The 54,636-nt window shown below is 70.1% G+C and carries 55 protein-coding genes and 1 pseudogene (1 of these 56 only partly in view); 27 read left to right on the top strand and 29 right to left on the bottom strand.

All coding sequences use genetic code 11. The features are described from left to right. The 4 genes from AC27L4_RS14795 to AC27L4_RS14780 form a co-directional block, all read left to right on the top strand. Positions 1-336: the end of an extracellular solute-binding protein gene (locus tag AC27L4_RS14795; protein ID WP_487142998.1), read on the top strand. It extends 786 nt beyond the left edge of the window; 336 of the gene's 1,122 nt are visible here — the last part of the coding sequence; its start codon lies off the left edge, out of view; its stop codon occupies positions 334-336. A gap of 140 nt (positions 337-476) precedes the next feature. Then, positions 477-1,547: an ABC transporter ATP-binding protein gene (locus AC27L4_RS14790; RefSeq protein WP_487142997.1), complete on the top strand. Its 1,071-nt coding sequence runs from the start codon at positions 477-479 to the stop codon at positions 1,545-1,547. Further along, positions 1,540-2,421, top strand: a complete 882-nt coding sequence (locus tag AC27L4_RS14785; RefSeq protein WP_487142996.1) for an ABC transporter permease — start codon at positions 1,540-1,542, stop codon at positions 2,419-2,421. Before AC27L4_RS14790 ends, AC27L4_RS14785 begins: the two co-directional genes overlap by 8 nt. Beyond that, positions 2,418-3,299 (top strand): ABC transporter permease, encoded by an 882-nt coding sequence (locus AC27L4_RS14780; RefSeq protein ID WP_487142995.1) that lies wholly within the window; start codon positions 2,418-2,420, stop codon positions 3,297-3,299. Before AC27L4_RS14785 ends, AC27L4_RS14780 begins: the two co-directional genes overlap by 4 nt. Here AC27L4_RS14780 and gluQRS read toward each other — a convergent pair. From gluQRS to AC27L4_RS14765, 3 genes are all read right to left on the bottom strand, one after another. After that, a complete protein-coding gene (gluQRS, locus tag AC27L4_RS14775; RefSeq protein WP_487142994.1) occupies positions 3,294-4,154 on the bottom strand; it encodes a tRNA glutamyl-Q(34) synthetase GluQRS in 861 nt (286 codons plus the stop codon). The two genes, AC27L4_RS14780 and gluQRS, sit on opposite strands and share 6 nt — an antisense overlap. 114 nt (positions 4,155-4,268) lie before the next feature. Then, positions 4,269-4,655, bottom strand: a complete 387-nt coding sequence (locus AC27L4_RS14770; protein ID WP_487142993.1) for a type II toxin-antitoxin system VapC family toxin — start codon at positions 4,653-4,655, stop codon at positions 4,269-4,271. Next, positions 4,655-4,909, bottom strand: coding sequence for a type II toxin-antitoxin system VapB family antitoxin (locus tag AC27L4_RS14765; RefSeq protein WP_487142992.1), 255 nt, complete (start codon positions 4,907-4,909; stop codon positions 4,655-4,657). The genes AC27L4_RS14770 and AC27L4_RS14765 overlap by 1 nt, the downstream gene beginning before the upstream one ends. Before the next feature lie 217 nt (positions 4,910-5,126). On the opposite strand from AC27L4_RS14765, the gene AC27L4_RS14760 reads away from it, so the two are divergent. The 3 genes from AC27L4_RS14760 to AC27L4_RS14750 are packed head-to-tail and all read left to right on the top strand — an operon-like array spanning position 5,127 to position 7,854. Beyond that, the gene (locus AC27L4_RS14760; protein WP_487142991.1) at positions 5,127-5,789 is read left to right on the top strand and encodes a DNA-3-methyladenine glycosylase family protein; all 663 of its coding nucleotides are present in this window, start codon (positions 5,127-5,129) and stop codon (positions 5,787-5,789) included. Further along, positions 5,786-6,463 (top strand): alpha/beta hydrolase, encoded by a 678-nt coding sequence (locus AC27L4_RS14755; protein ID WP_487142990.1) that lies wholly within the window; start codon positions 5,786-5,788, stop codon positions 6,461-6,463. Before AC27L4_RS14760 ends, AC27L4_RS14755 begins: the two co-directional genes overlap by 4 nt. Next, positions 6,460-7,854 carry an FAD-binding oxidoreductase gene (locus AC27L4_RS14750; RefSeq protein WP_487142989.1) on the top strand — a complete coding sequence of 465 codons (1,395 nt, stop codon included), beginning with the start codon at positions 6,460-6,462 and terminating at the stop codon, positions 7,852-7,854. The genes AC27L4_RS14755 and AC27L4_RS14750 overlap by 4 nt, the downstream gene beginning before the upstream one ends. A 32-nt stretch (positions 7,855-7,886) precedes the next feature. Here AC27L4_RS14750 and AC27L4_RS14745 read toward each other — a convergent pair whose 3' ends face one another. Beyond that, entirely contained in the window at positions 7,887-8,480 is a 594-nt protein-coding gene (locus tag AC27L4_RS14745; protein ID WP_487142988.1) for a hypothetical protein, read from the bottom strand. Between the two features lie 357 nt (positions 8,481-8,837). Continuing rightward, positions 8,838-9,782, bottom strand: coding sequence for a GlxA family transcriptional regulator (locus AC27L4_RS14740; RefSeq protein ID WP_487142987.1), 945 nt, complete (start codon positions 9,780-9,782; stop codon positions 8,838-8,840). 134 nt (positions 9,783-9,916) lie between these two features. On the opposite strand from AC27L4_RS14740, the gene AC27L4_RS14735 reads away from it, so the two are divergent. From AC27L4_RS14735 to AC27L4_RS14725, 3 genes are all read left to right on the top strand, one after another. Further along, positions 9,917-10,363: a (2Fe-2S)-binding protein gene (locus tag AC27L4_RS14735; RefSeq protein WP_487142986.1), complete on the top strand. Its 447-nt coding sequence runs from the start codon at positions 9,917-9,919 to the stop codon at positions 10,361-10,363. Positions 10,364-10,374: 11 nt separating this feature from the next. After that, complete coding sequence (locus AC27L4_RS14730; RefSeq protein ID WP_487142985.1) at positions 10,375-12,621, top strand: xanthine dehydrogenase family protein molybdopterin-binding subunit; 2,247 nt, start codon at positions 10,375-10,377, stop codon at positions 12,619-12,621. Between the two features lie 203 nt (positions 12,622-12,824). Then, positions 12,825-13,964, top strand: coding sequence for an extracellular solute-binding protein (locus tag AC27L4_RS14725; protein WP_487142984.1), 1,140 nt, complete (start codon positions 12,825-12,827; stop codon positions 13,962-13,964). A 9-nt stretch (positions 13,965-13,973) separates the two neighbouring features. Here the strand turns inward: AC27L4_RS14725 and AC27L4_RS14720 are convergent, their stop codons facing one another. The 8 genes and pseudogenes from AC27L4_RS14720 to ampC form a co-directional block, all read right to left on the bottom strand. Continuing rightward, on the bottom strand, positions 13,974-14,807 hold the full coding sequence (locus AC27L4_RS14720) for a YihY/virulence factor BrkB family protein (RefSeq protein ID WP_487142983.1): 834 nt from the start codon (positions 14,805-14,807) through the stop codon (positions 13,974-13,976). After that, complete coding sequence (locus AC27L4_RS14715; RefSeq protein ID WP_487142982.1) at positions 14,804-15,223, bottom strand: metallopeptidase family protein; 420 nt, start codon at positions 15,221-15,223, stop codon at positions 14,804-14,806. Before AC27L4_RS14715 ends, AC27L4_RS14720 begins: the two co-directional genes overlap by 4 nt. After that, on the bottom strand, positions 15,220-15,444 hold the full coding sequence (locus tag AC27L4_RS14710) for a hypothetical protein (RefSeq protein ID WP_487142981.1): 225 nt from the start codon (positions 15,442-15,444) through the stop codon (positions 15,220-15,222). Before AC27L4_RS14710 ends, AC27L4_RS14715 begins: the two co-directional genes overlap by 4 nt. Further along, complete coding sequence (gene thpR / locus AC27L4_RS14705) at positions 15,441-15,983, bottom strand: RNA 2',3'-cyclic phosphodiesterase (RefSeq protein WP_487142980.1); 543 nt, start codon at positions 15,981-15,983, stop codon at positions 15,441-15,443. Before thpR ends, AC27L4_RS14710 begins: the two co-directional genes overlap by 4 nt. A gap of 9 nt (positions 15,984-15,992) precedes the next feature. Beyond that, positions 15,993-17,039, bottom strand: a complete 1,047-nt coding sequence (locus AC27L4_RS14700) for an aldo/keto reductase (RefSeq protein ID WP_487142979.1) — start codon at positions 17,037-17,039, stop codon at positions 15,993-15,995. Between the two features lie 267 nt (positions 17,040-17,306). Continuing rightward, the gene (locus AC27L4_RS14695) at positions 17,307-17,468 is read right to left on the bottom strand and encodes a hypothetical protein (protein ID WP_487142978.1); all 162 of its coding nucleotides are present in this window, start codon (positions 17,466-17,468) and stop codon (positions 17,307-17,309) included. Further along, positions 17,465-17,961: pseudogene (locus AC27L4_RS14690) on the bottom strand (DUF1801 domain-containing protein). Before AC27L4_RS14690 ends, AC27L4_RS14695 begins: the two are co-directional and overlap by 4 nt. Before the next feature lie 169 nt (positions 17,962-18,130). Next, on the bottom strand, positions 18,131-19,321 hold the full coding sequence (ampC, locus tag AC27L4_RS14685; protein ID WP_487142977.1) for a class C beta-lactamase: 1,191 nt from the start codon (positions 19,319-19,321) through the stop codon (positions 18,131-18,133). Between the two features lie 187 nt (positions 19,322-19,508). Here ampC and AC27L4_RS14680 point away from each other — a divergent pair, with 187 nt between their 5' ends. Continuing rightward, a complete protein-coding gene (locus AC27L4_RS14680; protein WP_487142976.1) occupies positions 19,509-20,381 on the top strand; it encodes a LysR family transcriptional regulator in 873 nt (290 codons plus the stop codon). Positions 20,382-20,724: 343 nt separating this feature from the next. Here AC27L4_RS14680 and AC27L4_RS14675 read toward each other — a convergent pair whose 3' ends face one another. Beyond that, positions 20,725-21,006, bottom strand: coding sequence for a hypothetical protein (locus AC27L4_RS14675; RefSeq protein WP_487142975.1), 282 nt, complete (start codon positions 21,004-21,006; stop codon positions 20,725-20,727). Between the two features lie 51 nt (positions 21,007-21,057). Further along, positions 21,058-22,041: an AAC(3) family N-acetyltransferase gene (locus tag AC27L4_RS14670; protein ID WP_487142974.1), complete on the bottom strand. Its 984-nt coding sequence runs from the start codon at positions 22,039-22,041 to the stop codon at positions 21,058-21,060. Between AC27L4_RS14670 and AC27L4_RS14665 the strand changes: the two genes are divergently transcribed. After that, entirely contained in the window at positions 22,034-22,780 is a 747-nt protein-coding gene (locus AC27L4_RS14665) for a class I SAM-dependent methyltransferase (protein WP_487142973.1), read from the top strand. The two genes, AC27L4_RS14670 and AC27L4_RS14665, sit on opposite strands and share 8 nt — an antisense overlap. 18 nt (positions 22,781-22,798) lie before the next feature. Here the strand turns inward: AC27L4_RS14665 and otnC are convergent, their stop codons facing one another. From otnC to AC27L4_RS14650, 3 genes are read right to left on the bottom strand one after another with little or no spacing between them, the layout of a single operon-like run. Further along, positions 22,799-23,440 carry a 3-oxo-tetronate 4-phosphate decarboxylase gene (gene otnC, locus AC27L4_RS14660; protein WP_487142972.1) on the bottom strand — a complete coding sequence of 214 codons (642 nt, stop codon included), beginning with the start codon at positions 23,438-23,440 and terminating at the stop codon, positions 22,799-22,801. Beyond that, on the bottom strand, positions 23,437-24,705 hold the full coding sequence (otnK, locus tag AC27L4_RS14655; protein ID WP_487142971.1) for a 3-oxo-tetronate kinase: 1,269 nt from the start codon (positions 24,703-24,705) through the stop codon (positions 23,437-23,439). The genes otnC and otnK overlap by 4 nt, the downstream gene beginning before the upstream one ends. 24 nt (positions 24,706-24,729) lie before the next feature. Then, positions 24,730-25,749 carry a LacI family DNA-binding transcriptional regulator gene (locus AC27L4_RS14650; protein WP_487142970.1) on the bottom strand — a complete coding sequence of 340 codons (1,020 nt, stop codon included), beginning with the start codon at positions 25,747-25,749 and terminating at the stop codon, positions 24,730-24,732. A 156-nt stretch (positions 25,750-25,905) separates the two neighbouring features. Between AC27L4_RS14650 and ltnD the strand changes: the two genes are divergently transcribed. From ltnD to AC27L4_RS14635, 3 genes are all read left to right on the top strand, one after another. Next, positions 25,906-26,823, top strand: coding sequence for an L-threonate dehydrogenase (gene ltnD / locus AC27L4_RS14645; RefSeq protein WP_487142969.1), 918 nt, complete (start codon positions 25,906-25,908; stop codon positions 26,821-26,823). A 4-nt stretch (positions 26,824-26,827) separates the two neighbouring features. Then, positions 26,828-27,601, top strand: coding sequence for a 2-oxo-tetronate isomerase (otnI, locus tag AC27L4_RS14640; RefSeq protein WP_487142968.1), 774 nt, complete (start codon positions 26,828-26,830; stop codon positions 27,599-27,601). A 233-nt stretch (positions 27,602-27,834) separates the two neighbouring features. Then, entirely contained in the window at positions 27,835-28,170 is a 336-nt protein-coding gene (locus AC27L4_RS14635; RefSeq protein ID WP_487142967.1) for a GIY-YIG nuclease family protein, read from the top strand. Positions 28,171-28,400: 230 nt separating this feature from the next. On the opposite strand, the gene dhaL is transcribed toward AC27L4_RS14635, so the two are convergent. Both dhaL and AC27L4_RS14625 read right to left on the bottom strand, forming a co-directional pair. Further along, positions 28,401-29,039, bottom strand: a complete 639-nt coding sequence (dhaL, locus tag AC27L4_RS14630) for a dihydroxyacetone kinase subunit DhaL (protein ID WP_487142966.1) — start codon at positions 29,037-29,039, stop codon at positions 28,401-28,403. 36 nt (positions 29,040-29,075) lie between these two features. After that, complete coding sequence (locus AC27L4_RS14625) at positions 29,076-31,109, bottom strand: bifunctional sugar-binding transcriptional regulator/dihydroxyacetone kinase subunit DhaK (RefSeq protein WP_487142965.1); 2,034 nt, start codon at positions 31,107-31,109, stop codon at positions 29,076-29,078. A gap of 184 nt (positions 31,110-31,293) precedes the next feature. Here AC27L4_RS14625 and AC27L4_RS14620 point away from each other — a divergent pair, with 184 nt between their 5' ends. The 7 genes from AC27L4_RS14620 to AC27L4_RS14590 all read left to right on the top strand — a co-directional run bounded on the left by AC27L4_RS14620 (position 31,294) and on the right by AC27L4_RS14590 (position 38,199). Next, the gene (locus AC27L4_RS14620; protein WP_487142964.1) at positions 31,294-32,781 is read left to right on the top strand and encodes an extracellular solute-binding protein; all 1,488 of its coding nucleotides are present in this window, start codon (positions 31,294-31,296) and stop codon (positions 32,779-32,781) included. Positions 32,782-32,876: 95 nt separating this feature from the next. Beyond that, on the top strand, positions 32,877-33,800 hold the full coding sequence (locus AC27L4_RS14615) for a carbohydrate ABC transporter permease (RefSeq protein ID WP_487142963.1): 924 nt from the start codon (positions 32,877-32,879) through the stop codon (positions 33,798-33,800). After that, the gene (locus AC27L4_RS14610) at positions 33,797-34,630 is read left to right on the top strand and encodes a carbohydrate ABC transporter permease (protein ID WP_487142962.1); all 834 of its coding nucleotides are present in this window, start codon (positions 33,797-33,799) and stop codon (positions 34,628-34,630) included. The genes AC27L4_RS14615 and AC27L4_RS14610 overlap by 4 nt, the downstream gene beginning before the upstream one ends. Positions 34,631-34,792: 162 nt before the next feature. Further along, positions 34,793-35,077 (top strand): hypothetical protein, encoded by a 285-nt coding sequence (locus AC27L4_RS14605; RefSeq protein WP_487142961.1) that lies wholly within the window; start codon positions 34,793-34,795, stop codon positions 35,075-35,077. Beyond that, complete coding sequence (locus tag AC27L4_RS14600; protein WP_487142960.1) at positions 35,077-36,153, top strand: ABC transporter ATP-binding protein; 1,077 nt, start codon at positions 35,077-35,079, stop codon at positions 36,151-36,153. Before AC27L4_RS14605 ends, AC27L4_RS14600 begins: the two co-directional genes overlap by 1 nt. A 10-nt stretch (positions 36,154-36,163) precedes the next feature. After that, positions 36,164-37,231 (top strand): ABC transporter ATP-binding protein, encoded by a 1,068-nt coding sequence (locus AC27L4_RS14595; RefSeq protein ID WP_487142959.1) that lies wholly within the window; start codon positions 36,164-36,166, stop codon positions 37,229-37,231. 23 nt (positions 37,232-37,254) lie between these two features. Beyond that, positions 37,255-38,199 carry a carbohydrate kinase family protein gene (locus AC27L4_RS14590; protein ID WP_487142958.1) on the top strand — a complete coding sequence of 315 codons (945 nt, stop codon included), beginning with the start codon at positions 37,255-37,257 and terminating at the stop codon, positions 38,197-38,199. A 69-nt stretch (positions 38,200-38,268) separates the two neighbouring features. On the opposite strand, the gene pncB is transcribed toward AC27L4_RS14590, so the two are convergent. Next, complete coding sequence (gene pncB, locus AC27L4_RS14585) at positions 38,269-39,576, bottom strand: nicotinate phosphoribosyltransferase (RefSeq protein WP_487142957.1); 1,308 nt, start codon at positions 39,574-39,576, stop codon at positions 38,269-38,271. Positions 39,577-39,897: 321 nt separating this feature from the next. Here pncB and dnaN point away from each other — a divergent pair, with 321 nt between their 5' ends. Beyond that, positions 39,898-41,016, top strand: a complete 1,119-nt coding sequence (dnaN, locus tag AC27L4_RS14580; protein WP_487142956.1) for a DNA polymerase III subunit beta — start codon at positions 39,898-39,900, stop codon at positions 41,014-41,016. A gap of 370 nt (positions 41,017-41,386) precedes the next feature. After that, positions 41,387-42,523 carry a DNA replication/repair protein RecF gene (gene recF / locus AC27L4_RS14575; RefSeq protein ID WP_487142955.1) on the top strand — a complete coding sequence of 379 codons (1,137 nt, stop codon included), beginning with the start codon at positions 41,387-41,389 and terminating at the stop codon, positions 42,521-42,523. Between the two features lie 10 nt (positions 42,524-42,533). Here the strand turns inward: recF and AC27L4_RS14570 are convergent, their stop codons facing one another. Both AC27L4_RS14570 and oiaX read right to left on the bottom strand, forming a co-directional pair. After that, a complete protein-coding gene (locus AC27L4_RS14570) occupies positions 42,534-43,880 on the bottom strand; it encodes a four-carbon acid sugar kinase family protein (RefSeq protein WP_487142954.1) in 1,347 nt (448 codons plus the stop codon). Next, on the bottom strand, positions 43,873-45,138 hold the full coding sequence (gene oiaX / locus AC27L4_RS14565) for a 3-oxo-isoapionate-4-phosphate decarboxylase OiaX (RefSeq protein WP_487142953.1): 1,266 nt from the start codon (positions 45,136-45,138) through the stop codon (positions 43,873-43,875). The genes AC27L4_RS14570 and oiaX overlap by 8 nt, the downstream gene beginning before the upstream one ends. Positions 45,139-45,310: 172 nt before the next feature. Here oiaX and AC27L4_RS14560 point away from each other — a divergent pair, with 172 nt between their 5' ends. After that, positions 45,311-46,036, top strand: coding sequence for a transcriptional regulator NanR (locus tag AC27L4_RS14560; RefSeq protein ID WP_487142952.1), 726 nt, complete (start codon positions 45,311-45,313; stop codon positions 46,034-46,036). A 6-nt stretch (positions 46,037-46,042) separates the two neighbouring features. On the opposite strand, the gene AC27L4_RS14555 is transcribed toward AC27L4_RS14560, so the two are convergent. The 3 genes from AC27L4_RS14555 to AC27L4_RS14545 all read right to left on the bottom strand — a co-directional run bounded on the left by AC27L4_RS14555 (position 46,043) and on the right by AC27L4_RS14545 (position 47,915). Then, a complete protein-coding gene (locus AC27L4_RS14555) occupies positions 46,043-47,026 on the bottom strand; it encodes a DUF808 domain-containing protein (protein WP_487142951.1) in 984 nt (327 codons plus the stop codon). Between the two features lie 111 nt (positions 47,027-47,137). Next, a complete protein-coding gene (locus tag AC27L4_RS14550) occupies positions 47,138-47,614 on the bottom strand; it encodes an anthrone oxygenase family protein (RefSeq protein ID WP_487142950.1) in 477 nt (158 codons plus the stop codon). After that, positions 47,607-47,915 carry a hypothetical protein gene (locus tag AC27L4_RS14545; protein WP_487142949.1) on the bottom strand — a complete coding sequence of 103 codons (309 nt, stop codon included), beginning with the start codon at positions 47,913-47,915 and terminating at the stop codon, positions 47,607-47,609. Before AC27L4_RS14545 ends, AC27L4_RS14550 begins: the two co-directional genes overlap by 8 nt. A gap of 104 nt (positions 47,916-48,019) precedes the next feature. Here AC27L4_RS14545 and AC27L4_RS14540 point away from each other — a divergent pair, with 104 nt between their 5' ends. After that, positions 48,020-48,658 (top strand): TetR/AcrR family transcriptional regulator, encoded by a 639-nt coding sequence (locus tag AC27L4_RS14540; RefSeq protein ID WP_487142948.1) that lies wholly within the window; start codon positions 48,020-48,022, stop codon positions 48,656-48,658. Between the two features lie 239 nt (positions 48,659-48,897). Here the strand turns inward: AC27L4_RS14540 and AC27L4_RS14535 are convergent, their stop codons facing one another. The 3 genes from AC27L4_RS14535 to AC27L4_RS14525 form a co-directional block, all read right to left on the bottom strand. Next, a complete protein-coding gene (locus AC27L4_RS14535; protein WP_487142947.1) occupies positions 48,898-50,742 on the bottom strand; it encodes a calcium-binding protein in 1,845 nt (614 codons plus the stop codon). A gap of 332 nt (positions 50,743-51,074) precedes the next feature. Next, positions 51,075-52,817 carry a calcium-binding protein gene (locus AC27L4_RS14530; protein WP_487142946.1) on the bottom strand — a complete coding sequence of 581 codons (1,743 nt, stop codon included), beginning with the start codon at positions 52,815-52,817 and terminating at the stop codon, positions 51,075-51,077. A gap of 75 nt (positions 52,818-52,892) precedes the next feature. Next, complete coding sequence (locus AC27L4_RS14525) at positions 52,893-53,849, bottom strand: ornithine cyclodeaminase family protein (protein ID WP_487142945.1); 957 nt, start codon at positions 53,847-53,849, stop codon at positions 52,893-52,895. 440 nt (positions 53,850-54,289) lie between these two features. Here AC27L4_RS14525 and AC27L4_RS14520 point away from each other — a divergent pair. Beyond that, positions 54,290-54,636: hypothetical protein (locus AC27L4_RS14520; RefSeq protein WP_487142944.1), on the top strand; the 347-nt coding region annotated here is incomplete at its 3' end.

The following is a 54,636-nucleotide window of genomic DNA, read 5'->3' as shown; positions in this document are numbered from 1 at the left end:
AAGGAAGGGCTGCCGATCGGCTTCGTCGCTCCGGTCGAGGGCGCGCTCGCCTGGATGGAGGGCGTCTCGCTCCCCGTCGGCGCCGTCAATGTCGAGCAGGCCTATGCGTTCCTGAACTGGATGCTCACCCCCGAGGCCGGCGCTCTCTACGCCAACCACACCTCGATCAACACCACCGCCGTCGGCGCCGACAAGCACCTGTCGGAGGCCTCGCGCGCCTTCTTCACCGCCGCCTATCCCGGCAACGCGCTGGAGAAGCTGTGGTGGTGGCCGGTGCAGGAGAACTGGTTCGTCGCCATCCGCAACGAGTACCAGGACAAGTTCCTCTCGGCCTGACCGCCGGCTGCGACCGGTCGGCACGCGCCATGGACGGGCCTGCCCCGTCCCTGGCGGCTGAAGAACCGGCCGGAGCGGCGCATGGCCTCCGCGATGCGGGCCGGTCCGGCCCCGTCCCCCGATTTCGAGACGAAGCGCCCATGTCCCATTCCGTCGAGCTCGTCGACATCGAGATGACCTTCGGCACCGTGCGCGCGGTCGAACGGTTCTCGGCGGCCGTTGAGGGCGGCGAGTTCTTTTCGATCCTCGGGCCATCGGGCTGCGGCAAGACGACGATCCTCCGGCTGATCGCCGGCTTCGCCCGGCCGACGGCGGGGCGCGTCCTGATCGGGGGCCGCGACATGGCCGGCCTCGGCGCCAACCAGCGCCCGACCGCGATGATCTTCCAGTCGCTGGCGCTGTTCCCGCTGATGCCCGTGTGGGAGAACATCGCCTTCGGTCTCGAAGCCCGAAAGGTCGGCAAGACCGAGCGTCGTCGCCGCGCCGAGGCGCTGCTCGAGCTGATCGCGCTGCCGGGCTACGGCGACCGGATGATCCACGAATTGTCGGGCGGGCAGAAGCAGCGCGTCGCCATCGCCCGGGCGCTGGCGGTCGAGCCGCAGGTGCTGCTGCTGGACGAGCCCTTGTCGGCGCTCGACCTGAAGCTGCGCCAGCACATGCGCGCCGAGCTGCGGGCGCTGCAGAAGCGCACCGGCGTCACCTTCATCTACATCACCCACGACCAGACCGAGGCGCTCGCCATGTCGGACCGGGTGGCGGTGATGAGCGCCGGTGTGCTGCAGCAGGTCGCCACGCCGCGCGAGCTCTATTCCAACCCGGCGACGCCGTTCGTCGCCCGCTTCGTCGGCGAGACCAACGAGCTTGCCGGCACGGTCGGCGCCGTTGCCGACGGGTTCGCCGTGGTCGAGACGCCGCTCGGCCTGTTCACGGGCAGGGCCGGCGCCGGCGTCAGGACCGGCAGCCGGGCCGCGGTCTATGTCAGGCCCGAGGCCGTGGCGGTGAATGCCGGCGCGGACCGCAACCGGCTCGATGCGGCGGCCGAGCGGCTCGATTTCGAGGGCGCGGTCGCCATCCTGCATGCGCGGGCGGGCGAGGGCGCGCCGCTCCTGGCGGCGGTGCCGCACCGGCAGCTCGCCGGGGCACCGGCCGCCGGCGACCGCATCTCCCTCTCCTTCGACCCGTCCGCAGCGCTGGTGCTGGCGCATGCATAGCCTGACGCAACGCTTCGGCTACGGCCTCGGCGGCCTGATCCTCATCCTCGTCGCCGCCTGGCTGGTCGGCATGGTGCTGGCGCCGAACCTGATGATGCTCGACTTCTCGCTGCGCCCGAACCTGCGGCCGGCCGAGATCGGCGGTCCGGGCGACCGCTACACCCTTGCCAATTTCGCGGCGCTGGCCGGCGACCCCGTGCATCGCGCCATTTTCCTGAAGACGGTCTGGGCGAGCGCGCTGGTGATGGCGGCGACGCTGGTGGCGACCTATCCCGTCGCCTTCTGGCTCGCCAAGGTGGCGACGCGCCGCCAGGCGGTCTGCGTCCTGGTGGCGCTGGTCATCCCGTTCTGGATCAACGAGGTGCTGCGGACGCTGGCCTGGTACATTCTGCTCGCCTTCAACGGACCGCTGAACGTGGTGCTGGTCCGGCTCGGCCTGATCGAGGCGCCGGTGCGCTGGTTCGGAGACTTCGGCGTGCTCGCCGGCATGGTCTACGCCTACATCCTCTTCATGCTGTTCCCGATCACCAACTCGATCCAGACGCTGGACTCGGCCCAGCTCGAAGCCGCCCGCAATCTCGGCGCCTCGACCGCCCGCATCCATCGCCGCATCGTCATCCCCCATGCCAAGGCCGGGATCGCGACGGGGTGCGTCTTCACCTTCATGCTGGCTGCGGGCAGCTATGTGGCGCCGGCGCTGCTGGGCGCGCCGGGCAGCCGCTGGTTCACCGAGATCATCTACAACTGGTTCTTCGAAGGCGGGAACTGGAACCGCGGCGCCGCCTATGCCCTGGTGCTGCTGGTGCTGTGCATGGCCGTGGTGCTGGCGGCGCTGCGCCTGTTCCGGGTCAACCTGGCGGACGTGGCGCGATGACGAGCCTGGCCGATCCCCTGGTATCCTCCCGTCCCGGCGCCGTCGAGCGCGGCGCCGCCATTCTCGCCGCTCTGCTGCCGAGGCTCGTCTTTGCCGGCTACATGCTGCTGTTCTTCGCCTATCTCTTCCTGCCGCTGGCGGTGATGGCGGCGGCGACCTTCAACACCAGCCGCTTTCCGACCGTGACGCCCTGGCTGGGCACGACGCTGGACTGGTTCGGCGCATTGTGGACCGACGAGGCAATGTGGCGCTCGTTGCGCCTGTCGCTCGTCATCGGCGCCGGCGTCATCGCCATCGCGCTGCCGGCCGGCACCGCGGCGGCGCTCTTCCTCACCAGCCTGCATGAGCGCGCGCGCACGCTGTTCTACGCCGTGATGGTCTCGCCGCTGCTGACACCCGGCGTCGCCGTCGGCATCGCCACGTTGGTGCTGTGGCGCCAGCTCGGCGTCGGCGGCGGCCTCCTGCTGATCATCCTGGCCCAGGCGAGCTTCATCACCGCCTATGTCATGCTGATGGTGGTGGCGCGGCTGCAGCGCTTCGACCGGGTGCAGGAGGAGGCGGCCATCGGCCTCGGCGCGACGCGCCTGATGGTGTTCCGCCGGATCCTGCTGCCCTATCTCAGGCCGTCCCTGCTGGCGGCAACGTTCATCGCCTTCCTGCAATCGTTCGAGAACTACAACACCACCCTGTTCGTCCGCGGCGTCGAGACACCGCTGACGGTCTACATCGCCACCAAGGTGCGGACCGGCCTGACCCCGGCGGTCAACGCCCTCGGGCTGATCCTCATCGTCCTCACCGTCGTGGCGGCCGTGGCCTTCGAGCTGGCGCGCCACGCCCGCGCCCGCCGCCTGCAGAGACCGGCCGCAGCCGCATCATAGGCTGACCAGCCGGCGGATGTCGGCGGGCGAGGCCCCCTCGGCCCTGAGCGCCCTGAGGCTGCGGGAGGCGAGGCTCTTGGACAGCTTCTCGCCGTCGCCGCCGCGGATCAGGCCGTGGTGGCGGTAGACCGGGGCGGGCAGGCCGAGCAGGTGCTGCAGCAGCCGGTGGACGGAGGTGGCGTGGAACAGGTCCCGGCCGCGCACGACATGGCTGACGCCCTGCAGCGCGTCGTCGACCACGACGGCGATGTGGTAGCTCGCCGGAAACTCCTTGCGCGCCAGCACGACGTCGCCCCAGCGGCCGGGATCGGCGGGCACGGGGCTGGTCGTCCCGTCCTCGGCCTGCTCGGCGAAGGCGAGAGGCGGGACGAGGGCGAGCGCCGCCGCCATGTCGAGGCGCAGGGCGTGCGGCTCGCCGGCGGCGAGGCGGGTGGGGTCGGCGTCGTCCGGCAGGGCGTGGCGGGGATGCAGCGGCGCGCCGTCGGGATCGCGCGGCCAGGCGTCGCCACCCGCCGCCTCGGCGGCGGCCACCGCGGCGGCAATCTCCTTGCGCGAGGCGAGCGAGGGGTAGGTCAGGCCCATGGCCGCCAGCCGGTCGAGGGCGGCGCGGTAGTCGGCGAAATGCTCGGACTGGCGGCGCGGCGGCTCGTCCCAGGCGAGGCCGAGCCAGGCGAGATCCTCGATCATGTCGTCGACGAAATGCGGCCGGCAGCGGGTGAGGTCGATGTCCTCGATGCGCAGGAGCAGGCGCCCGCCATGCCGGTGCGCCAGCTCGGCGTTGAGCAGGGCGGAATAGGCATGGCCGAGATGCAGATGGCCGTTGGGGCTGGGGGCGAAGCGGAAGGTGGGGCGCAAGGGTCGAATTCGCTATCATGGCCGCGGCCGGCGCCGCCGAACACGCCCGGGTTTCGCCGTGTAGTCAAGGATCGCGCGGGCATTCCGACGGGGCGAGGAGGACCCTGCCGTTGGTCAGGCCGCCTTGACGTCGGTTCGGGAAAAGTCGTTGCCCTCGAACAGCAGCGGCTCCTGCATCGTCGCGGCGAGCGCGTAGGAGAAGCAGTCGCCATAGTTGAGGCCGGCGGGGTGACGCCCCCTGCCGAACCGCCGCCAGGCCCGTCGCGCCAGATCCGATTGAGCGGCGTCGACAGGGACGATCTCGACGCCGGCCTTGTGCAGCCAGAGGTCCAGCTCGGCGGCACCAGGCTCGCCCAGTCGCGTCTCGATCACGATGCCGGCTTCCAGGACGGTCGCTGCGCAGATCAGCCTGACCGGATCGTCGGCGATGCGACGCTCGAAAGCGGCGGTGTCCGGATCATCGAAGGCGATGGCGACGATCGCCGAGGTGTCGATCACCATCAGCGCGGCAACCCGTTTTCGTCATACTCGATGATGTCCTCGGCACTGCGGGAGTCGAGCACCGGCAGGGCGCTCCACCGCCGACGGCTGGCGGCGAGGTCCTCCAGCAGGGCCGCCCTTCCCGACGCGCCGCCGACCCGCCGCAGCCGCTCCTCCAAGGCCCTCCTCGTGGCCGTGGTGATGGTCTCGCCGGTCCTCTCCGCGAGGGCGCGAGCGAGCCGTTCGGTCTCCCTGTCCTTGATGCTCAGGGCCATTCGAAGCTTCCCAGGTACCTGATACGGTATATTCTACCTCAATTGCAGCTCGCCAGAAACGCGGATAGGCATCGCGGGATGCCGGCGGCCATTGGAATTGGCGCGAAGCGGACGGTGGGCGCACGCGTGGAATTCGCTATCATGGCCACGGCCGACGCCGCCGAGCACGCCGCGGAGTCGAGGATTGCGCCGGCCTTGCAATGCCGTCCGGAGGCGCATGGCCCGCATCATCGAGACCCTCGACGACGTCGCCGCCGGCGTCGCCGCGCTGTGCGCGGTCGATGCGCGGCTGGCTGCCGCCCATCGCCTGACCGGCATGCCGCCGCTCAGGCGCAGCGCCGGCGGCTTCGAGGGGCTGGCCTGGATCGTGGTGTCGCAGCAGGTGTCGGTGGCCAGCGCCAGGGCGATCTGGGCGCGGACATGCTCGGTGTTCGGGCCGCCGGCGCCGCAGGCGATGCTGGCGGCGGGCGACGAAGCGTTCCGTGCCGCGGGCCTGTCGGGCCCGAAGATCCGCACGCTGAGGGCGCTGGCCCGGGCGGTCGCCGACGGGCTCGACCTCGACGTCCTTGCGGATATCGAGGCCGACCGGGCTCATGCGGCGCTGACCGCGGTGACGGGCATCGGCCCCTGGACCGCCGACATCTACCTGATGTTCTGCCTCGGCCATGCCGACGCCTTCGCCGCCGGGGATCTGGCCCTGCAGGAGGCGGCCCGGCAGGTGCTCGGCCTGGAGGAGCGGCCGAAGGCCGCGGCGCTTCTGGCCCATGCCGAGCCCTGGCGGCCGTGGCGGGGCGTTGCCGCGCGGCTGCTCTGGGCCTACTACGCGAAGATGAAGGCGGGCCGCGAGGGCGCGCCGGTCCTGTCCGGAGGGATGACATGACGCTGCTCGACGGTCCGCGCATCGCCCCGCGCTCCGGCGCCGCCAGAAGCCTGGTGGTGTTCCTGCACGGCTACGGCGCCGACGGCAACGACCTGATCGACATCGGCCGGCAATGGCAGGCCCTGCTGCCGGATGCGGCCTTCGTCTCGCCGCACGCGCCCGAGCCCTGCGGCGGCGCGCCCTACGGCCGGCAATGGTTCGCCCTGACCTTCCGCGATCCGCATGAGCGCTGGCGGGGCGTGCAGCAGGCGGCGCCGGTGCTGAACGCCTTCCTCGACGCGGAGCTGGAGCGTCTGGCGCTGCCGGCCTCGGCCCTGGCACTGGTCGGGTTCAGCCAGGGCACGATGATGGCGCTCCACGCCGGCCTGCGGCGGGCGCAGCCGGCGGCGATCGTCGGCTATTCCGGCCTGCTGACAGTGCCGGACGGGCAGGCGCCGGCGGCGATGCGGGCCGAGGTGACGGCCCGCCCGCCGGTGTTCCTGGCGCATGGCGACCAGGACCAGGTGATCCCGGTCGAGGCGCTGATGTTCTCGGCGCAGGGCCTGGCGGCGCTGGACGTGCCCGTCGAGTTCCACCTCAGCCACGGCGTCGGCCACGGCATCGACGGCGACGGGCTGCGCCTCGGCGGCGAATTCCTGGCCCGGCATCTCGCGCGTTCCGAGGCCCGCGCATGAGCGCGGATCTCGCGTCCGAGCTCGCGGCCCTGCTCGGCCCGGAGGCGGTGCGCTCCGGCGAAGCGGCGGCGCTGCTCGACCTCGGCTGGCACAAGCACAACCTCGACGCCGGCCTCGTCGTCTCGCCCGCGACCACGCAGGATGTCTCCCGCCTGCTCGCGTTCTGCCAGGCGCGCCGCATCGGCGTGGTGCCCCAGGGCGGGCGCACCGGCCTGGTCGGCGGCGGCGTGTCGCGGCCGGGCGAGGTGGTGCTGTCGCTCGGGCGCATGGCGGCGATCGAGGCGGTCGATCCGGTCGGGCGCACGGCCGTCGTCGGCGCCGGCGTGACGCTGGAGCGGCTGCAGCAGGCGGCAGCCGGGCACGGCCTCGACCCCGCCATCGACACGCCGGCGCGCGGCTCGGCGACGATCGGCGGCATGATCGCCACTTGCGCCGGCGGCATCCGCGCCTTCCGCCACGGCGTGATGCGCCATCGCGTGCTCGGTCTCGAGGCGGTGCTGGCGGACGGCACCGTCGTCTCCGACATGACGCAGGTGCTGAAGACCTCCAGCGGCTACGACGTGAAGCACCTCTTCGTCGGTTCGGAAGGGACGCTCGGCGTCGTCACCCGCGCCGTGATCCGGCTGGAGCCCCTGCCCGGGCCGCGAGCCACGGCGCTGGTCGGCGTGCCCGATGCCGCTTCGGCGCTCGCCGTGGTCCGGCATTTCCTCCCGGCCGGCGGCGGCGTGACGCTGCTGGCGGCCGAGATGATGACCGGCGGCTATGCCGTCGGCACCGCGAAGGCGCTCGGGCTCGACCCCGAGGCGCTGACGCTGGGGGCGCCGCTGCACCTGATCGTCGAAATCGCCGGCGGCACGGAGGCCGAGGCGCGCGAGGCGCTGGAGGAGGGCCTCGCCGCAGTGTGGGAGAGCGCCGGCATCATCGACGGCGTCGTCGCCGCGACGCTGAAGCAGCGCGACGCGATCTGGTCGGTGCGCGAGGAGTCCGACCGGCTGGGGCGCGGCTACGGGCTGGAGCTGTGGTACGACGTCTCCGTGCCGGCTGCCCATGTCGACGCCTATGTCGCCGATGCCGGCCGGCGCCTCGCCGCGGTCGACCCGGCGCTGGAGCTGCACGCCATCGGCCACCTTGCGGACGGCAACCTGCACATGATGGTGGCGCGGCGCGAGAGCCCGCCCGTCGTCCCGCACCAGGGGATCGAGGCGGCGATCTATGACGGCGTGCGCGAGGCCGGCGGCGCCTTCTCGGCCGAGCACGGCGTCGGCCTCGACAAGCTCGACGCCATGGCGCGCCATTCCGACCCCGGCAAGCTCGCCATGATGCGGACGCTGAAGGCGGCGCTCGACCCGCACGGCATCCTCAACCCGGGCAAGGTGCTGCCACCGGAGTGAGCCCATGACATGCCGACCGACGCCTCGACGTCCTACCCCGCCCCGCCCAGCGCGATGGCCGATCCCGTGAAGGGCAGCACCAGATCGTAGCCGGCCGGCGCCGGCATCACCGGCGTGGCCGCGGCGGTGCCGAACTGGGTGATGCCGCGGCCGAGACAATGCGCGAGATCGTGGCGGCCGCCGCCGAACTCGAACGGGCTGCTGGCGACCAGGCGTGCGGAGAACACGTTGGCGCCGACCAGCGCCGCCGTCGTTCCGCCGAGGGTGGCGGCGACCGTCGTGCCCACCGCCAGGCCGGTGCGGCGGAAGGTGGCGATGCGTTCGCCGCGGGCAAAGGAAGCCGGGTCGTCGAAGCTCGCCGCCGGCCGGCGCTGCAGGTACAACGAGAACTCGCCGACCGGGTCGAGCCCGAGCGACAGCGCGCCGTTGGCGACGGCCTGCGCCTTGAAGGGCTTGGCGGCGAAGGTGAAATGGGCGGACGTCTCGGCCGGGTCGCCGTCGAACAGCGGCACGCCGGCGAAGGGCAGGTGCAGGAAATAGCCGTAGTCGGCCAACGCGCCGTCCTCGGCGCGGTAGAAGCGGCCGGTGGCGTACCAGGCGAGTTCCGCGGGAAGCAGAGCGGTCATGAGGCTGTCCTTCGTCCGGCGTGCGGGGCTGCGTAGCCCTAGAGCAAAGCGCGTTTTGGTGGAAACGCGCGTTGTAAGAGGGGCAAAACCCCGGGCTGGTGTCGGCGAAACGGGTATTGAGAAGGCAGTACGGCCAAAAAACTCTGTGCTTTCAACGGCACAATTTTCGGTGTGACCCGATGCCTTGAGTGTGTGCCCGGGGTTTTGCCCCTCTTGCTGCGCGTTGCTCCAACTCCTTGTTTCGACGCGTCTTTGCGACTTGACGCGATTCCGTCAAATCGCAAAACGCTTTAGCACGGGCGCGGCGCATCCGCCTCCGGGGGATACGGCTCCGGCCGGTCCCGGTCCATGCCCGGCTCAGCCGGCTTCGGAGAGCCAGGCCGTGCGCTTCACCGCCTGCGGCGGCTGGCCGAAGGCGCGCAGGAAGGCGCGCCGCATGCGCTCCCGGTCGCCGAAGCCGGTCTCGCGGGCGATGACGTCGTTGGGCAGGCGCCCGGCCTCGATCAGGGCGCGGGCGGCCTCGACCCGCAGGTTCTCCACCGCCTTGGCCGGCGACCGGCCGGTCTCGGTCCGGAAGGCGCGGCTGAACTGGCGCGGGCTCAGGCGGGCGATGTCGGCGAGCCGCTCGACGGAGAGGTCGGCCTTGAGGTTGCCCTTGGCGAAGGCGAGGGCGTCCTGGATGCGGTCGGACTTCGGCTCGAGCTCGAGCAGGGCCGAGAACTGCGACTGCCGGCCCGTGCGGCGATGATAGACCACCATCTTCCGGGCGATCGTCCGCACCGTCTCCGGCCCGAGATCGGCTTCGACCAGAGCCAGGGCGAGATCGATGCAGGCCGTCATCCCGGCCGAGGTCCAGATCGGACCGTCGGCGATGAAGATGCGGTCCTCCTCCAGCCGGATTGCCGGAAAGCGCCGCTTCAGCTCGCGGGCATGGGCCCAGTGCGTGGTGGCGCGGCGGCCGTCGAGGAGGCCGGCCTCGGCCAGGAGGAAGGCGCCGGTGCAGATGCTCGCCGTGCGGCGCGACGCGGCGCTGGCCGCCCGCAGGAAGCCGAGGAACCCCGCCGGAGCGGTCTGAATCGTCAGGGCGCCGGGCAGGAGGATCGTGTCGAAGGCCGGATCGCCGAAGCGGTCGGTGTCGAAGCGGATGCCGCCGGAACTGACGATCACGCCGCCGGTCTCGGACAGGGTTTCGAGGCGATAGGCCGGTTCCGCGGCCATGCCGCTGGCGAGCTCGAAGGGCGTGGCGGCTGCCAGGTCGAGCGCCTGGAACCCAGGATAGAGGAGCACGCCGACGCGTCGCATGATGTCCCGAAACGTTGGATATATGACATGTGAGACGCCGAGCTTCCTCTCTAGTCTGGATGGCGTCAACAGTGTCCGCCGGGCGCGCCCGCCGCCGTGCCGCGCGCCGGCGCCGAAGCGACCGGAGCGCCGCCATGTTTGAACTCACCGTCAACGGACAGAAACGACAGGTCGACGTCGAGGCCGACACGCCCCTGCTCTGGGTGCTGCGCGACACGCTCGGGCTGACCGGCACCAAATATGGCTGCGGCATCGCCCAATGCGGCGCCTGCACGGTGCTGGTCGACGACCAGGCGATCCGGTCCTGCCAGACGACGGTCGACAGCGTCGGCGAGGCCAGGGTCACGACGATCGAGGCGATCGAGCAGGACAGCATCGGGCGCAAGGTGGTGGAGGCCTGGGTGTCGGCGCAGGTGCCGCAATGCGGCTATTGCCAGTCCGGCCAGGTGATGGCCGCGACCTCCCTGCTGAAGGCGACGCCGAAGCCGAGCGATGCCGACATCCGCGATGCCATGACCAATCTGTGTCGATGCGGCACCTACAACCGGATCGCCGCCGCCGTGCGGCAGGCCTCGGCCTGAGGGAGGGCGCGATGAACGACCTGTCCCCGATCGCCCTCGCCGACGCCGCGCCGCTGCTTCCTGGCGGGGGTGTCGCCAATCTCTCGCGCCGCGGCTTTCTCGGCGTCGCCGCCGGCGCCCTGGTGCTCGGCGTCGCCGTCCCGCGCACGGATGCGGCGGCGCAGGAGGCCGCCGCCGCGCCCAAGCCCGGGACGCGGGTGGCGGCCTTTCTCGAAATCCGCGCCGATGGCACGGTGAAGCTGCTCAGCCCCTTCATCGAGGGCGGGCAGGGCGTCAACACCGGCCTGGCGCAGACCGTCGGCGAGGAGCTCGACGTCGATCCCGCGCGCTTCGAGGTCGAGTGTGCGCCGCCCGGCCCCGACTATCTCGTGGTCAACGGCCTGCGGCTGACCGGCGGCAGCCTGTCGACCCGCTCCAGCTTCGCCCTGATGCGCCGGCTCGGCGCCACGGCGCGGGACATGCTGATCCGCGCCGCGGCGGCGAAGCTCGGCGTGCCGGAGGCGACGCTCGCGACGCAGGACGGCCGCGTCGTCCATGCCGCGTCGGGCCGCTCGCTCGGCTATGGCGAGCTCGCCGCCGCGGCGCTGGCCCTGTCGCCCCGCGAGGGCGTGGCGCTGCGCGATCCGGCGACGTTCCGCTACATCGGCAAGCCGTTCGCGCGCCTCGACGCCCGCGCCAAGTCGACCGGGCGGGCAACCTATTCGATCGACACCAAGGTCGACGGCATGCTCTACGCCGCCGTCCGGCACGCCGACTATTTCGGCACGCAGCCGCAGGGCTTCGACAACGAGGCCGAGGTCAAGGCCATGCCGGGCGTGCATGCCGTCCACAGCCTGCCCGGCGCGGTCGCCGTGACGGCGGACAGCTGGTGGCGGGCCCGCAAGGCGGTGGAGGCGCTCAAGGCGCGTTGGTCGGCTCCGGCCGCCGACGGCATCGCCACGGTGTCGGCGGCCTTCTCCTCCGAGAGCATGCTGGCGGCCCTCAAGGGCTCCACCGAGGCCGGCGTGCCGTCGGAGACGGCGGGCGATGCCGCGGCGGCCTTCGCCAAGGCGGCGAAGATCGTCGAGGCCGAGTACGACGCGCCCTACCTGGCGCATGCGCAGCTCGAGCCGCCCTCGGCGCTGGCCCGCTTCGACGCCGACGGCACGCTCGACCTCTGGGTGCCCAACCAGATGCCGGAGCTGTTCCAGGCGGTGGCGGCCGAGACCGCCGGCCTGTCGCCGGCACAGGTCCGCATCCATTCGCCGATGCTCGGCGGCTTCTTCGGCCGCCACTTCATGTACGGCCCGTCCAACCCGTTCCCCCAGGCGATCCTGCTGGCCAAGGCCACGGGGCGCCCGGTCAAGGTGCTGTGGTCGCGCGAGGAGGAGTTCGGCAACGATGCGTTGCGTCCGCTGAGCTTCAGCCGTTTCCGCGCCGCCCTCGACGCGTCCGGGCTGCCGACGGCGATCGAGGTGCGCACCGTCGGCGAGGGGCCGACCGGCCGCTGGTTCGGCGCGCTGTTCAAGGAGCCCGTGGACAGCTCCGCCGTCGAGGGCATCGTCCAGAAGCCCTATGCGATCGCGAACCGGACGATGGCGTTCGTGAAGGTGCCTCATCCCGTCACCATCGCCTTCTGGCGCTCGGTCGGGCACTCCATGAACGATTTCTTCTACGAGGGCTTCCTCGACGAGATCGCCGATGCGAGCGGCAAGGACCCCTATGAGCTGCGCCTGGCGCTGCTGCAGGACAAGCCCCGGCACAAGGCCCTGCTGGAGGCCGTGGCCGAGCTCTCAGGCGGCTGGAAGCGCGGGCCCTATGCCGGCGAAGGCGGCGCGATGCGCGCCCGCGGCGTCGCCATGGCCTCGCCGTTCGGATCGGAGGTGGCGACGATCGCCGAGGTCTCGCTCGACGGCGGCGAGACGCGGGTGCATGATCTTTGGGTCGCCATCGACCCCGGCAGCGTGGTCAATCCGGCGATCGTCGCGGCCCAGGTCGAATCCGCGGCGGCGCTCGGCCTCTCCGCCACCCTGTTCGAGCAGGTGGTGTACGAGGCCGGCAAGCGCCGGGCGCGGAACTACGACGACTATCCGATCCTGCGCCGCGAGCACATGCCGCAGGTCCATGTCCGCATCGTCGAGAGCGGCGCGCCGATGGGCGGTGTCGGCGAGCCGGGCCTGCCCGGCGTGCTGCCGGCCGTGGTCAACGCCGTCGCCGCGCTGACCGGCCGGCGGATCCGCTCCCTGCCCCTGGCGAAGGCGAAGCTCTCCGGGGCGTGACAAGGCCCGTCCGAGGGGCCGGGCATCGGCCCCTCGGCACGCATGCCGTGAGCGGGCGATGCCGCGCCGCCGACGCTTGAACTTTCACTCCCGTTTCACGCCGAACTGCAATAGACGATGCTCATGTCCGGACGCGTGAAACGGTGGCATGAATGTCGGCCAAGGATGTGAGAGCGGCGCCTGCGGGGAGCCCGGCCGTCCCGTTGGCCGAACCCGTCCGCAGCGGCCCCAGCCGAAGGTCGCTGCTGCGGGCCGGCGCGGCGGCCGGGCTCGGCCTCCTCGCCGCGCCGGTGATCGCCTCGAAGGGCCTCGCCTCGTCGGGCGAGGTGAACTTCATGGGCTGGTCGGGCTACGACCTCAAGGCGCTGTTCGACGGCTTCAGCGCGTCCACCGGCATCAAGGTGAACTTCCTGGAGCAGCCGGACCAGGATTCGATGTTCGCCCAGTGCAAGCTGGCGCAGCAGACCGGCGCCGTCGACCTTGCCGAGCCGACCGTCGACCGCGTGCCCGGCTGGGTGTCCAGCGGCATCGTCCAGCCCTGGGACGAGGCGAAGCTGGCGCTCGACAGCTACGAACCGGCCTTCGTCAGCGGCGCCGCCGGAGCGGCGGCCAAGGTCAACGGCAGGCGTTATTTCGTGCCCAGCGTCTGGGGCACCGAGGCGCTGACCTATTCCACCGTCGATGCCCCCACCGAATACGGCAAGGCGAGCCTTGCCGACCTGTTCGACCCGCGCTTCGAGGGCAAGGTGACCGTGCGAGCCCATTCCGGCCTCGCCGCGCTCGGCCGGGTGATGGAGGCGCAGGGCAGGCTGCTGCGCCCCTTCCTCGACAGCTATCGCGACGAGGCGGCGATGACGTCGATCTGGGACCTGATCCTGGCCGAGGCCATCAAGCACAAGGCCAATGTGGCGCAGTTCTGGAACGGCGAGAACGACGCCCAGGCCGCCTTCCGCAGCAATGGCTGCACGCTGGGGCAGACCTGGGACTCCACCGCCTTCAATCTCGGCAAGGATGGGCTCGCCGTCGGTTTCGTCGCGCCGAAGGAGGGCGCCTTCGCCTGGCTGCAGGGCTATTTCCTGATGAAGAATGCGGTGAATGCCGAGCAGGCCTATGCGTTCGTCCGCTACATCGCCTCGCCCGAGGGCTCGGCCCTTGCCGCCTCCGCCTTCAGCGCCAACCCGACGGGCCGCGGCGCCGTCGACCGGCTCGACCCCAAGGTCCGCGACTTCTACAAGGCCGCCTATCCCGGCGACGCCCTGACCAGGCTGTGGTGGTGGCCGGCCCAGCCGGACTGGTTCATCCGGTTGCGCGGGCGCTACGCCGACCGCTGGAAGGCGGCGTAGGCTCCCGTCTCAGATATCGCTGTCGGTGTCGCGCTGTTCGATCAGCACGGCGTTGAGCTCGGCGCCGAACAGGAACACCACCGAGACCAGCCAGAGGAAGAACAACGCCGCCACCACGCCGGCGAGGCCGGCATAGGTGCGCGAATAATTGGCGAACTCGCCGAGATAGACGCCGAAGATGCCGCCGCCCCCAAGCCATAGCACGAAGGTGAGGGCGGCGCCGGGCCAGACGTCCTTGAGGCTGCGCCGGCCGGCGGCGAGGAAGAGGTGGACCAGCAGGATGGCGCTGCCGAGCACGAGGAAGGCGGCGGCATAGCGCAGCGCCGTCACCGTGACGGCGAAGTCACCGAGCGGCGGCAGCCAGGCGACCGCCGTGTCCCAGAGCACCGGCCAGAACAGCACGAAGGCGGCCAGCACCATCAGCGCCAGGGCGCCGATGACGACGAAGAGCAGGCCCTGCAGCCGCAGCAGCCAGAACGGGCGCAGCTCGCGCACGCGATAGGCGCGGTTGACGCCGACGCGCATCGCCTCGACGCCGTTGGTGGCGAGCAGGAAGGAGAGGATGGCGCCCAGCGTCAGCAGGCCGGGGCGCGAATTGCCCAGCACCTTGGCCACCTCGTCGGCGATCGGCCCGGCCACCACCTTCGGCCAGGTCTCGAACAGCAGCTGTACGATCTCCGTCTGCAGGCCGGGCGTGGTTATCAGGCCGGCCAGGGCCGTGACGAAGATCAGGAACGGAAACAGCGCCATCAGCGCCGACATCGCCATGTGGCTGGCCATCGGCCAGCCGTCGTCCTCGGAGAAGCGATTCCAGACCGTGAAAAGGAGCCGCAGCGCCCTCATGGGTCGTCCGGCCCGGCGGCGGCCTCGATCGCCTCCATGTCCGCATCGGACAGGCCGAAATGATGGCCGATCTCGTGCACCAGCACATGCGTGACGAGATGGCCGAGCGTCTCCTCGTGCTCGGCCCAGTAGTCGAGCATCGGGCGGCGGTAGAGGAAGACCATGTTCGGCATCTGGCCGGTGTGGCCGATGGCGCTCGCCTGCGCCAGGCCGATGCCCTGGAACAGGCCGAGCAGGCCGAACTCGTCCTCGATGCCGAGCTCGTCCAGCACGTCGTCGGTGGGAAAATCCTCGACGCGGATGACGACGCCGGCGCAAAGGCGCCGGAACGCGTCGGGCAGGCGGGCGAAGGCGTCGTCGGCGAGGCGCTCGAAATCGGCCAGGCTCGGGGCGGTGAGGGCGGCGAGGTCGGTCATCGCGCCCCCAATTGCCGCACGAGCATGACCGCCAGCACCACCACGGCGATCAGCGACAGGGCCCGGCCGATGCGCCGGCCCCAGACCTCGATCCGGTCGCCCGGATCCGCCTCCTTGGCGGCGAAATGATCGGCGGCGCGCCGCAGGGTCGAGCCGAGCACGTCGCCGCTCTCGCGGTCGACACGCTCGAGGATCCGCCTGGATTCGTCGGGGTCGCTCATTCCCTCTCCTGGAGCTCGTAGGCTTCCTCCACGATATAGGGGCCGCCGCCGACGGAATCACGCGAGGACATCAGCACGAAGCGCGAGACGGGGAAGCTGTGCCGGCCGCCGCCGCGCAGGGCCAGCCAGTCGGCGGTGCGGCGCGCCGTCGCCTGGCCGCGCAGCCGCGCGAGGGTGACATGCGGGACGTAGCTGCGGTTCTCGGCCATCGCGCCGAGCCGGCGCAGCAGCCGTTCCTGCGCCGCCTGCAGCTCCATCAGCGCCGGGGCCGGCACGACACGGGCATAGACCGCCTTGGGCCTGGCGCCGCCGAAGGCATCGAGCCCGTCCAGCGTCACCTCGAAGGCCGGCCGCTGCACGCCGCGCAGCAGCTCGGCGACGTCGCGAGCCATGGCGTCGTCGATGTCGCCGATGAAGGAGAGCGTGATGTGGTAGCTTTCCGCCTCGATCCAGTGCGCGCCCGGCAGGCCGCCGCGCAGCAGCGCCAGCATCCGGCCGACGCCGGCGGGCACTTCGAGGGCGGTGAACAGGCGCGGCATGGCGGGCTCTCAGGGCGCCGGGTTCATGTGCAGCTGATGGATCGCGTCGATCCGTGCCTCCAGATCCTCCGGCATGGCGACGTGGATGGAATCGATGGCGGTCTTGAGCTGCGCCATGGTCGAGGCGCCGATGATGGTCGAGGTCAGGAACGGCCGGGTGTTGGCGAAGGCCAGCGCCATCTGCGCCGGGGCGAGCCCGACCTCGGCCGCCAGGGCGAGATAGCAGTCGATGGCCTCGGCCGTGCCCGGCTTCTCGTAGCGCTGCAGGCGATCGTACAGCGCCTTGCGCGAGCCCGGCGGCAGCTTGCCGCCCTGGTACTTGCCGGTGAGATAGCCCTGGCCGAGGGCCGAATAGGCGAGCAGGCCGAGATCCTCGCGCATGGCGATCTCGGCGAGGCCGGTCTCGAAGGTGCGGTTGACCAGCGAATAGGCGTTCTGGATCGACTGTGCGCGTGCCAGGCCGCGCATCTCGCTCTCCTTCAGGAAGGTCATGGCCCCCCAGGCGCTTTCGTTGGAAAGCCCGATCCAGCGCACCTTGCCGGCCTTGACGAAGCCGTCGAGCACCTCGAGCTGCTCGGCGATGCTGGTGGTCTCCTCGTGCGGCGAGGGCCGGAAGGCGGTGGGGTTCGAGCCCCACTGGATCGGCCGCTCGGGGAAATGCAGCTGGTAGAGGTCGATGTAATCGGTGCGCAGCCGCTTCAGGCTCTTGTCGAGCGCCTCGGTCATCTGCGCCCGGTCGAGCCGGGTCTCGGCGCCGCTGTCGCGGAACCAGGTCATGGCCGAGCGGCCGACGACCTTGGTGGCGAGGATGACCTGGTCGCGGCTGCGGCGCGAGGCGAACCAGTCGCCGATGATCCGCTCGGTCGAGCCGGTGGTCTCGGCCTTGGGCGGGACGGAGTAGAGCTCGGCGGTGTCGAAGAAGGTCACGCCCCGGTCGAGGGCGTAGTCCATCTGGGCAAAGCCCTCCTCGGCGGTGTTCTGGTCGCCCCAGGTCATGGTGCCCAGGCAGATGACGGAGACGAGCTGGCCGGTGCGGCCGAGGGGACGATATTGCATGAGCGAGGAGTCCGACGGTGGGAACCCGTTTGACCAGATCGGGGCGGGCGCTGGCAAGGGGGAAGGGCGCAGCGGGCTGCGTGGGCGCTCGACCGCCAGGTCGTCTTCGATGGGTGGTCCATGCATTCTCGGGTCGATTTTGCCATGGGGATCAAGCGGCCGGTCCGGTGGGTCAGGTGAAACGCAGCGGCTTCCGGCTGGTGTGGGCGATGGTGGTGATTTCAACCGTATCCGGCAAAAGCCGGTAATGGATGCGATAGGGCAGTTTCATTCGAGGCCGAGCGATGTCCAGACTTCGGCGGCAGGAATGCCCTTCCCGGCATCGAGTTCGGCGATGCCTGTCTCGATCTCGGTCGCCAGCCGTTCGCCATAGCCCGGCTCGGGCTGATCATCAGGCTGGGCGGGCCTGATCCGGCGTTGGCCGCTCACAGCCGCTCTCCGGGCAATTGGCTGGCCTGCCTGATCCAGTCGGCCAGCTGTGCCTCGTCGAGGTGGTCGTGCTCGTGGATGTGGAAGTAGCGTACGTCCTTGTGCCTGGACTCCTCGGGAGGGAGAGGGCGCAGCGCCGCGCCGCGCCGCGGAAGAAAGCCACCTTGACGTATCGGGTCAGGCAGTTGAAGCCGAGGAACCAGCCCTGGCCCTCGATGCCGTAGAGCGGCGTGTTCCATTTCACCGCCTTGCTCGCGCCCGGGACGGCGCGCGCGACGAGCGCGTCGAGGCGCCGACCGACCTCGCTCTTCCAGCCCGGCATGGCCGCGATATAGGCCTGCACCGGGGCATCGCCGTAGCCCTTGGCGATCTGCGGGTTGCCGCCCGACAGCAGGACGACCTCGCCGGACTGCGGTTGCGGTGTGCTCTTGCGCGGCCTGGCGGCGGCCTTCCCTTTCGCCTTCCCCGAAGTCCCGGGCGTCTCGTCCACCATGGCGTTCATCCGTTCGGGCCTGAAGTCCTGTCGGCCGATTGCGATCCGTTCGCGCCGGCAAGCCATTCCGGCTTCGCCGGGAAGCGCGGTCGCCGGGCCCTGGCGCGCGGGGTAGTCTATCAGACCTGGATCAGGGTGCCTCGGGCCGGAGAGCCGCGGGCCGGGCGGCTCAGCGGGCGTCCGTCGCGTGGAGTTCGTCCTCCACGGCCGCGAGGATGCGGTAGGCGGCCTTCACCCGCGCCGGGTTGGGATAGTTCCGGTTGGCCAGGAGCACGATGCCGATGCCTCGGGCCGGCACGAAGGCGGCATAGGCGCCGAAGCCGTTGGTGGAACCGGTCTTGTTGACCAGCATCCCGTCCTGCGGCGGCAGAGGCGGAGCGAGCCGACTGACGTCGTGGGGCTGCAGGGCGGCCTGGGAGGAGTTGCCCGCCAGCAATCGCTCGATGGGGACGGGGTAGGCGTACATCTCCCAGCCGAGGCCCTGCGTCATGTCGCCGACCCGATAATAACCGGCGCGGGTTGCGGCGATGGCGCGGCCCAGCGTCGGATCGGCCGTCTCAGCCCCCATGTTGGCCTCGATGAACCGGATCAGGTCGGACGCGCTCGTCTTGACGCCATAGGCTTCCGAATCCAGCACGCCCGGCGTCACCCGGATCGGCTTGCCCTGCTTGGAGTAGCCGTAGGCATAGTCGCCCATCCGGTCGGGCGGGACCCTGACATAGGTGCTGGACAGGCCGAGCGCCGGGAAGAGCTCGCGCTGCATCAGCGTGTCGAAGGGCTGGCCCAGGCTGGCGGCGGCGAGATAGCCGAACAGGCCGATGCTCGGGTTCGAGTAGAGCCGGCGGGTGCCGGGCGGGTAGGCCGGGCGCCAGCCTCGGTAATAGGCGATCATCCCGTCGGTGTCGGTGACGTCGTCGGGGAACTGCAGCGGCAGGCCGCCGGCCGCATAGGTGCCGAGGTCCAGCAGGCTGATCGTGTCGAAGCTGCTGCCGGCGAGGGCCGGCAGGTGCCGGCTCGCCATGTCGGACAGGGACATGGCGCCGCGCAGCTCGGCCCAGGAGGCGAGCGTGGCGGTGAAGGTCTTGCTGAGCGAGCCGATCTCGAAGATCGTGTCCTCGGTGACCTTGCGGCCGCTCTCCTTCGAGGCGACGCCGTAGTTGAAGAAATGGCGCCTGCCCCGGATCGTCAGCGCCACGGCCATGCCCGGGATGTCGTTCTCCGTCATGACCGGCTCGATCGCCGCGCCGACGGCGCGGCCGAGCGGGCCGGGATCGCGCTCCTCGGCGGCACGGGCGCCCGCGCCATGCAGCAGGCAGGCGGCGGCGAGCATTCCGAGGATGGGAAGCAGGCTGTGTCTCATGGCGGCTGATCGTCCTGGTCTGGGGGCGGCTGGAGGCGAGGCGGCCGATCCGGCGATGATCGGCGCCGGTCCGCCGGAGCCGCAAGGGCTCGCGCGCCGCTCGCAAGCCCCTATGCCGGACGAGTCTCCCCTCGACAAATGATCAGTTCTGGGTCCAGGCATGAGAAAAACTTGGCCTGGACCGATCATGGACATCTCGCAGCTGCCGCTCAACGCCCTGCGCGCCTTCGAGGCCTCCGCCCGCCATGGCAGCTTCACGCGCGCCGGCCTCGACCTGCGCGTGACGCAGACGGCCATCAGCCATCAGGTGAAGGCGCTCGAGGACGTCCTGGGCGTGCGCCTGTTCAAGCGCCTGCCGCGCGGCCTGATCCTGACCGACGAGGGACACGCGCTGCTGCCGGTGCTGACGGACGCCTTCCGCCGGATGAGCGCCACCCTGAGCCAGTTCGAGGAGGGGAATTTTCGCGAGATCCTGACCGTCGGCGTCGTCGGCACCTTCGCGATCGGCTGGCTGCTGCCGCGCCTCGCCTCGTTCAAGCAGCGGTACCCGCATGTCGACCTGCGCCTGAAGACCAACAACAACCGCTCCGACATCCTGATCGACGGCCTGGACTTCTTCGTCCGCTTCGGCGACGGCGCCTGGCACGGGACCGAGGCGGCGCACCTGATGGATGCGCCGCTCTCGCCGGTCTGCGCGCCGACGCTGGGCGAGCGCCTGCGCACGCCGGCGGATCTGGCCGCCGCCGAACTGCTGCGCTCGTACCGGATCGACGAATGGTCCCTCTGGTTCCGGGCGGCGGGCGTCGAGCCACCGAGCCTGCGCGGCTGGATGTTCGATTCGTCCCTGACGCTGGTCGAGGCCGCGGCGCGCGGCGTCGGCGTCGCGCTCGTCCCGGTCGCGATGTTCCGCCAGGAGATCGCGGCGGGACGGATCGTCCAGCCCTTTGCGATCACTGCCCGGACCGGCAGCTATTGGCTGACCCGGCTGAAATCGCGCGCGGAAACCGCGTCCATGAAGGCGTTCCGCGGCTGGCTGCTGGCGGAGGTCGAGGCGCGCTAGAGCAAGGCGCGTCTTGGTGGAAACGCGTTTTGCTCTAACGCCTTGTTTCGACGCGTCTTTGCGACTTGACGCGATTCCGTCAAATCGAAAGAGGCGTTGGGGGGCCGTCATCAACGGGTCATTGGAATGCGCCAGACGTCCGGGCCGACATGTCCCGTCCCCCGAACCGAGGTCCGCCGTGCTCGACGTCATGCAGTCCACCCTTCTCGTCGCCCTTATCGGTGCGCTCGCAGCGGCCTGCGCGATGGGGGCGGTCGGCGGCCGGTAGCGCCCAGCGGGGAGGCGCGCAGGGGCGACCCGGCAAAGCGGATCGGGACCCTCCCCGGGGGCTGGGGGGCACGCGTCACGAGGCATCCTCGCCGCGGGGGCATGACATCGGGGTCTGGTCCTCCGGATCGCGCCTTTCGATTCCGATGACGCCATCGCTCATGGACCAGGTGACCCGAAGAGGCGTATTCGGCACCCGGGCATCCTGGGGAACCAAGTCCATTGGAACGATCCAGTTGGTCGCGCGCGGGTCGTCCGGAATCATCGTGATCGTCAGATGGTCTTCGTGCAGACGAGCGAACACCTCGGCATGTGACCGGTGAATCGTCTTGCTCTCCAAGTGGAAGACGCTGGCCATGATGGTCTCCAAATCCGGTCGGCGCCGATCCCGCCTTTCCTGCATCCCGGCTCAGGACCGGGGCGGCGGCTCCGCACTCCAGCGGCGGACGGCGAGGTCGACGGTGGCGCGCGACGAGACAAGCATGGCCCGCCCGGCGCCGACGGTGAACGGCCCGGCCAGCCCGTCCTCGATCAGCATCCTGCCGACCGGCAGGAAATGGCCGGAGTCGATGACGGACGGCTGGCTGTAGGTTTTCCAGCGACGAAGGCCGCCTTCGAGGATCGGCGAGCCCTGAAGCTCTCTGGGCCGGTCGGGCCATGCCCGCTGTTCCGCCAGGTGGAGCATGGTGCAGGCGTCGAAATCGACGCCGAGGAGCAGGATGTCGGCGTCCTCGTCGTAGAGCTTCGCCAGCGGCGAGGTCTCCCCGAGCGGATCTTCGAGGTCGTGGCCGGCCGTGACGGCGTCGGCGACCCGGCCGAGCGCGGCGAACGAGCATGTCGGATGCAGGCTGCGTTTCACGCCCGGCCAGGTCCGGAAGAGCTCGGCCACCGCGCCCATGTCACGCGTCGGGGTGGTGGCCGGATCATAGGCCGGCATCTCCTCGCGCAGCGTTTCGATCCAGTCGTCGGGCACCGCCGGCGCGCGCCAGCCGGCCGGATCGGTCAGCTGGGCCGTATGCGCGGGCATGACCAGGGTGCCCTCCGGCCCGACACAGTCGGACAGTGCCTGGATGACCGCGACAGGCCCTCCGGCGATCCAGCCGAGCGCGCTCAGCGACGTGTGGACGATCACCGCCGCGCCGCGCTTCAACCCGCCGCCCTGCAACTGGCCGGCAAGGGTTTTGCGCGTGGCCGGCCTGGCGGTTCGCAGGATCAGCTCGCCTTCCGTCATGGCACCCAACTCTCGCAAGGCCGCGTCGGCCGCGGGGATCTCGATCCAGGGCCGGCCGGCGCGATCTCCCTGTCGAGCACTGGCAGTCGCGTGGCCGTCGCGTCCGCGGTCCCCGTCGTGGAAAACGACCGCACACTCCTGCCGGAATCGCGCCATGGACATCGACGCCCTCTATCATAGCCCGGACATGGCCCAGTTCTACGACATCGACAACGGCTCGAGAGCTGATCTCGACGCCTGCCGGGCCCTGGCGGCCGGCCGTTCGTCGGTCCTGGATCTGGGGTGCGGCAGCGGCTTGTTCGCTGCGACCCTGGCGCAGGAGGGCGGTCGGGCGGTGACCGGGGTCGATCCGGCGGCCGCCATGCTCGACATCGCCCGCGACCGTCCGGGCGGCGAGCGCGTCGACTGGGTCGAGGGCGACGCCAGGACCGTCCGCCTCGGCCGGACATTCGACCTCGTGGTCCTGACCGGCCATGCGTTCCAGGTGTTCCTCGACGAGGAGGCGCAGGGCGCGGTGCTCCGGACGATCGCGGCCCATCTGGCGCCGCGGGGGCGCTTCGTCTTCGACACCCGCAACCCGGCCGCCCGGGAATGGACGGAGTGGACGGAAGCCGAGACGCGCCGGTCCATCGACCATCCCGTCCTCGGGCAGGTCCTGGCCTGGAACGACGTCTCGCAGGATCCCGCCACGGGCGTGGTGACCTATGGCACGCATTACCAGGTGGTTTCGAGCGGCCGCCGCCATTCCGCGCACTCGCGGATCGCCTTTCCCGCGCAGGATCGTCTCGCCGCGATGATCGATGACGCCGGCCTCGTCGTCGAGTCCTGGCTGGGAGACTGGTCGGGCGCGCCCTATGCCCCGACCGCGCCCGAGATCATTCCGATCGGCCGCCTGCGGTGAGCCTTTCGGGGCAGCGCCTCACCCTGCCGGAAACCGCCGCCGCAGCTCCGCCACCTGCTCGTCCGTCAGCGTCCGGACCGGCGAGCCGCGCAGCAGCAGGAACAGCTTGGCCGTCTCCTCCAGCTCCTCGGTGGCGGACATCGCCGCCTCCAGGCTGGTGCCGGCGACGACCGGGCCGTGGTTGGCGAGCAGCACGGCGTGGTGCCTGCCGGCGAGCGCCTCCACCGCCGTGGCGAGGGTCTCGTCGCCGGGCGGATGATAAGGCACCAGCGGCAGGCGGCCGACGCGCATGACATAATAGGCGGTGATCGGCGGCAGGCAGTCATGCGCGTCGATGCCGTGCAGGCAGGACACCGCCACCGAATGGGTGGAGTGCAGGTGCACCACCGCCTCGCAGCTCGGGCGCTGCCGGTACATCACCCGGTGCAGGAAGGCCTCCTTGGTCGGCTTGTCGCCGCCGACATGCCGGCCCCCGGCGTCGATCTTCGACAGGCGCGCCGGGTCGAGCTCGCCGAGCGAGGCGTTGGTCGGCGTCATCAGCCAGCCGCCGCCCGGCAGGCCGACCGAGATGTTGCCGGTCGAGCCGAAGGTCAGGCCGCGGCGGAACAGCGAGGCGCCACAGGCGCAGATGCGCTCGCGCAGAGTGGATTCGGGGGTCACCGCAGCGATCTCCAGGCCTTGAGGAAGAAGTCAGGCGTGCCGAAATTGCCCGATTTCAGGGCGAGGGCGACGGCGGGGCCCGAGCGGCTCAGCGTCCAGGGCACGCCGGGGTCGATCTCCGGCCCGATCGACAGGGCCTTGACGCCGAGCGCGGCGACCACGGCGCCCGAGGTCTCGCCGCCGGCGACGATGAGGCGGCTGAAGCCGCGCTCCGGCAGGGCGGCGGCGACGGCGGCGATGAGGGTCTCGACGAGATGGCCGGCCGCGTCGCGGCCGAGCCGCTCCTGCACGGCACGCACGCTTTCCGGCGTGTCGCTGGAATAGACCAGCGGCGTCGAGCCGGGAGCCTGGGCGGCGAGCCAGTCGATCACCGCCGGCGGGGTGAGCCTGCCCTCGGCGATGGCGAGCGGATCGATGCGCAGGGCCGGGACGCCGGCCTCGACGGCAGCGGCGACCTGGCCGCGCGTCGCCGCCGAGCAGGAGCCGGCCAGGATGGCGGCGCGGCCGGGCGGGGCCGCGATGGCGGCGGGCGGCGGCGTCAGGGCCTGGATCAGGCCGGCGTCGCGCCAGGCGGCCGGCAGGCCGATGGCGACGCCGGACCCGCCGGTCACCAAAGCGAGACCGGCGGCGGCGCGGCCGATGGCGCGGAGATGGGCGTCGGTGAGCGCGTCGACGATGGCGATGGCGCGTCCGGCCGCCCGCTCGCGGGCGAAGGCGGCGGCGATGGCCTCGGGGCCGGCCTCGACGTCGGCATGGGCGACATGGCCGACCTCGAGCGTGGTCTGGCGCTGCAGCACCCGGCGCAGGTCGGAATCGCGCATCGGCGTCAGCGGATGGTCGCGCATGCTGCTCTCGGCCAGCGGCACGCCGTTGACGAAGAGCTGGCCCTGGTAGATCGAGCGTCCGGCCGCGGGAAAGGCCGGGCAGGCGATGGTGAAGTCCGCCTTCAGGCGCGCCAGCAGGGCGGCCGCGACCGGGCCGATATTGCCCTCGTCGGTGGAATCGAAGGTCGAGCAATATTTGAAGAACAGGCGCCTGGCGCCGGCGGCGAGGAGCCAGTCGGCCGCCGCCAGGGACCGGGCCACCGCGTCGGCGGCGGGGATGGTGCGCGACTTCAGCGCGACGACCACCGCGTCGACCCCGGCGAGGTCGAGCCCGTCCTGCGGCAGGCCGGTAGTCTGCACCGTGGCGAGGCCCTCGCGCGCGAGCATCAGCGAGAGGTCGGTGGCGCCGGTGAGGTCGTCGGCGATGCATCCAAGCAGCATGGGGTGACGCGTCCTTGTGGTGGGTCAGGCGGTGGCGCCGGGCAGGAGCTCGAAGCCGACATCGGTGGAGGCCGGCACCTCGCGGCCCTCCAGCCGGTCGATCAGCGCCGTGCCGGCGCGAAAACCGATCTCGAAGCGCCGGGTCTTAACGGTGGTGAGGGGCTGCGGCAGGGCCTGGCCCATGTCGAGGCCGTTGAAGCCGGCGATGGCGAGCCGGCCGGGCAGGGCGATGCCCTCGGCCAGGCAATGGAACACGCCGCCGATCGCCATGTCGTCATTGGAAAAATAGACCGCGTCGACGTCGCCGTGGGCGGCGAGCAGCTCGGCCAGCGCCTTGCGGCCGGCCGGGACGGAGGAGGGGCCGGACACGATCGTCTCGCCGGCGAGGCTCGCCCCGGCGGCGCGGATCGCGGCGACGAAGCTGTCGCGGCGCTTGCCGGCACGCAGGTCGCGCGTCAGGTCGTGGCCGACATAGCCGAAACGCCGATAGCCCCGTGCCAGCAGGAAGGCGGCGGTGTCGCGGCCGGCGCTCGCATGCGACATGCCCACGGCAATGTCGATGGGGGCGCCGTCGACGTCCATCAGCTCCACCACCGTGAGCCCGGCATGGCCGAGCATGTCGCGCGTCTCCGGCTCGTGCTCGCAGCCGGTCACCACCAGCGCCGCCGGCCGCCAGGCCAGGAGCGAGCGGACGAGGTCGCGCTCGGCGTCCTGGCGATAATCGGTGACGCTGACCACGGCGCGCAGGTCGCGTGCGGCGACGGCGTCGTGCAGCCCGCGCAGCACGTCGGGAAAGACGATGTTGCCGAGCGAGGGGATGACGACGCCGATCAGGTCCGAGCCGGCCGAGGCGAGGGAGCCGGCGATACGGTTGGGCACGTAGCCGACCTTGCGGATGGCCGCCTCGACGCGCCGGCGCGTCTCCTCGGCGATGGCACCCTTGGCGCGGATGACGCGCGACACCGTGATCTCGCTGACCCCGGCTTCTCGAGCGACGTCCGCCAGCGTGAACGCCGATTGCCGGAACCCGCGCCGTTCCTTCACGCCCGCCTCCTGCCGCGCTACGCGGCTTTTTTCGCGACGCCGCTTGACGGTGGCGGCAACGTGCCGCCACAATGTGCATTGTTAGCGCTGTCATTGCAAGGTCTGAATCATGACAGCGCTAGCATAGAGATGATTGCGGCGCCGGGGGAGACGGACATGACATCGAGCGAGGCGGCGCCGGCCAGGGTCGGCGTCATCGGCCTGGGATCCATGGGGTTCGGCATGGCCCAGTCGCTGGCGCGGGCCGGCTTCGCCGTGACCTGCTTCGACACAAGGCCGGCGGTGGTGGCGCGCTTTGCCGCGCACGGCGCCGGAACCGCGTCGGCCGCTGCGGCCGCCGCGGATGCGGATGTCGTGGTGATCGTCGTCGTCAATGCCGACCAGACCCGGCAGGTGCTGCTCGGCGAAGGCGGCGTGCTGGCGGCGATGAAGCCGGGAGCCGCGGTCGTCTCCTGCGCCACCATGGCGCCGGAGCGGGCCCGGGACCTGGCGGCCGCGGTCGAGGCGGCCGGCCGGCTCTATGTCGACGCGCCGATCAGCGGCGGCGCCACCCGCGCGGCCGAGGGCGCCTTGACCATCCTGGCCTCGGGCCGGCCCGAGGCCGTCGCCAGGGCCCGCCCGGTCCTCGACGCCATGGCGGCCAAACTCTACCTGCTCGGGGACGAGGCGGGCGTCGGCGCCGCCTTCAAGATCGTCAACCAGCTGCTCGCCGGCGTGCACATCGCCGCCGCCTGCGAGGCCATCGCCTTCGCCCGGCGCCTCGGCCTCGACCTCGCCAAGGTCTACGAGGTGATCACCGCCTCGGCCGGCAATTCCTGGATGTTCGAGAACCGGGTGCCGCATGTCCTCGACGGCGACTACAGCCCGCGCAGCGCCGTGGAGATCTTCACCAAGGATCTCGGCATCGTCGCCGACATCTCGCGCTCGGAGACGTTCCCGACGCCGGTGGCCGCCTCGGCCCTGCAGTTGTTCCTGATGACCGCCGCCGCCGGCATGGGCAAGGACGACGATGCCTCCGTCGCCCGCCTCTATGCCCGGATCGCCGGCCTCGAGCTTCCCGCCGCCAAGGAGTGACGCGATGCCGCGCTTTGCCGCCAACCTGAGCATGATGTTCGGCGAAACGCCGTTCCTCGACCGTTTCGGCGCTGCCGCCGCGGCCGGCTTCACCGCCGTGGAATTCCTGTTCCCCTACGAGCATGCGCCCGAGGCGATCGCGGAGCGGCTGCGGGCGAAGGGGCTCGAGCTTGCCCTGTTCAACCTGCCGCCGGGCGACTGGGCGGCGGGCGAGCGCGGCCTCGCCGCCCTGCCGGAGCGCCGCGAGGAGTTCCGCGCCGGCGTGGCCCGGGCGCTCGACTACGCGCTGGCGGCCGGGGCGAAGCGGCTGCACATGATGGCGGGCCTGGCGCCCGCGGCGTCGGCCGAAGCCGGGGCCTCCTATCGCGACGCCCTGCGCCATGCCTGCGCCGCCGCGGCGCCGCACGGCATCGACATCGTCATCGAGCCGATCAACGGGCGCGACATGCCCGGCTACTTCCTCAATGATTTCGGCATCGCCGCCGGCATCGTCGACGAGCTCGGCCTGCCCAACCTCAAGCTGCAGTTCGACATCTACCACCGCCAGATCATCCATGGCGACGTGACGCGCGGACTGGAGGCGCTGATGCCGGTCATCGGCCACGTCCAGGTCGCCTCCGTGCCGCTGCGCAACGAGCCGGGCACCGGCGAGCTCGACGATTTCCGTCTGTTCGCCACGCTGGACCGGCTCGGCTATGCCGGCTTCGTCGGCTGCGAGTACCGGCCCGCGGCCGGGACGGTCGAGGGGCTGGGCTGGCTGGAGAGGGCGGCGGGATAACGGTCCTGCCCCACGGGCCGCCTCAGGCGCGGCCCGGAGACAAGCACGCCACCTTGGCGGTCCTGGCCGGATCAAGCCCATAGGCGCTGAGATAGGGCCGGACCATGTCGTTCCTGGGAAGGGCGACGCCCTCTCCGCCGTCATGGCCGGACTTGATCCGGCCATCCACGCGCTCGCGGCAGGGACGAAGGGGTGAAGACGGTGAGGCCCGCCCCGGACATGGCGTTGGCCGAATGACGAGGAGCCTTGTTGCGTTCCTCGCCGCCTCGCAGGATCCTTCGGCCATGGCCGGCCACGTCTACATCATGACCAATCGCCCGAACGGTACGCTCTACACCGGCGTTACCGGCAACCTGCCCGAGCGCATCTTCGCGCATCGCGAGGGGCGGGGTTCGGAGTTCACGCAGCGATACGGTCTCAAGCGGCTGGTCTGGCACGAGCCGTTCGACGATATCCGGGATGCCATCCAGCGTGAAAGCACCCTCAAGCACTGGCCTCGGGCCTGGAAGGTCCGGCTCATCCTGGCAATGAACCCGGACTGCTCGGATCTCTACGAGGGACTCGCCTGACACGCCGGCGATTGCCCGCTCGTCGCGTCTCGTCCCAGGCCCGATGATGGGAGCGGCGCGTTCGCCGGTGAGATCGGGTGATCTCGTCAGTGAACATGGCGACCGAGGGGCTGGCGTCACCCGATTCTGCGTCGTTGGCGTGCGCGTGGATGGCCGGATCAAGTCCGGCCATGACGGCGGCGAGGTTGCATCCAGTCGACAAGGGAAGCACGTGTTCCGGCTCTCCCGCCTCACCCCACGCTGGCGGCCATCGCCTCCAGGATCACCACCGCCGAGGCGGCGCCGGGGTCCATGTGGCCGAGGGCGCGCTCGCCCAGGCGCGCGGCGCGGCCCTTGGAGGCCATCATGGTCTTGGTCGCTTCCGCGCCTTCGGCCGCCGCCGCGGCGGCGGCCTTGAGGCAGTCGGCGAGCGGCGCGCCGGCGGCCCGCGCGGCCTCGATCGCCTCGGCCGCCGGCAGCCAGGCGTCCATCATGGTCTTGTCGCCGCGCTCGGCCTTGCCGCGGTCCTGCATGCCCTTCACCATGGCGAGGATCGCCGCGACCATGGCGTCGCGGTCGAGGCTCGCGCGGCCCTTCAGCGCCGCGCCGGCCCGCATGAAGGCGGTGCCGTAGAGCGGGCCGGTGGAGGCGCCGACCGCATTGAGGAAGGTCTTGGCCGCGGTGTTGAACACCAGCGCCGGGTCGGCGGCCGCGGCGTCGAGCTTCGTTAGGGCCTGCGTCACCGCCGTGAAGCCGATGCCCATAGTGACGCCGTGATCGGCGTCGCCGATCACGCCGTCCAGCTCGGACAGGCGTTCCTTGTCGGCCTCGATGGCGGCGGTGATGGCATCGAACATGCCGACGAGGTCGGCGGCGGTGAGGTCGGTCATGGCGGGGATCCCGGAAAGCGAGGGGAGGGGCGGCGGTCAGCCGGCGCGGAAGGAGGCGCAGTCGCAGGGATGGTCGAGCAGCCCGGTCAGCTCGTCGTCGAGCGCGATCAGGCTGACCGAGGCGCCGGCCATCTCCAGCGAGGTGCAGTAGTTGCCGACCCAGGTGGCGTGCACGCCGATGCCCTTGCTGGCCAGGCGCTGGTGCACGCGCCGGCTGATGACGTAGAGCTCCATCAGCGGGGTCGAGCCGAGCGAGTTGACCAGCACGGCGACCTTGTCGCCCTTGCGCGAGGGCAGCTCGGCGAAGATGCGCTCGAGCATCTCGTCGGTCACCTCGTCGGCCGAGCGCAGCGGCTCGCGGGCGATGCCAGGCTCGCCGTGGATGCCCATGCCGATCTCCATGTCGTTCTCGCCGATCTCGAAATTGTGGCGCAGCGTGTGCGGCAGCGAGCAGGGCGAGAGGGCGACGCCCATGGTGAAGGTGCTGGCGTTGGCCTTGCGGGCGACGCGCTCGCACTCCTCCAGCGACCACATCTTGTCGCAGGCGGCGCCGGCGACCTTGAAAATGAAGAAGTTGCCGGCGACGCCGCGCCGCTTGTCCTTCTGGTCCGGCGGGGCGGAGGCGACGTCGTCGGTGGTCAGCACCGTCCTGACCTCGATGTCGTCCATCGCCGCCATCTCGGCGGCCATGTCGAAGTTCATGACGTCGCCGGTGTAGTTGCCGTACATGAAGAGCACGCCGGCGCCGCCGCTCGCCGCCTTGGCGCATTCTAGGATCGGGTCCGGCGGCGGCGAGGCGAAGATGTTGCCGACGGCGCAGGCATCCGCCAGGCCGCGGCCGACGAAGCCGAGGAAGGTCGGCTCGTGGCCGGAGCCGCCGCCGATCACAAGGCCGACCTTGCCGGGCCGCGGCCCGTCGACGGCGACGATCGAGCGCGGGCTGTCCGGCAGCTGCCGGACATGGCGGGGATGGGCGCCGACGACGCCTTCGAGCATCTCCTCGATGATGTTCCTGGGGTCGTTGATCAGTTTCTTGGTTCGCATCACCGTGCCTCCCATGGCCTGGATCTTTCTGCCGCTGCGCGGCGGTTCGCTGACTTCCGGCGCCTCGTCCGCCTTGAGCACGCCGCGGCCGGTCGCCGCGTCCGTCACCAGCACGGTCGCATGGCCGCCGCGCAGGCAGGCCAGCACGGCCGGGACCTTGTCCGGGCCGCCGGCGACGGCGATCCGCGTCCGGATGCGCCGGATCTCCGCCAGGCTGAGGCCGATCATGCGCGCATCGGCCTCGCCGCCGATCGGCTTGCCGTGGTCGTCCATGAAGCGGCCGGCCACGACGGCCGTGGCGCGCATGGCATGGTAACGGGCCATCGCGGCCGGACCGATCAGGCCGCTGGTGACGATCAGGCTGTCGGGGCGGGTGGTGCAGATGCCGAACACCACCTTGTCGGCCCGCCTGAGCAGGTCGAACTGCTCGCGCAGGATCGGCTCGGCCATCAGCATGTCGCGCGCGCCCGCCGAGGAGACCATGGCCGGGGCGGTCAGGCTGATGCAGCGCGCGCCCAGCGGCTCGGCGAGCCTGGAAGCGCAGCGCTCCGGCGAGAAGTCGAAGGTCGCCGTAGTGCCGCCGGTCACCTGGATCACCGACAGGTCGGGGATGGCGACGTTGCCCATGCTCTCGGCAATGGCCATGACCGTGCGGCCCCAGGCGACGCCGAGGGTGTCGCCCGGTCGCAGCAGGCTGCGCAGCACCCCGGCGCCGGCCTCGCCCAGCCGCCGCGTCAGCGGCCGGCTGCCGTCGTCCTCGGGGACGACGATGCATTCGGAGAGGCCGAAGCGCTGCTTCAGCGCGTGGGCGATGCTGAGCCCGCCGAGCCGGGCAGGCTCGATGCTGAGGCTGACGATGCCGCGGGTCCGGGCCTCGGCGAGATAGCCGTTCACCGTGGCGCGCGAGATGCCCATCACCTTGGCGATGTCGTTCTGGGTCAGGCCGTCATGCACGTAGAGCCAGCCGGCCCAGAGCAGGAGGTCGTCCCGAAACTGCAGGGGGATGGATTCGGCCCTCTCGCGCATCTGCCTCGTCTTGCCCCCTTGGCCCGTGCCATGCCGGCATCTTGACATTTGTTGTACATGATTTGAATTATGTCGCAATACGACGGAGCGGTCGACGCCGCGGGCGCCGGGCGATGCCGGACCGGGAAAGGGGCCGCAAAGGCCCTGGGAAACACAGCAGGAACGCTGTCGAGGAGGGACGCTTATGACCAGAATTCCTATGGGCCCCGGTTCGGGCCTGGTGATGCCGCGCCGCACGCTGCTCAAGGGCGCGGCGGCGTTCGGCCTGTCCGGCGTCGTCGGCGCCCCGTTCATCAACCGCCTCAAGGCCGCCGAAGCCCACCCGCTCGCCGGCAAGAAGATCGAGATGAACGTGCTCGGCATCGCCGGCTGGCTGCCGTCCTCGCTCGGCGTGAAGATGTCGCCGCTGTTCGCCGACTATGTGAAGGAGAAGTACGGCTACGACGTCAGCTTCGGCTTCGCCGAGGCGCCGTTCTCCGACCTGTTCCAGAAGGCGGCGACGTCCCTGGCCACCAAGAGCCAGGAATACAACATCATCATCTCCGACTCCCAGTGGATCGGCGCCTTCGCCAAGGCCGGCTGGATCCTCAAGCTCAACGACGTCATCGCCCAGAACAAGGGCCTGCAGCTCGACTGGTACTCGCAGACGGTGCCCGACACCTACATGGCCTATCCCGACGGCAGCAAGGACGTCTGGGGCCTGCCGCAGGAAGGCGACACCATCGCCCTCTATGTCCGCAAGGACATGCTGGCCGATCCGGCCGAGCAGAAGGCGTTCGAGGCCAAGTACAACGCCAAGTTGCCCCAGACCTTCGAGGATTTCGAAGCCCTCACCATGGAGGAGTTCGAGAAGGTCGCCGAGTTCTTCACCCGACCCGACAAGCAGCTCTGGGGCACGGCGATGCAGAACAGCCGCGTCTACGACTTCGCCACCTGCTTCCTCTACCCCTTCATCTGGAGCCAGGGCGGCGAGATCTGGGACCCCAAGACCGGCCAGGTCGAGGGCATCCTCAACACCGACGCCAACGCCAAGGCGCTGGAGCAGATGAAGCACTGGCTGAAGTACCAGCCGCCGGGCGCGACGAACTTCGGCATCGCCGAGGAGATCGACGTCTTCCAGCAGGGCAAGGTGTTCTCCTGCTTCCAGTGGGCGGCGGTGGGCCTGGCCATGATCAACGACGCCAACCGCGACAAGGTCATGGTGGTGGCGCCGCCCAAGCACGGCAAGGGCGCCGAGGCCAAGCGCGTCTACACCATGGGCGGCCAGCCCTGGGTGATCAACGCCTTCAACGACGAGGCGAAGATGCGCGTCGCCATCGACTTCATGAACTGGTGGTACCTGCCCGAGACCACGCTGGAATATGCCAAGCGCGGCGGCAACCCCTGCGACAAGGCCACCCTGTCCAAGCCCGAGTTCGACTCGATCAACCCGTGGAACCGGGCCTACAAGTTCATGCTGGAACCCGGCCGCTCGCGCGACTTCTGGCATGACCCGAAATATTCGGAGATGCTGGCCGTGCAGCAGGAAGGCTTCACCTCCTTCCTCACCGGCCAGACCCAGAGCGCCAAGCAGGCGCTCGACTACATCGCCTGCCAGCAGCAGCAGATCCTCTACGATTCCGGCACGGCCAAGACCGAGCCGACGGGGATGTGCTCCAGCGTCTCGCTCTGACGGCCTCGCGCCGCGATCCGCCGCCCGGCGCCGCTTCGGCTGCGCCGGGCGTGCGGCATCATGCTTCGACCCGGCCGAACCGATGAAGGCTCGTCATGTCCCACCCGTCCCGCACGGGGCGTTCGCGCCTCACGGATGACCGCCGCACCCTCGTCGCCACGCTGCTGGCGCCGGTGCTGATCTTCTTCATCGTGTTCAACACGATCCCGACGCTGTGGCTGCTCGGGCTGTCCTTCTACAACTACTCGCTGACCAGCGGCATGCCGCCCGAGTTCGTCGGCTTCCGCAATTTCGTCCAGATCTTCAACAACCGCAACGGCATCTGGTTCGACCTGTCGCGCACCTTCGCCTTCGTCGGGCTGGGGGTGAGCATCCAGACGGTGCTCGGGGCGCTGCTCGGCTTCCTGTTCTGGGGCTCGAAGGCGATGCCGGGCCGGCGCATCGCCCTGACCCTCCTGTTCGCGCCGATGGTGCTGACGCCGGTGGCGACCGGCACCTTCTTCCGCTTCATTTACGACCCGACCTTCGGCGTGCTCAACGCCATCCTGGGCGGCCTCTTCGGCACGGAGCCGATCAACTTCATCGGCGACCCCAGGACCGCCTACTGGGCGGTGCTGGCGGTCGACTGCTGGATGTGGACGCCGTTCATGACTCTGATGACGCTGGCGGCCCTCGGCTCGGTTCCGGCGGCCGAGCTGGAGGCGGCCGAGATCGACCGCATTCCCTGGCCGCGGCGGCTGACCCTGGTGATCTGGCACCACGGCAAGTTCATCCTGATGCTCGGCGTGCTGCTGCGCACCATCGACAGCTTCAAGACGCTCGACCTGATCATCCCGATGACCAAGGGCGGGCCCGGCCAGCAGACCCGGCTGGTGGCGATCGAGCTCAACAAGCAGGCCTTCGAGAGCTTCAACATGGGCTGGTCGTCGGCCTATTCGGTGCTGCTCCTCCTGATCTCCATCGCCATGACCTCGGCCTTCATCTTCGTGCTCAACCTGCGCCGCCGGAGGCAGGCATGACCGCCGCCAGGATCCGCGACTACGCCTATTACGCCGTGCTCTGGCTGGTCGCGCTGTTCTTCGCGGCGCCTATCGGCTGGATCGTGCTGTCCTCGTTCAAGACGCGCGACGACATCCTCGCCGTGCCGCCGAAGCTGTTCTTCACGCCGACCCTGGAGAACTATGTCGACCTGTTCGGCCGGCAGTCCCTGCTGCTGCAGATGTTCAACTCGGTATTCCTGTCGGTCGTGGCGGTGGTCCTGGCCGTGGTGGTGTCGTTCCTGGCCGCCTTCTGCTTCTCGCGCTTCAAGCCGAAGGGCACCGACTTCCTGATGTTCCTGCTCTTGTCGATCCGCATGCTGCCGGGGCCGGCGGTGATCCTGCCGGTCTACCTGATGTATGCGGGCTTCGGCTGGAAGGACAGCCACCTCTGGCTGGTGCTGTTCTACGCCATGTTCTCGATCCCGTTCTCGGTGTGGATCCTCAAGGGCTTCCTCGACGGCGTCTCCGTGCGCTTCGACGAGACCGGCATCGTCAACGGCGGCTCGTGGTTCCACGTCATCTTCAAGGTGGTGCTGCCGCAGGTGAAGCCGGGCCTGATCGCCGCTTTCATCTTCAACCTGATCTTCGTGTGGAACGAGTTCCTGTTCAACTTCATCATCGGCGGCGTCTCGACCCAGAACATCCCCTACGCCCTGGCGGTGGGCACCTATTCGGACGGCGGCCTGAACTGGACCTTCATCTCCGCCCTGACGACGATCTATGTCATCCCGCCGATCCTGTTCATCTACGTGTTCCAGAAATACCTCCTGGTCGGCATGACCTTCGGCACGGTGCGCGGCGAGGTATGAGAGCCTGGCCATCAGTCCGCGGGTCGGCTCGGCGGGTCTTCCCGCCGCCCGGCGCGTCGCCGATCTCGCCAATATCCGCGATATTGGCAGCGATCGGCTCCTTCCGGATCGACGAAAATCCCTCGCCGATCCTCAACCGCCGACGGATGGTCAGGCTCTGACATGAAACACACCCGCTCCTTCCCCGAACGCGCCGAGCGCGTGCTGATCACGGCGCTGCTCGTCGGCATCGTGCTGATCGGCCAGCGCTACGACGTGACGCTGTTCAAGGTCGGCCTCACGGTGCTGGTCATCGGCACCTTCCTGCAGATCGCCGTCGGCAACCTGCCCAAGGACGCCTCGTTCGGCCGCAGCGCCGTGCTGATCGTGGTGATCCTGGCGATCGTGGCGGCGGTCTTCTCCATCGGCATCGCCCTGGTGCCGGTGCTGTCGCAGATGGGGCGGTGATGTCGGCACTCTCCTTCCAGTCCCTTTCCAAGGCCTATCGCGGCAAGCGCGCCCTCGACGGGCTGACGCTCGACGTCGTGCCGCAAAGCTTCACCGTGCTGTGCGGGCCGCCCAAGTCCGGCAAGTCGGTGCTGTTCCGCCTGCTCGTCGGGCTGGAGAAACCCGATGCCGGCCGCATCCTGCTCTCCGGGCGCGACATCACCGACCTGCCGGCGGCGCAGCGGGCGATCGGCTATGTGCCGCAGAGCTTCGCGCTCTACCCCCACCTCACCGTCTATCAGAACATCGCCTATCCCATGACGCTCGCCCGCGCGCCGCAGGACGAGATCGCCCGGCGGGTGGACCGGGCAGCCGGCATCCTGTCGATCACGCATCTGATGAAGAAGACGCCGAACCAGCTCTCCGGCGGCGAGAAGCAGCGTGTGGCGGTGGCGCGCGGCCTGCTCAAGGACGCCGAGGTCTTCGTGCTCGACGATCCGCTGGTCGGCCTCGACTACAAGCTGCGCGAGCGCCTGATGGACGAGCTCAAGAGCCTGCGCGAGGAGCTGAAAGCGACCTTCGTCTACGCCACCTCCGACTCGCTCGAGGCCCTGACCATGGCCCAGCGCCTGGCCGTCTTCGACCAGGGCCGCGTGGTCGAGCACGACGAGGCGACACGCATCTACCACGACCCCGGCCACGCCCGTTCGCTCGACCTGATCGGCTTCCCCCATGCCAACCTGCTGCCAGGGAAGGTGCGCGGCAACCGGGTGGAGGCCGGCCCGCTGGCGCTGTCCCTGGCCGACGGCCTGCCGGCGACGGACGTGCTGGTCGGCCTCCGGCCGGAAGCGCTCAGGCTCGGCTCGGGCGGCGGCATCGACTTCGACGGCCGGGTCCGGCTGGTGGAGGATCTGGGCGGCGAGGCGGTGATCTATGTCGAGGCCGCCGGGCAGTCGCTGACGCTGAGCCTGCCGCTTTCCGGCCAGGCGACGCCGGGCTTCGACAGCACGGTGGCGCTGACGGTGGAACCGGCGGCGCTGATGCTGTTCGAGGCGTCCAGCGGCCGGCGGCTGGCGTTCCGGCCGGGCACGGCGTGAGGAGGAGGCCATGGCCGAGATCGTGATCGACCACGTCGTCAAGCGCTTCGGTGATTTCAACGCCGTCGACGACGTCGCCATGCGTTTCGCCGACGGCGAAGTCGCCTGCCTGCTCGGCCCCTCGGGCTGCGGCAAGACCACGCTGATGCGCATCATCGCCGGGCTCGAGCGCCCGACCTCCGGGCGCGTGCTGTTCGGCGGGCGCGATGTCACGCACCTGGCGCCGCGCCACCGCAATGTCGGCATGGTGTTCCAGTATCCGGTGATGTACCCGACCCTCTCGGTGGCCGAGAACATCGCCCTGCCGCTGCAGTACGACCGGGCGGTCACGGCCGCCGAGCGCAAGTCCCGCGTCGACGCGGTCCTCGACGTGCTCGACATCCGCGGCCTCGCCAACGCCTATATCGAGGACCTCGACGCCGGCAATCGCCAGAAGGTGGCGGTCGGCCGCGCGGTGGCCCGGCAGTCCGAGATCGTCCTGTTCGACGAGCCGACCACCAATGTCGAGGTCAACGCCAAGCTTGCGCTGATCCGCGCCTTCAAGGCGGTGACGCAGCGCCTGCGCCAGACCATCGTCTACGTCACGCACGACCAGACCGAGGCCATGACGCTCGCCGACCGCATCGCCCTGATGAAGAGCGGCAAGATCGTGCAGTACGACCGGCCGCAGGAACTCTACAACAACCCGACCACCGAGTTCGGCGGCTGGTTCCTCGGCAATCCCGGCATGAACTTCATCCCGGCCACGGTGGCGCAGGGGCGGATCAGCGCCGCGATCCTGACCGAAGCATTGCCGGCGCCGGGCGGCCTCAAGGCCGGGGCTGCCGTCACCGTCGGCATCCGGCCGGAGCTGGTGCGCATGCAGGGCGAAGCCGGGCCGGACACTGTGCCGGCGATCCTCACCGACCAGGCGATCGGCATCGCGGGACGCTACCTCACCAAGGCCCGGATCGGCGACGTGCTGGTCAAGGTCAACACCGAAGGCGTGCCGCCGGTCGCGCCGGGCGGCACCGTGCATTTGTCCGTGCCGCGAGCACGGTTGATGATCTTTGCCGACGGCACGCGCGTCGCGCCGTGACCGGGCACCAGCGGGACAGAACCATGCGCTACGACGTTTCCGTCATCGGTCTCTACATCCTCGACATCCTCGGCCGGCCGGTAAGCCGGATCCCGGATCGCGGCAATGTCGAATTCATCGACGAGATCCGGCTCACCGTCGCCGGCACCGCCGGCGGCACCGTGGTCGACACCGCCAAGCTCGGCCTCCGGAGCCTGGCGGTCGGCGCGGTCGGCGACGACGAGAAGGCGGACTTCGTGCTGGCGACGCTCGCCAAGTTCGGCGTCGACGTCTCGGCCATGCAGCGCCTCGCCGGCGTGCCGACCTCGGCCACCATCCTCAACGTGCGGCCGAACGGCGAACGCCCGGCCCTGCATGTGCGCGGCGCCTCCGACCATTTCGACGTGCCCGAGAGCCTTTACGACCAGGTGTTCGACGCGCCGATCGTGCATCTGGGCGGCACGGGCCTCTTGAAGCGGCTCGACGGCGAGCGCAGCCGGATCCTGCTCGAGGAGGCCAGGAAGCGCGGGCGCACCGTCACCTTCGACCTCATCGCCGCCAGCCGCGAGACCGTCGGCCTCGTCCTGCCGCTGCTGCCGCATATCGACTATTTCATGCCCTCGATCGAGGAGGCGCGCGACATGTCCGGCCGCTCGACGGTGGAGGACTGCGCCGCCTACTATCTCGACGCCGGCGCGACCTGCTGCGTGTTCACGCTCGGCGGCGAGGGCGCCTACTACGCCCATCGCGACGGCACCCGCATCAAGGCGCCCGCCTACGACATCGAGGTGACCGACACCACCGGCTGCGGCGACGCCTTCGACGCCGGCTTCATCACGGCGCTGCACCATCGCATGGATCCCGAGCAGGCGGTGCGCTTCGCCCAGGCGGCGGCCGGCCTCGTCGCCACCGGCCTCGGCTCGGACGCCGGCATCGTCTCCTTCGAGCACACGCTGGAGCGGATGCGCAGCTGGCGCATCAAGGGATAGCCTCGAAGGCTCCGGACCGTTCCGCCAGGTACGGTCCGGCGAGCCGGGTGACCCGCAGAGAGGGCGCCGCTACACCGCCACCGCCTGCTCGGTGCGCCCCCTCTGGCCGAAGACCTCGAGGTAGCGCTCGATCGCCGCCGGCTCGCCGGTTGCCTTGGCCAGGTTGTCGGAGAGCTTGACCGCCGGCATGCCGTCGACGGTGATGATCTTGCAGACCAGCGAGATCGGGTCGAGCACCGCGTTGGGGCGCGAGGCGCAGCCGCGGAAGTCGTTGGTGAGGTTGGTGCCCCAGCCGTAGCTGATGCGGATGCGGTTCGCGAACGCCTTGTGGGCGGCCTCGATGCTGTCGATGTCGAGGCCGTCGGAGAAGATGATCAGTTTTTCGCGCGGGTCGCGGCCGCGGGCGCGGTACCAGGCGATGATCTCCTCGCCGGCCTCGTGGATCGGCTTGGAATCCGGGCGCATGCCGGTCCAGTCGGACACCCAGTCGGGGGCGCGCTCGAGGAAGGCGGCGGTGCCGAAGGTGTCGGGCAGGACGATCAGGAGGTTGCCGTCGTAGAAGTCCTTCCACATCTCCAGCACCTTGTAGGGCGAGGCGCGCAGCGCCGCGTCATCGGCGCCGGCGAGCGCGGCATAGACCATAGGCAGCTCGTGGGCGTTGGTGCCGATCGATTCCAGGTCGTTGTTCATCGCCAGCAGCACGTTGGAGGTGCCGACGAAGGCGCCGCCGAGCCCCTCCTTCATGGCCTCGACGCACCAGCTCTGCCAGATGAAGCTGTGGCGCCGCCGGGTGCCGAAGTCGGAGATGCGCAGCCCCGGCAGCTTCTTCAGCCGCTCGATCTTGGACCAGAGCTTGGCCTTGGCCCGGGCATAGAGGATGTCGAGCTCGAAGCGCCCGAGCGCCCGGGTGGCGGCGCGCGACTTCAGCTCGTTGACGATGGCGAGCGCCGGCACCTCCCACATGGTGGCCTGGGCCCAGGGGGCGTCGAACTCGAGCACGTAGTCGCCGTTCTCGATGCGCAGGTCGTATTCGGGCAGGCGGAAGTCCTCCAGCCAGGAGAGGAAATCGGGCCGGAAGATGTGGCGCTGGCCGTAGAAGGTGTTGCCGGCGAGCCAGATCAGCTCGCGCTTGGTGAAGCGCAGGGTGCGGGCATGGTCGAGCTGGTCGCGCAGCTCGCCCTCGTCGATGATCGAGGCGAGGTTGACCGATCTGGTGCGGTTGATGACGGAGAAGCGGGTGCGGACGCGCTCGTGCCGGGCGTGGATCGGCTGCAGCATCAGGAGCTTGTAGAAGTCGGTGTCGAGCAGGCTGCGGACGATCGGGTCCAGCTTCCAGGTCCGGTCGTAGACGCGCTTGGCGATATCGATGTTGAGCACGGGCGGAAAGCCTCATCACCTCCGCAGGATACCCCTCCGCCGGCCGGGGCGGCGGCGCGCTGGGGTCCTGCAAAACCTCAAGGCCTTGGCAGGATGCGCGGGCCGGGACTGCATCCGCGCCCGGCATCGCTGCCGAACGGGAAAGAACCGAGCATCGGCGCATTTTCGAGCAAGATCAAGCGGTGAGGTGCCGCTCGATCAATGCCTTGGACGGCAAGCTGCCGCTTGCCTTTCGCGCATCGGAACGGCATGGTCGTGCCCCTTTGTTCCGGTCGTGCGTCCGACGCCGCGCGGCCGCACTCTCTATCCGGGACGCTCTCCATGAAGGTCACGCTCGAACGGACGGCTCTCTTGAAGACGCTGGGCCATGTCCATCGCGTCGTCGAGCGGCGCAACACCATTCCGATCCTGTCCAACGTGCTGCTGGTGGCCGAGGATGCCGCGCTCCGGCTGAAGGCGACCGACCTCGACCTGGAGATCGTCGAGTCCTCGCCCGGCGACGTCGCCATGGCCGGCGCCACCACCGTGCCGGCGCACACGCTCTACGACATCGTCCGCAAGCTGCCCGACGGCGCGCAGGTGTCGCTCGAGGGCGGCGGCGAGGCGACGCAGCTCGTCGTCCGTTCCGGGCGCTCGCGCTTCACGTTGCAGACCCTGCCGCCGTCGGATTTTCCGGATCTCGCCGCCGGCGAGTTCCCGCACCGCTTCGAGCTCAAGGCCGCCGACCTGCAGAAGCTGATCGAAAAGACCCAGTTCGCCATCTCCACCGAGGAGACGCGCTACTATCTCAACGGCATCTACCTGCACACGCTGGAGGTGGAGGGCGAGAGCCGCCTGCGCGCCGTGGCCACCGACGGCCACCGGCTGGCGCGGGTGGAACTGCCGGCGCCGGCCGGTTCCGCCGGCATGCCGGGCGTGATCCTGCCGCGCAAGGCGGTGGGCGAGATCCTCAAGCTCATCGAGGATCCCGAAGCGATGATCTCGGTGGAGCTGTCCTCGGCCAAGGTGCGCTTCACCGTCGGGCCCGTGGTGCTGACCTCCAAGCTGATCGACGGCACCTTCCCGGACTATGCCCGGGTCATCCCGGTCGGCAACGACAAGCGCCTGACGGTCGAGCGCGGCGATTTCGCCGCCGCCGTCGATCGCGTCTCCACCATCTCCTCCGAGCGTGGGCGCGCGGTGAAGCTCTCCCTGTCGGAGCGGCGGCTGGTGCTGACGGTGGTCAATCCGGATTCCGGCAGCGCGACCGAGGAGATCGAGGTCGACTACGACGCCGAGCCGCTCGATATCGGCTTCAACTCGCGCTATCTCCTCGACATCGCGGCGCAGCTCGACGGCGACACCGCCCTGCTGAAATTCGCCGACCCGGGCTCGCCGACCCTGGTGCAGGACCGCGAGGGCGCCGCGGCGCTCTATGTCCTGATGCCGATGCGGGTGTGAGGCCGGACGGCACGAGGCATTCGCGTCGGCGACCGAGAGAGCGTCCGGACCCTCCCTCCCGGCCGGAGAGGGGCGCATCTTGAGGGCCGGGCGAGACGAGCGGAGACAAGCCGAGGCGGGGCGGATGGGTCTTCCCTCCCGCTTGCGGGGAGGGATAAAGGGTGGGGGCCGTGGAGAACGAGGTACGCCCTATCCTGAAGGACCCCCACCCCCTCCCCTCCCCGCGAGGGGGAGGGGATCGGCCGGCGTCGCGCCTGATGTCTCGCGAACGACGTGTGAGCCGACACGGGTCCGGCCCGGAGAGCGGTGGCCGACGCCGCGTCTCGAGGCCTTGGCCGCCGACCACGCTTCAGGACCGATGTCCTCGCCCATGAGCCGAGCTGCCTGCATCACGCGCCTGATCCTGACGCGCTTCCGCTCCTACCAGGCGCTCGACCTTGCCGTCTCGACGCGGCTGGTGGCGCTCACCGGGCCGAACGGCGCGGGCAAGACCAACGTGCTGGAGGCCCTGTCGCTGCTCACCCCGGGGCGCGGCCTGCGCCGGGCCGACCTTGCCGACATGGCCAGCGAGGCCGGCGACGGCTCCTTCGCCGTGGCGGTGGAGGCTGACGGCGCGCTTGGGCCGGTGCATCTGGGCACCGGGCTGGAAGGAGGCCCCGAGCCGGGGCCGCGCAAGTGCCGGATCGACCGCCAGCCGGCCTCGTCCGCCGCCGCCTTCGCCGACCATCTGCGTGTCGTCTGGCTGACGCCGGCCATGGACGGGCTGTTCGCCGGCTCGGCCGGCGAGCGCCGCCGCTTCCTCGACCGGCTGGTGCTGGCGGTCGACGCCGGCCACGGCAGCCGCGTCAACGCGCTGGAGCGGGCGCTGCGCAGCCGCAACCGCCTCCTGGAGGAGCGCTCCGGCGACACGCGCTGGCTCGACGCCGCCGAGCATGAGGTGGCGGATCTCGCCATCGCCGTCGCCGCGGCGCGCGCCGACACGGTGCGCCGTCTCGCCGGGCTGATCGAGGAGGAGATCGATCCGGCCTCGCCCTTTCCCTATGCCCGGCTGGCGCTGGACGGGGCGCTGGAGAACGCCGTTCTGGAGGAGCCGGCGCTGGCGGTGGAGGAGCGCTACCGCAGGGCCCTGCGCGAGGCCCGCCCCCGCGACCGCGCCGCCGGCCGCACGCTGGAGGGGCCGCACCTCACCGACCTGATGGTGGTGCACGGCCCCAAGGGCCTCGCCGCCGACCGCGCCTCCACCGGCGAGCAGAAGGCGCTGCTGCTCGGCCTGGTTCTGGCCCATGCCCGGCTGGTGGCGCGCCTCGCCGGGCAGACGCCGATCATCCTGCTCGACGAGGTGGCGGCCCATCTCGACCCGGTGCGCCGCGCCGCGCTCTACGACCGGCTCGACGGCTTCGGCGCCCAGGTCTGGCTCACCGGCGCCGACCCCGCCGCCTTCGAAGCGATCCGCGGCCGGGCGCAGCTGATGGAGGTAGGCGAGGGGCGGATCCGGCCGCTGGAGTGAGGCTGGGCTTTCAGGCCCGTCCCGCCCGGATCCGGCTGAAATAGTCGTCGCCGCCGATCTGGCCGCCCTTGAGGGCGATCTCCAGGCCGTCGACGGCCGGGCGGTCGCCATGGGCGGTGCACAGCGGCGAGCCGGGGGTCTGGGGCAGGGGCAGGCGGGTGGTGAGGGCGACGACGTCGAGCTCGGCCAGCGCATGGCTGGAGGTGTCGCCGCCGGCGATCACCACCCGTCTCAGGCCGCCTCGCTCGACCAGGGCCCGCTGGATCAGGCCGAGGCCGGCGCCGATGGCGTGGCGCGCGCCCTCCGCCCGGTCCAGGTCGGCGCCGAGGTCGGTCTCGGGGCCGAGGGCGGTGTAGAGGATGGGGCTGCGGCCGGCGGCGAGGATGGCGAGGCCCTGCTCGACCGCCGTGGCCCGATGCGCCTCGTCGCCGCCGGCCAGCCGGCGCGGGTCGAGGGCGATGCCTTCGAAGCCGTCGGCCAGGGCATGGCGGATCTGGCGCTCGGTGGTCGGCGAGCAACTGCCGGAGACGACGGCGATGCGCTCGACCGCGCCCGGCGGCGCGAATTCGGCCCGGCCCGGCACCAGTCCGCTCCGTTGCCATTCGGTGAGCAGGGCATATTCGACGCCGGAGGCGCCGACGACGAACGGGCCGTCCTGGCCGCGAATGCGCCAGATCTGGCGGCCGGCGGCGGCCTGCGTCGCCGCGTCGGCGACGTCGAACAGCACGATCCCGGCTTCGCCCGCCAGCACGCGGTCGACCGCGCCGTCGATGTCGGCGGCCTGCAGCATGGCGAGGTCGACCAGCCCGACCGGAGTGGCGGTCTGCGCCTTCAGGTGCAGCCGCAGATCCGCCTCCGCCATCGGCGTGACAGGATGGCGGCTCATCACCGGGTGGCGGTCGATGCGGTGGACCTCGCCGCGATAGGCGGCGAAGAGATGGCCGAAGGCGGTGTAGCGCCCGAGCTGCGGCGTGCCGACCAGCAGCGGCACCCGGGCCTGGCCGAAGACGCCACGGCCGATGTCGATGGCCCGGCCGATGCTGCCGACGGTCGGGCTGGAATCGAAGGTGGAGCAGACCTTGTAGTGGCAGATGGCGGCGCCGAGCCCACGCAGCCAGGCGAAGGCCGGCGTCAGGTGCTCGTCCATCCAGGCCGGCGTCCGGCTGCGGCTGGTACCGGCGAGGCCGACGGCGCGGCAGTCGGCGAAGCGCCGGCGCTGCGCCTCGCTCGGCCGGCGCGTGAACAGCACCGTGGGCACGCCGCGCGAGGCCAGCGCCTCCATGGCGTCGGTGGAGCCGGTGAGGTCGTCGCCGTAGTAGGAGATCAGCAGGTCGCCCGTCCGTTCCTGGTCAGGCATCGCCCGCTCCTCCGCCGAACTTCGCCAGCGACTGGGCCAGCTCCGGATGCTCGCGCGCATAGGCTTCGAGGGGGATGCCGGCGACCGCGGCCTCCCAAGCCTGGCGGACCGCCCGGACGCCGGCGGCCGGGCCGCCGGGATGGCTGACGACGCCGCCGCCGCACAGGTAGAGCAGATCCTGCGTCCTGCCGGTGCGGGCATAGGTGGCCGGCGCCTGGCCGCCCCATTGCCCGGAGCAGACCACGGGCAGGGCGCGGTCGTCCGGCGAGAACAGCGGCGCGGTCACGGCCGCGAAGGAGCGCAGGAAGGACTCGTCGCTCTCCCAGTACTTGGCGCCGATGCCGTTGATCTGGAACTGGTCGACGCCGAGCAGCCGCCAGAACTGCTGGTAGACCGAGAAGTCCATGCCGAGGCCGGGGTGGCGGGTCAGGATGTCCCAGCCGTTGCGATGGGCGTGCAGGGCGAGGCGCGAGCGCCGGCGCAGGAAGGCCATGCCGCCGAAGCCGATCGAGTTGATGTTGATCACCGCGCAATTGCCGCCCGCCTCGGCGACGAGGTCGTGATTGCGCATCATCACGTCGGGATCGGCATGCGAGATGCCGAAGGCGTACATCACCTTGGCGCCGGTCTTCTGCTCGCGGTCGAGGATGATCGGCATGATCGCCTTCACCCGGTCGGCCAGGCTGGAATAGGCCGGGCTCATCAGCTTCTCGTCGTCCTTGATGAAGTCGACGCCGGCCGCGACCAGCTCGCGCACCATCGCGGCGGTCTCGGGCGGGCGCAGGCCGAGGGCCGGCTTGACGATCGAGCCGATGATCGGCCGGCCGCGGACGCCGGTCAGGGCGCGGCTGCCGGCGACGCCGAACTGCGGCCCGGGCCAGGCGTCGCGGAACTCCGGCGGCAGCCGCATGTCGACGATGCGGATGCCGGAGAAGCCGCGGATCGAATAGACCCCGCCGACGGCGATGGTCATCAGCGCGGCGAGATCGGTGCCGACCGCCTCGATCGGGAACTCGATGTCGGCGTCGGCCCGGTGGAAGGGACCCGGCCCGGCCTGCGGGAAGGACGGCACGGGCGCCGGTTCCAGCGGCCGCAGCGCCACGACGCGGGCGGCGACGCGCGCCTTGAGCTCGGGCGTCTCGCCGGGCAGGGCGACGAAGGTGCCTGTCGACTGGTCGCTGGCGATCTTGGCGGCGAGCGCGGCCACGTCGCCGGCGGTCTCGATCCGATAGGTCAGCCGGATGGTGGAGCTGGACATGCGCGGGACGGTCAGGCCTGTTGACGTGCAACTGGTATGATGAGTATACGTTTGCATTGCGAAAATCAAACCGGAATTCGCATTTGCCTGTGCGACGGCGGCAATGCCATCCTCGCGGCGGCCGATCCTGCTGCTAAGGATCGGGCCGCGTCACCTGCCTGGACGTTCGCCCATGTCCCTCACCAACGAGCACATCATTCGCCGGAAGCTGTCGGACGAGGTGTTCGACCGCCTCAAGGCGATGATCGCCGGCGGCGAGCTCCAGCCCGGTGACGCTATGCCCTCCGAGCGCGACCTCATGGAGCGTTTCGGCGTCGGCCGGCCGGCCATCCGCGAGGCCATGCAGGCCCTGAGCAATATCGGGCTCCTGACCATCTCCCACGGCGAGCGGGCCCGGGTGCGCCAGCTCACGGCCCGGTCGATCGTGCAGCAGGTCGACATCGCGGCCCAGATCATGCTGTCGACCTCGCCGGACTCGCTCGGCCACCTCAAGCAGGCCCGGCGCTTCTTCGAGCGGGAGATGGTGCGCGAGGCCGCGCTCCGGGCGAGCGACGCCGACATCGCCCGGCTGCGCGAGACGCTGGAGCGCCAGCGCGGCCATCTCGGCGACGCCGAGGCCTTCATCGCCGCCGACATGCAGTTCCACGCCCAGATCGCGGCGATCTCCCGCAACCCGATCTATGCGGCGGTGAGCGAGGCGATGCTGGGCTGGCTCAAGCAGTACCACACCGACCTCCTGATCTGGACCGGCAAGGAGAAGCTCACCCTGTCCGAGCACAACGAGATCATCGGCGACATCGCCCGGCACGACCCCGACGCGGCCGAACTGGCCATGCTCAGGCACCTCGACCGCTCGGCCGCGCTCTACACCCACCAGCCGGCGCCGCCGCGCCCGTAGGCGCGGTCAGCCGCGCAGGCGCTTCAGCCAGGCCCGGGCCGGCGCCAGGACGAGACCGGTCACCGGGATGAGGACGGCGCCGACCGCGAGGCCGAACAGGCCGGCGCCGGCGGCGGTCACCAGCCAGCGGGCGAGGCCGGCCGCCGGGGCGAGGACATGGGCCGCCGCTTCGGCGGCAGCCTCGATGGCATGGGCGAGGCCGGACAGGCCGTAGCCCTCCAGCCCGTGCAGGATGATGCCGCCGCCGACCCAGACCATCGCCGCGGTGCCGACGACGGCCAGGATCCTCAGGAGGACCGGCATGCCCAACACCAGCCCCCGGCCGATGCCGCGCGACAGCCGGCCGGCGAGCGAGGCGGAGGTGCTGCGGGCGAGCGCCACGCCGGCGTCGTCCCCCTTCACGATCAGGCCGACGACACCGTAGACCGCGACGGTGATGCCGATCCCGACGAGGGCCAGCACAAGGGCCTTCTGCCACAGGCCGCCCTCGGGCAGGGCGGCGAGGGTGATCGCCATGATCTCGGCGGAGAGGATGAAGTCGGTCTTGACGGCGCTCGCCACCTTCGCGTCCTCGAGAGTCTTGGCGTCGACCGCCGCGGCGCCGAGGCCGGCCTCGTGCGCATGCGCCTCATGCGGGACCAGCGCCTCGTAGACCTTTTCGGCGCCCTCGTAGCTGAGATAGGCGCCGCCGATCATCAGGAGCGGCGTGATGCTCCAGGGGGCGAACAGGCTGAGCACCAGCGCGGCCGGCAGCAGGAACAGGAGCTTGTTGCGCAGCGACCCCAGGGCGATCTTGCCGACGATCGGCAGCTCGCGCGCGGCGGCGAAGCCGACGACGTAGCGCGGCGTGACCGCCGCATCGTCGATGACCACGCCAGCCGCCTTGGCGCCGGCCTTGGCCGCCTGGCCGGCGACGTCGTCGAGCGAGGCGGCCGCGACCTTGGCGATGGCCGCGACGTCGTCCAGCAATGCGATCAGCCCGATGCTCATCCCGTTCCCCCGGCGCCCGCGCTTCATCGGCAGCCGGAGCGGCAACGTCAAGTCTCCCGGTGGCGCGGGCTGCCGCTGCCGGTGGGAGCCGTTGCCGGCCGGGCACGGTCCTCACATCACGGCGAGGATGTACAGCACCGCCGACAGCAGCGGCGCCACCGTGCGGACATGGTTCCACAGCGTCCAGTCGGCGAGATAGCGGGCCCACAGCGAGGCGGCTTCCGGCGTGCCGGGCCGGACCGCGGCCAGCGCGTCGTTCAGGGGCACGTTGCAGGCCATGGTCACGCCGACGCAGCCGACGAGGTAGAGCAGGCCGGCGGTGACGACGAGCAGGCCGCTGCCCGGGCCCCACCAGACGCTGCCGGCCGCCAGCGCCAGGGCGAGGATGCCGGTGCCGAGAAAGGCGGTCAGGAAGGCCGGGTTGAGCACGGTGACATTGATCGACTGCATGGCGGCGACGCCCTGCTCCGGCGGCAGGCGGCCGAGCGCCGCCATCACGAAGGTGGAGAAGGCGAAGAAGATGCCGGCGACGAGGCCGCTGCCGACGGCGGCGGCCACGAGCAGGACGGGAATGCTGCGCTCAAGCATGGCGGGGGCTCCAGATGCCGGTGGCCGCGGTGCGGGAGACATAGTCGGAGGGGGCGCCGACCGTCGCCGCCGCTCCCGGCACGGCCAGATCCGGCTGGAAGGCGACACAGGCCGCCGTCGCGCCGCGCAAGGCCGGCCCCCGGCTCGTCCGGTCGTCCCGGTCGAAGCGCGGTGCGCCGCCGCGCGAGCCGATCCGGACCGCGTACCCGACCTGCCGCAGCCGCTCCGCCACCCGCCGGCCGGTCTTGCCGGTGCCGCCGCGCACGAGGACCGGGCCGATCCGCGGAGTGCGATTTGCCATTGCCGCCTCCATCGATTAACATGAGCAATACTCACATTCTTAAATGTGATAAACTCTCATATTCAGATCGTCAAGAGCGGATGTCAGGACCAGGAGAACCCGTATTGGCCGATGCCCGAGACCGTGGCGCCGAGACGCCGGCGGCCGCGCCGCGCCGCGCGCCGGCACAGCAGCGCAGCCGCGAGCGGCTGGAGCGCATCCTTGCCGTGGCCTCGGGCCTGATCGCGGAGAAGGGCAGCGACCTCCTGCGCATGAGCGAGGTGGCGGAGCTGGCGGGGATCTCGATCGGCTCGCTCTACCAGTATTTTCCGGACAAGGGCGCGCTCGTCCGCAGCCTGGCCGAGCGCTATCACGCGGCGAGCCGCAGCTGCATCGCCGAGGCGCTGGCGCCAGTGCGCGACGCCGAGAGCCTGTGCGCCGCCTTCTCCGGCCTGCTCGACCAGTATTACGGCTTGTTCCTGGCCGAGCCGGTGATGCGGGACATCTGGTCGGGCATGCAGGCGGACAAGGCGCTGATGGCGATCGAGCTCGCCGAAAGCCGGGCCAATGCCGCGCTGCTGGCCGAGGCCATGGCGCGGGTCCATCCGGACGTCCCGTCCGAGCGGCTCGCCGCCGCGGCGCTGCTGATCTGGCAACTCGGCGAGGCCGCGATGCGGCTGGCGATCTCGCTCGACCGCCGCGAGGGCGACGCGGTGGTCGAGGCCTTCCGGCGGATGACGTTGCGCGAGCTGGCGCGGCCCTGAAGCGCCCGGCCGCGAGGGCCGGGCGAAGCAGCTTCAGGGGCTGTCTCGAAAGTCGGCGGCTCGGCTCGCTCGGTCTTTTCGCCGCCCGGCGCGTCGCCGCATCGGGCCGGTATCCCCGATGCTGGCGACGAGCAGCGCCTGCCGGATCGACGGGCATCCCCAAGCAGGTTCTCGTGAACCTGCCCGCACTGTTGAGGCTGCCGAGGCGATCCCCAGCCGCCGATTGTCGAGCCGGGCTTTCAGACGAGCAGGAAGTCGCCGGCCGCCAGGCTGGAGACGCCCTTGAGGAACGCGATCAGGACCGGCTCGGAATTGCCGCCGGCGCCGTCCGCGTCGAACCAGAGCTGACGGCTGTCGGTCTCGAAGACGAAGGTCGCGGCGTGGGTCTTGGCGACGTTGGTCAGGCCGTTCTCCAGCCGGAAGTCGGCGGCGCCGGCAAGGCCGAACTCGCTGAGCGTGATCTGCAGATGGTCCTCGCCGCGCTTGAAGTCGGTGATCGTGTCGACGCCTCGGTTGGGAGCGGTGGGAGGGAAGCCCCAGTCAAAATCGATCGGGCAAGAGAAGTCGAACACGTCCCGGCCGAGACCGCCGGTGAGCGTGTCGGAGCCGGCCTCGCCACGCAGGACATCGTCGCCCGCCCTGCCGTCGAGCACGTCGTCGGAGTCGCCACCGCGGAACGTATTGGCGCTGGCGTCGCCGAGGATGATATCGTCGCCTTCGCCCCCGTGAATGATCTCGAAATTCACCACGGTGTCGTGCAGCAGGAGGCCGTCATTGCCGGCCTGATCGGCGAGGTCGAGCTTGAACCCGTGTCCTCGTCCCGCGAAACCGTAGACGCGGAGCGTGTCTATGCCTGTGCCGCCATCATAGAGATCGGCCTCCTGGTAAGACGGGTCGATGTAAATGGTATCGTTGCCGGCATCGCCATAGAGCCTGTCGGCGCCGGCCTCATCGTGCAATACGTCGTCGCCGGAGCCGCCGCGCAATGTGTCATTGCCGGTCCCCCCGATCAGGAAGTCATTGCCGCCGCCCCCGATCATCACGTCGTTGCCCGCGTTCCCGTGGAGCGTGTCGGAGAGGGCGCCTCCCGTGACGCGATCGGAGCCGGAGCCACCGTGGAAAACCAGTTTCTCGAAGCCGTCGGCATGGCCGCTGCTGAGATCAAACAGGCCGGTGCTGAAGGTGATTCTCTCCTGGACGAGGCTACCCGCGAATTCGAGGTGCAGTGTATCGATGCCGGCACCGCCACTGGCAATGTCGCCGCGCCCGATGAACACGGCGTCGTCGCCGCTGCCGCCGGATATTCTGTCGACCGCCGTGTCCCCCAAACCCTGGAAGTCCCAATTGGTATAGGCATAGAGCCGGTCGTCTCCCGCGCCGCCGTCAAGAACATCGGAGCCCTCGTCGCCGTAGAGCGTATCGGCGCCGAGCCCACCCACAAGCGCGTCGTTGCCGTCGCCGCCGTAGAGCTTGTCCGAGCCGTCCTCGCCGAAGAGCCGGTCGTTGCCGCTGCCGCCGTCGACAAGGTCATTGCCGCCGCCGGCATGGATGATGTCATTGCCTCCCCAGCCGGAAAGGGCGTCATCGAATGCATGCCCCGTGAACCGGTCGCTGAACTCGCTGCCGCTCAGTTCATACCGCTCGACGTTCCTGATGGTCGCGCCGCCGGGCAGCGAGACGGTCGTCAGCGGATCGCCCGCGACGAAGGTGACGCCCCGCGAGCTGCTGGAGAAATAGACGCGAAGCGTGTCAATGCCGCTGCCGCCGTCGATAGTGTCCCCTTCGAGCCCGGCAAGGCCGGAGATAAGGTCATCGCCGGCGCCGCCGCTGATGCGGTCGGCCCCAAGGCCGCCGGAGAGGAAATCCTCGCCGCTCCCGCCGTCGAGGATGTCGTTGCCATCGCCGCCATACAGGCTGTCACGACCGGCGTCGCCGTAGAGGTGGTCGCTGCCGGCATCGCCATAGAGATCGTCGTTGCCATAGCCGCCTCGAAGGGTGTCGTTGCCGGCCAGCCCGTATAATTCGTCGAAATTGATGGTGCCGATGATCGTGTCGTTGCCGGGAGTGCCGACTCTCTTAGCCATGTCCGTGTCCTGCTGCGATTCGATGGATTGCGTAGCGTTCGATTTTGATCGACGTAACATATTTCCCACATGCATGCAAATTTAATCAATAATATCGATTTATACTGTAATGCTTAACGACAATATTGTGTGTAATATTACATGTAATCTTACAATTGCGGGGGTACCAAAGAAATTCATAGTGAAGCATCCGTCGATCCTCAGCGCATAGCACCCGTTGGTGCCCCCTTCCGCGACAGCCGCGGACATGCAAACGCCCGCCCGGCCGAGGCCGAGCGGGCGTGTCTCCGAGGCATTCCACCTCGCCCGTGACTTCGACGCCGCGCCGCCGTTCAGACGAGCAGGAAATCGCCGGCGGCGAGGCTCGCGACGTTGTTGAGTGTTGCGATCAGCGTCGGGCCGTCATTGCCGGCGCCGTCGGCGTCGAACCAGAGCCGATGGGTGTCGGTTTCGAAGACGAAAGTCGCAGCATTGGTCCTGGCGGTGTTGGCCGTGCCGGTCTCCAACCGGAAGTCGGCGGCGTCGGCAAGGCCGAACGCGTTCAACGTGATCCGCAGGCGGTCGTCGCCGTGCCTGAAGTCGGTGATGGTGTCGCCGGCCCAGAGCGAGCCGAAGCCGTCGAAGGCGAAGATGTCCTTGCCCAGGCCGCCGGTGAGCCTGTCGGCGCCCTCGCCGCCGCCCAGGATGTCGTCGCCGGCCCCACCGTCGAGCACATCGTTCGATCCGCCGCCAAAGAAGGTGTTGGCAGATGCGTCGCCGATGATCATGTCGTCTGCGTCACCTGCCTGGATGACTTCGATATTTTGCACGATGTCGTGCAGCAGCATGCCGTCATTGTTGGCCTGGTTGGTGAGGTCGAGCCGGATCGAGCCCTCCGGCACAGCGAGCGTATCTACACCCGTGCCGCCGTCGAACAGATCGGCATCGGTGTCGAAGTTCGAGAGGGTGACGATGTCGTCGCCCGAGTCGCCATAGATCTTGTCGGCGCCGGCATCGTCCTCGATCTTGTCGTTGCCCGCGCCGCCCCGCAGCCGGTCATTGCCGTCGCCGCCCGCCAGGGTATCGTCGCCGCCGCCGCCGACCAGCACGTCATTGCCATCGCCACCCTCAAGGGTGTCGGACCGAGCCGCGCCGGTGATGCGGTCGGCTCGGGAGCCGCCGCTGAACTCAAGGTTTTCGAAGCCGTCGGCGCTGCCACCGCCGCTGAGTGTGATCTGCGCCGTGTTAAAGACGAGGACCTCGCCGACCGTGCTGGCGCTAAAATTCAGGACCAGCGTATCGATGCCAGTGCCGCCATGGGCAATGTCGCCGCGGCCGATGAGCACGCGATCGTTGCCGCTGCCGGCATCGATCCGGTCGATCCCGTCGTCCCCGAAAGGCCACTCATAATCGTTGCCGTAGATCACATCGTCGCCGGCGTCGCCGAAGAGCCGGTCGTCCCCCGAGCCGCCGTGGATCGTATCGTTGCCGCCGCCGCCATGGAGGACATCGTTGCCTTCGTGGCCAAAGAGCCCATCATCGAGGGCATGGCCGGTGATCCGATCGGCGAAGTGGCTGCCGCCGATGCCGTATCGTTCGACATTGACCAGAGTCGCGATCCCGAGGATCGAGACTTTGGCGGCCGGATCGGCTGCCGCGAAGGTGACGCCCGTGGCACGGTCAAGGAAAGATGTCGTAAATATATCGATGCCGCTGCCGCCGTCGATCGCGTCACCGGTCAACTCGCCGCTCCAGACCCTGATCGTGTCGTCGCCGTCGCCGCCGAGAAGCCTGTCGGCCCCCCCGCCGCCGTTCAGGTTATCGTCGCCGCCGCCGCCATCGATCAGATCATTGCCGTCGCCGCCATCCAAGCTGTCGTTGCCCGATTCACCGTACAAAATGTCCCGGCCGTCGTCTCCCCAGACGTCGTCATTGCCGTAGCCGCCTCGAATCGTGTCGTTGCCGCCCAGGCTCCACAGATAGTCGTCCTCGTAAGTGCCGGTAATCGTGTCGTTGCCGAACGTGCCGATAATCGTCGCCATAACCATGTCTCGTAGCTGAGTTAGGGCTGGACCATATGCCTTGCGTAAGGTCATTATGCAATCCGATACGCGCCTCACGGAGGCACAAGCGCCACGATCAATTGAAGCATCGAATTCCCGGACGAATCCTTATAATCGCCGCGCGGTCGCCTCGTGCACCAGCCTGGCAGCCGCAATGTCCTCCACGGCAAGGCCGACCGATTTGAACACGCTCAGGCGGGCGCCGGCGGGCCTCGGCCTGGCTCCGCTGAGAATCTCGCCGGCTTCGGCGTAGATCGGCGCTCCGGACAGGATGACGTCGCCGGCCTCGCGCGAGTCGACCACCAGCGCGCCCGACGTCATCGCCTCGTCGTCGAGCTCGCGCCAGGTCGGGCGGACGGCGCCGACCGCGTTCACATGGGCGCCCGGCTTCAGCCAGGCTCCGCGCAAGACCGCCTCGCGGGCGGCGGTGGCCACGACCACGACATCGGCGTCCCGCACCGCGGCCTCGGCATCCGGCGCCGCCTGCGCGTCGTGCCGTTCGGCAAAGTGTTTCGCATGCGCGCTGTTCGGGCTCCAGACCCGCACCTGGCCGAAGCGGCGAACCCGCGACAGGGCCTCGAGATGGGCGCCCGCCTGCACGCCGCTGCCGAGCAGCGCCAGGATGCGGCTGTCCGGCGCGGCCAGATATCTGGTCACGGCCGCCGAGACGGCCGCCGTCCGCATCTCGGTGATCAGGCGGCCGTCCATGACGGCCAGCGGTTCGCCGGTGCCGGTGTCGAGCAGCAGGATCATGGCGAGGTGGGTGGGGATGCCCGTGCCGGCATTGCGGGGGTAGAAGCTGACGAGCTTGAGACCCATCACGTCCGGCTCGACGGCCGGCATGATGCCGAGATAGCGCCTGTCCTCCTCGATCGTCAGCACGCTGCGCAGGGGCTGCAGCACGCGGCCGGCGGAAAAGGCGGCAAGCGCCGACTCCATGGCTGATATCAGCGGGTCCCAGCCCAGGACGGCCCGGACATCCTCTTCAGCCAGGTAGCGCATCGTCCGCGTCTCCAGGTCCTGTCCCGCCGCATGGCAGCGCCCGGCGGCGAAGCGAGCGGTCATCGACGGTCCGGGCGATGACCGGGCTCATGATGAACCTGCGCGTGTCCCTGGAGAAGAGCTGCGATGCTGATCTCCTGCGCGAGGCGATCGGCGATGGAGGTCGAGATGGGCCCCTCCACGGCAAAGCGACCCGCCCAGGGGTAGCTGGGCGGGTCGCCTGCCAGGTGGGAGCGTATCGTCCGGTGCCGGCAGGCCGCGTCACCACGGTTGCCATCGACATCAACAAACGGCGGACGGGGTGTCCGGTGGCGGCGGCCAGATAGCCGCATCTCGGATGATTTTTCGTATTACAGAAATTTTGTGCTCCCTCGCTCTTGGTTTTTTTCTGAAAATCAGAAATTATCGAAACGCCCGAAGCCGGCGCGCGCCGGCTCCGGCGTGTTCCGCCCGTCCGGTCGTGTCGGCCGGACGCCCGCCACCCCGCAGCCTCGCGAGGCGCCATGCTGCCCTTCACCCCCCGCCGCAATCCCTTCGGCCTGAACGAGCTGCGCATCGGCCATGCCGCCGTGCCGCGCGGCGGCGTCGACGACGCCGACATCCTGCAGGACCTGCGCGACGCCTTCGCCAGCGACCTCGACCGCTGCCTGCAATGGCTCTACCGGCGCGGCCGCGACTTCCGCTTCGCCGCCGACGTCGAGCTCGACCCGCGCGAACTGGTCGAGCTGGTCCGCCGGGATCTCGAGGAGCAGTGCCTGGCGCCGATCGACGCGCGCATCGAGGCCCTCGGCCATGCCGCGCCGCCCGCCGTCGCCGGCCGCACCCGGCCCGGCCTGCACGGCGCCGCGCC

It is taken from the genome of Labrys sp. Lb11, from assembly GCF_057554225.1.
The sequence above is the reverse complement of the archived record's forward strand: the minus strand, read 5'-3'. Positions and strand labels throughout refer to the sequence as shown.

Coding starts and splice junctions, on each gene's coding strand:
- AC27L4_RS14570 (WP_487142954.1), bottom strand. CDS start 43,880: ATGCCTGACCAGGAACGGACGGGCGACCTGCTGATCTCCTACTACGGC.
- AC27L4_RS14605 (WP_487142961.1), top strand. CDS start 34,793: ATGAAACACACCCGCTCCTTCCCCGAACGCGCCGAGCGCGTGCTGATC.
- AC27L4_RS14530 (WP_487142946.1), bottom strand. CDS start 52,817: ATGACCTTACGCAAGGCATATGGTCCAGCCCTAACTCAGCTACGAGAC.
- AC27L4_RS14680 (WP_487142976.1), top strand. CDS start 19,509: ATGGACATCTCGCAGCTGCCGCTCAACGCCCTGCGCGCCTTCGAGGCC.
- AC27L4_RS14740 (WP_487142987.1), bottom strand. CDS start 9,782: ATGCGACGCGTCGGCGTGCTCCTCTATCCTGGGTTCCAGGCGCTCGAC.
- AC27L4_RS14625 (WP_487142965.1), bottom strand. CDS start 31,109: ATGCGCGAGAGGGCCGAATCCATCCCCCTGCAGTTTCGGGACGACCTC.
- AC27L4_RS14780 (WP_487142995.1), top strand. CDS start 2,418: ATGACGAGCCTGGCCGATCCCCTGGTATCCTCCCGTCCCGGCGCCGTC.
- oiaX (WP_487142953.1), bottom strand. CDS start 45,138: ATGTCCAGCTCCACCATCCGGCTGACCTATCGGATCGAGACCGCCGGC.
- dhaL (WP_487142966.1), bottom strand. CDS start 29,039: ATGACCGACCTCACCGCCGCCGACCTCGTCGGCATGTTCGATGCCATC.
- AC27L4_RS14525 (WP_487142945.1), bottom strand. CDS start 53,849: ATGACCGCTCGCTTCGCCGCCGGGCGCTGCCATGCGGCGGGACAGGAC.
- AC27L4_RS14535 (WP_487142947.1), bottom strand. CDS start 50,742: ATGGCTAAGAGAGTCGGCACTCCCGGCAACGACACGATCATCGGCACC.
- AC27L4_RS14710 (WP_487142981.1), bottom strand. CDS start 15,444: ATGAGCGACCCCGACGAATCCAGGCGGATCCTCGAGCGTGTCGACCGC.
- AC27L4_RS14720 (WP_487142983.1), bottom strand. CDS start 14,807: ATGAGGGCGCTGCGGCTCCTTTTCACGGTCTGGAATCGCTTCTCCGAG.
- AC27L4_RS14770 (WP_487142993.1), bottom strand. CDS start 4,655: ATGGTGATCGACACCTCGGCGATCGTCGCCATCGCCTTCGATGATCCG.
- AC27L4_RS14700 (WP_487142979.1), bottom strand. CDS start 17,039: ATGCAATATCGTCCCCTCGGCCGCACCGGCCAGCTCGTCTCCGTCATC.
- AC27L4_RS14615 (WP_487142963.1), top strand. CDS start 32,877: ATGTCCCACCCGTCCCGCACGGGGCGTTCGCGCCTCACGGATGACCGC.
- AC27L4_RS14760 (WP_487142991.1), top strand. CDS start 5,127: ATGGCCCGCATCATCGAGACCCTCGACGACGTCGCCGCCGGCGTCGCC.
- otnI (WP_487142968.1), top strand. CDS start 26,828: ATGCCGCGCTTTGCCGCCAACCTGAGCATGATGTTCGGCGAAACGCCG.
- AC27L4_RS14765 (WP_487142992.1), bottom strand. CDS start 4,909: ATGGCCCTGAGCATCAAGGACAGGGAGACCGAACGGCTCGCTCGCGCC.
- AC27L4_RS14745 (WP_487142988.1), bottom strand. CDS start 8,480: ATGACCGCTCTGCTTCCCGCGGAACTCGCCTGGTACGCCACCGGCCGC.
- AC27L4_RS14730 (WP_487142985.1), top strand. CDS start 10,375: ATGAACGACCTGTCCCCGATCGCCCTCGCCGACGCCGCGCCGCTGCTT.
- otnK (WP_487142971.1), bottom strand. CDS start 24,705: ATGCTGCTTGGATGCATCGCCGACGACCTCACCGGCGCCACCGACCTC.
- ltnD (WP_487142969.1), top strand. CDS start 25,906: ATGACATCGAGCGAGGCGGCGCCGGCCAGGGTCGGCGTCATCGGCCTG.
- AC27L4_RS14560 (WP_487142952.1), top strand. CDS start 45,311: ATGTCCCTCACCAACGAGCACATCATTCGCCGGAAGCTGTCGGACGAG.
- AC27L4_RS14590 (WP_487142958.1), top strand. CDS start 37,255: ATGCGCTACGACGTTTCCGTCATCGGTCTCTACATCCTCGACATCCTC.
- AC27L4_RS14600 (WP_487142960.1), top strand. CDS start 35,077: ATGTCGGCACTCTCCTTCCAGTCCCTTTCCAAGGCCTATCGCGGCAAG.
- thpR (WP_487142980.1), bottom strand. CDS start 15,983: ATGCCGCGCCTGTTCACCGCCCTCGAAGTGCCCGCCGGCGTCGGCCGG.
- recF (WP_487142955.1), top strand. CDS start 41,387: ATGAGCCGAGCTGCCTGCATCACGCGCCTGATCCTGACGCGCTTCCGC.
- AC27L4_RS14675 (WP_487142975.1), bottom strand. CDS start 21,006: ATGGCCAGCGTCTTCCACTTGGAGAGCAAGACGATTCACCGGTCACAT.
- AC27L4_RS14610 (WP_487142962.1), top strand. CDS start 33,797: ATGACCGCCGCCAGGATCCGCGACTACGCCTATTACGCCGTGCTCTGG.
- dnaN (WP_487142956.1), top strand. CDS start 39,898: ATGAAGGTCACGCTCGAACGGACGGCTCTCTTGAAGACGCTGGGCCAT.
- AC27L4_RS14620 (WP_487142964.1), top strand. CDS start 31,294: ATGACCAGAATTCCTATGGGCCCCGGTTCGGGCCTGGTGATGCCGCGC.
- AC27L4_RS14670 (WP_487142974.1), bottom strand. CDS start 22,041: ATGTCCATGGCGCGATTCCGGCAGGAGTGTGCGGTCGTTTTCCACGAC.
- AC27L4_RS14790 (WP_487142997.1), top strand. CDS start 477: ATGTCCCATTCCGTCGAGCTCGTCGACATCGAGATGACCTTCGGCACC.
- AC27L4_RS14545 (WP_487142949.1), bottom strand. CDS start 47,915: ATGGCAAATCGCACTCCGCGGATCGGCCCGGTCCTCGTGCGCGGCGGC.
- AC27L4_RS14755 (WP_487142990.1), top strand. CDS start 5,786: ATGACGCTGCTCGACGGTCCGCGCATCGCCCCGCGCTCCGGCGCCGCC.
- ampC (WP_487142977.1), bottom strand. CDS start 19,321: ATGAGACACAGCCTGCTTCCCATCCTCGGAATGCTCGCCGCCGCCTGC.
- AC27L4_RS14595 (WP_487142959.1), top strand. CDS start 36,164: ATGGCCGAGATCGTGATCGACCACGTCGTCAAGCGCTTCGGTGATTTC.
- AC27L4_RS14635 (WP_487142967.1), top strand. CDS start 27,835: ATGACGAGGAGCCTTGTTGCGTTCCTCGCCGCCTCGCAGGATCCTTCG.
- AC27L4_RS14550 (WP_487142950.1), bottom strand. CDS start 47,614: ATGCTTGAGCGCAGCATTCCCGTCCTGCTCGTGGCCGCCGCCGTCGGC.
- AC27L4_RS14555 (WP_487142951.1), bottom strand. CDS start 47,026: ATGAGCATCGGGCTGATCGCATTGCTGGACGACGTCGCGGCCATCGCC.
- AC27L4_RS14665 (WP_487142973.1), top strand. CDS start 22,034: ATGGACATCGACGCCCTCTATCATAGCCCGGACATGGCCCAGTTCTAC.
- AC27L4_RS14715 (WP_487142982.1), bottom strand. CDS start 15,223: ATGACCGACCTCGCCGCCCTCACCGCCCCGAGCCTGGCCGATTTCGAG.
- AC27L4_RS14785 (WP_487142996.1), top strand. CDS start 1,540: ATGCATAGCCTGACGCAACGCTTCGGCTACGGCCTCGGCGGCCTGATC.
- AC27L4_RS14750 (WP_487142989.1), top strand. CDS start 6,460: ATGAGCGCGGATCTCGCGTCCGAGCTCGCGGCCCTGCTCGGCCCGGAG.
- AC27L4_RS14735 (WP_487142986.1), top strand. CDS start 9,917: ATGTTTGAACTCACCGTCAACGGACAGAAACGACAGGTCGACGTCGAG.